We start from the raw sequence: 57,671 nt of genomic DNA, 5'->3' as shown, positions 1-57,671 counted from the left end.
GTTTAGCTAACCATCGGAACAGGCGCTAATTATGATCTATTTCAAACTATTCTCATTTGCCGTTAATTTAGCTTGATGGTCAAACTACTTGAATTTAAGGTTCTTTGAAAATCAAACTAAATGAGTGATACCGATGCAGTTAGACACGATGTTTTATTTGGCGTTGCAAAGCAGTTTGCTGCTGGGCTTGGTGCATGGGGTTAACCCCTGCGGCCATTCGTGGTTGGTGTTGGCCCCGTTTGTGGCGGGCAGTCGCGACGGCAAACGAGTGTTTCGCTTAACCAGCGCCTTTATTCTGGGAACCACTGCCGGTTGTTTGGCCATTGGCTTGGCCTTGGGGTTGTTGTCTGCGGGTTTGCCGCCACAGGTTTTGGTGGTGACGGATCTGGTGACGGCGGTGATCATCATCAGCTTGGGGGCGATCCTGTTGTGGCGGCCGCACCTGTTGCATTCTCACGACCACGACCACGACCACGACCACGGGCATGCTCATAACCACGGGCACAGTCACGCATCCCACCATCAACATGGGCACGGCCAGGGTCACGGCCACGAGCATCACCACGATCATCACCACAGCAAAGCCAGCAACAAGCGCAGTGCCACGGTGTGGGGTTTGGCTTCCATCGGTTTTGTGAATATGATCGTGCCCTGCCCAACGGTGGCATTGATGTACTCTTACGCCATCAATTCTGCCAGCGCCGCCAATTCGGTCGCGGTGTTTGCGATTTACGCCTTAGGCACAGGGGTGAGCATGGCGGCGGTGATCTACGCCATCTACCGTGCCACCAATGCCATGCGTCAATTGCAAAAACCGTGGGTCGAGCCACTGATTATGCGTTCGGTGGGGGTGCTGACCATCGCCTTTGGCAGTTACACTATTGTCGTTGATTACCTTGTTTAACCGTTAGAGAGAAACCATGCCCGATCTGCATCAGCTGAACCACGCCATCATCGAATTTTACGAAAAACTGTCTTCGTGGGAGCACTCGGTGGTGAAGGAGATTGGCGTGTCATTATCGCAGGTGCACACCATCGAACTGCTGGGGATCCACGGCGCGATGCGGATGAAGGAGCTGGCGGAAAAGATGGCGATAACCACCGGCACCTTAACGGTGCAGGTGGATAAGATGGTGGCGGCGGAGCTGGTTCGGCGCCGCCCTCACGAATCGGATCGGCGCTCGATTTTGGTGGAACTGACCCCTAAGGGCGAAGTGATGTATCAACAACACGATGCGCTGCATCATCAGCTTACGGTGGATTTGTGCGCCAACCTTGATGGCGACGAGCAGCGGCTGCTGCTGCGTTGTTTAAGCAAAATGAACCACGAGTTTTAACGATAACGGGCCCGAGTAATTCGGGCCCGTTGTTGTTGCGGCGGCAACCGTTATAACGCGCTAATTTAGGCTGGGGCCGTTGGGATCAGTTGCGGCAACCGCTGAACAGATCCTTGCTTGAGTCAACCACGCTCGATTGCACCCCAGCAAGGCTTATCAGGGTATGGAACAGGTTGTCGTGAGACAGTGGCTGATTACGCTGCTGGGCAAGGCATTGGCGATCGATGCCGTAGCTGCGGCTGAACGCCGGATCCATCCACAGCAACCAAGGCACCTGCGTTTGAGTGGATGGCGCCAGTGCGTAGGGGGTGCCATGCAAATAGAGGCCATTCTCGCCTAAGGATTCACCATGATCAGAAATGTACATCAGCGCCACGTTGTACTGCTGATTTAACTGCTGCAAACGTTGAATAAGCTGAGCCAAGATGTAATCGGTGTACGCGATGGTGTTGTCGTACACGTTGACGATCTCCTCGTCGCTGCAATTTTCAATGTCACTGCGATTGCAGGATGGGCTAAAGCGTTCAAACTCCGGTGGGAAACGTTGATGGTAAGTGGGCCCATGGCTGCCAATTACGTGCATCGCCAGCAGCAGATCCTCGCCATTATTTTGTGCCAATTGCTGTTCTAGCTCCGGCAGCATCACCGCGTCGTAGCAGCTGCCACCATTGCAATACTGCGGGTATTGCTGCGGATCCGGTTTCACTAGGCTGATGTTTTTAGCCACGTTTTTATCGCCGCCATCGTTATCAATCCACACCACCTTGCGCCCAGTGTGGCTGATCACATCCAAGGCATTGTCTTGGCTGTTGGCTTGGCGCTTGTCGTATTGGTTGCGATCCAAATTGGAAAACATGCACGGCAAGGAGTGCGCCGTTGCGGTACCGCAACTGCTGACATCTTGAAACGCCAACATGCCCAACGACTGGGTAAATGGGTTGGTGGCACGGGGGTAACCGTTGTACTGCATGTTGGCCGCGCGGGCGGTTTCACCCACCACCAATATCGTTAAATTGGGTTTGCCGTTGCTCGGGGCAATTACGGTGGCGTCTTCTCCGAGCGGGCGGTAGGGCAGTGCGGTGCTGAGGTAGTTTTGGTTGATGTACTTAACGCTGTTGTAGATGTGGGATGGGTTGATCATCTTATTGAGGTAGCTGTTATTACGGCCAATGGCGGCGTAATTTTTATAAAATGCCGCCGCAATAATGGCGATAACCACCACGCTGACTGCCAATACCAGCGTGCGCTGCAGCAGCTCGGTCATCGGTTTTTGTTTTGTTATGCGTACCCGCGTTAACAGTAGGGCAGGCAGCAGCCCAAACACCAAAGTGAAGAACACCGAACGAGCATTAAGGTAAGCGGCCGCTTCGCTGCTGTGGGTTTCAAATACGTTTTCGATCATGCCGTAATCGAACACCACCCCATATTGGTAAGTGGCAAAGGCCGCCGTGGCGGAACTGAGCAGCAGCAAGGCATACAGCGGCTTGCGGATCAGGGGCACGTTAACCAGCGAGAAGATCACCCCAAAGGCGGCGGCGAGCAACAGCGGTGCGGTCAGGGCAAAAGTCGGATCCCCAGATTGCTGTGCCAACTGATAGAACTTGCTGGTTAATGGGAAGTTTAAAACCACGCCAAAGTAGAGCGCCATCAACATAACCAGCGAGCTGCTGCACAGCGACAATTTCTGCTTGATCAACATAACAGCATCACCGCCCAGGTTATTGCGGCAAACAGCAGCGCCACAAACACCGCAGCAGAGCCAATGTCTTTGGCGCGGCCACTTAAGGGGTGATGATCTACGCCGATCCGATCCACGGTGGCTTCAATGGCGGAATTGAGCAGCTCGACAATGAGCACCAACACCAGCACGGCAATCATTAAAAAGGTTTCGATAAGTGGCTGCTTTAAGCTGATGGCAACGCCACTGCCCAGCAGTAGCAGCAGCGCTTCTTGGCGCACGGCCGCTTCAAATTTAAAGGCCGCTTTCAGGCCATTCCAAGAGTAGCCAGAGGCTTTGATGATGCGAATAAGCCCAGTGTAGCCAGGCTTGCCAGAGAGGTGTTCAGTGGTGTTCATGGGGCGGGACCAAAGATGAAAACAATTCGAAGAGGCTATCAACTCCAATGTGAAAAAAAGGTAAGGGCAGGTAAGCCTGTGTAAGGCGCTGGCTACGTGGGTGACAAAATGGCTAGTGATACAGCGCCATTTCTGGCAGGTTTTTACCCATTAATGGCACACAATGCAGGGACGTAACCCATGGGTGAATACAACTACAGCGCACTGGCTATCCCACTGTTTTTACTGCTGATGGCGCTGGAATGGTGGGCGGCCAGACAGAAGCAACGACCGCTGCACCGGCTTAATGACAGCGTGGCCAGCTTATCCATGGGCAGTTTACTGTTGGTGTCGGATGCGCTTCTAAAAGGCCTCACGTTCGCAGCATTTATCTACCTGTTTGAGCAACATCGGCTGTTTGACTTCAGCATTGATTCGCCGTTTACGTGGCTGTTGTTCTTTTTGGGGGTGGATCTGTGTTACTACGGTTTTCACCGCTGCGCGCACGCCATCAACCTGCTGTGGGGCGCCCATGTGGGCCATCACCAAAGTGAAGAGTTCAACCTAACCACGGCACTGCGCCAAAGCGCCTTTCAGTACGCGTTCTCTTGGGTGTTTTATCTGCCGCTGGCGTTACTGGGTTGCCCCCCGCTGTTGTTTTTACTGCAATTTGTGCTGCTGAAAGCCTATCAATTTTGGCTGCATACGCAGCTGATTCAGCGCATTCCGTTGCTGGAAGGGATCTTCTCTACCCCATCCAGCCACCGGGTGCATCACGCTAAAAATCCCCTCTATGTGGATCGTAACTACGGCGGCACCTTAGTGATTTGGGATCGGTTGTTTGGCAGTTGGCAGCCAGAATTAGCGACGGAGCCTTGCCACTACGGCACCACCAAGCCACTGGATACCTTTAACCCGATCAAGGCGAACCTGCAGCATTGGCAGATGTTGGCGCAGGACAGCATCAACACCCGCCGAAACTGGGACAAAGTGCGACTGTGGTGGATGCCAACGGGGTGGCGCCCAGCCGATTGCCTCGCCGCGGATGAACATGCGGTGGCTCAGCAACACGATGGCTGTGGCAACCGCGCTAAGTTTGATCCCGCCACCAGCCAAGGCGCTCGTTTCTATGCGGCGGTGTCGATGTTGGCGTTGATGCAGCTGCTGTTGCCCTTGGTGTGGTTGGCGCCGCAGCTGAGCGTGGGCACCGCAATGGTGGGGCTAATACTGGTGCTGGGATCGGTGGTGGTGATCAACGTTTTGTTTGAAGGGCGGCGGATCTGGGCTTGGCTTGAACCCGCACGTTGGTTGGCGTTGCTGTGGTTTAGCGCGGAATTATGGTTGCGGATCGGGTGAACCCATTGGCGCTGCAATGAATAAAAAAACGCCGCTCGAATGAGCGGCGTTGTTGCTTTTTTTCTTGGCGATCTGCGCCCTTAGATAATGCGGTTTTGCTGCAATTTTTCCGCCCGTTCGGCGTCGGCCATCTTCTTTTTGCGTTTATCGCACGGCTCGGGACAATCGCAGGCTTTGTCGATGCCGACATTGCCTAGGCCACCACAAGAGCCGCCAATGGTCTTACGTTTGATGATGTAGCCAATCGACATGGCCACAATCACCAGCAAGAACACCACAAAGGTGGCAATAAATTGAGTCATAACTGCAGATCCTTATCTAAGGTGCGTTGGCGCGAACAGGGCGTCGCGCCAGCTCAGCTTAATCTTTATGGCAACGATGATAACGGATAACGGCATGGTCAGCGCTATCGCCGTTGCCAACGGAATCGATTGGCTTAATCGCCGAAGTCGTCCAGCAAGATGTTTTCATCTTCCACCCCAAGATCTTTAAGCATCTTGATCACCGACGAGTTCATGATTGGTGGCCCACACATGTAGTACTCACAATCTTCCGGTGCCTTGTGATCTTTTAAGTATTGCTCGTAGATCACATTGTGGATGAAGCCGGTGTAGCCGTCCCAGTTGTCACTTGGCAACGGATCCGACAGCGCCACGTGCCACTGGAAGTTGTCATTCTCTGCGGCCAGCTGATCAAAATCTTCTTTGTAGAAGATCTCACGCACCGAGCGCGCGCCGTACCAGAAGGTCATCTTGCGCTTGGTGTTTACCCCTTTTAACTGGTTAAACACGTGAGAGCGCATCGGTGCCATGCCCGCACCGCCACCAATGAACACCATTTCGGCTTCGCTTTCTTCTTTTACAAAGAATTCGCCAAACGGGCCCGAGATGGTCACCTTGTCACCGGCTTTCAAGTTAAAGATGAACGACGACATCTTGCCCGGTGGCAGATCGTTGCTTGGCGGCGTAGCAATACGCACGTTCAGCATGATCAAGCCTTTCTCGTCGGGGTAGTTGGCCATCGAGTAAGCGCGCAGTACGTCTTCGGTTACCTTGGATTCCAAGCTGAACAGATCGTACTTTTCCCAGTCGTCACGGTATTCGCTAGGAATATCGAAATCGCGGTAGCTAACGTGGTGAGCAGGGGCTTCAATCTGAATGTAACCACCGGCCTTGAACGGCACCTCTTCCCCTTCTGGGATCTTCAGGCGCAGCTCTTTAATGAAGGTGGCAACGTTGTCGTTGGACACCACCTCGCACTCCCACTTCTTCACCCCAAAGATCTCATCTTCGATCTCCAGCTCCATGTCGCCTTTAACCGCAACCTGACAGGCCAAACGACAGCCTTCTTTGGCTTCTTTTTTGGTGATGTGATCACGTTCGGTGGGCAGAATGTCGCCGCCACCGGATTTTACGTGCACTCGACACTGGCCGCAGGTGCCACCGCCGCCACAGGCGGATGGGATAAAGATGTCCTTCGCCGCCAATGCGCCCAGCAACTTGCCGCCCGCTGCCGACTTAACGGATTTTTCTGGATCGTCATTGATGCGCAGCGAGACGTCGCCACTGGCCACCAACTTGCTTTTGGCGAACAAAATCACCGCAACCAACAGGAGCACCACGATGGTGAACATGCCGATACCGATTGCCATTTCCATTGTATCTACCTTCTAAAAAATGGGTTACAGCGACACGCCAGCGAAGGACATAAAGCCCAGCGCCATCAAGCCGGTGGTGATAAAGGTGATGCCAATGCCTTGCAAACCTTCAGGGATGTTGTGGAACTTCAAGCGTTCACGCAGGCCAGCCAGCAGCACAATCGCCATGGCCCAGCCGGTGCCGGAACCCAAGGCAAACACCATCGATTCCGCCATGTTGTAATCGCGGTTGGCCATAAAGATAACCCCAGCGAAAATGGCGCAGTTTACGGTCAGCAGCGGCAGGAAGATCCCCAGCGTTTGGTACAGCGCCGGCATGAACTTATCCAGCACCATTTCCAAAATCTGTACCAGCGCGGCAATCACCCCAATAAAGGTGATCAACTGCAGGTAGCTTAAGTCGAGGGTGGCCAGATCACTGGAGATCCACGCCATCGCACCTGGCTTTAAGAAGTTGGTGTAGATCAATTGGTTTACTGGCACTGCCAGCATCATCACCACAATAACGGCGATGCCCAAACCGAACGAGGTTGACACCTTTTTCGATACGGCCAAGAAGGTACACATCCCCAAGAAGAAGGAGAGTGCCATGTTGTCGATAAAGACCGCCTGCACAAACAGGCTAATGTACTGTTCCATTCGAGTTCCTTAGCGTTTGCGCTGTACGACGTTGATGATCCAGATCATCAGGCCGATCAAGAAGAAGGCACTGGGTGGCGAGGTAAACATCTCGTTGGCCAAGTAGAAGCCGCCGTTTTCAACGGTGGTCAGCACTTCATGGCCAAACAAGGTGCCCTTGCCGAACAGTTCGCGGACAAAGCCAACCCCCAGCAAAATCACGCCGTAACCCATGGAGTTGCCTAAGGCATCCACCACCGACATCCACGGGCTGCTCTTCATCGCAAAGGCTTCAGCACGGCCCATCACAATGCAGTTGGTGATGATCAAACCGACGAAGACCGACAACTTCTGCGACAGTTCGTAGGCCACGTCTTGCAGCACCATATCCACCACAATCACCAGCGAGGCGATCACGGTCATCTGCGCGATAATGCGTACGCTGTTGGGGATAAAGTTACGCAGTAAGCTGATGAACAGGTTGGAGAACACCAGAACGAAGGTCAGCGCTAAGGTCATCACCAGCGCGGTTTCCATTGAGTTGGAGACCGCTAAGGCGGAACACACCCCAAGCACCTGCATGGCGATCGGGTTGTTGGCGAAAATTGGTGAGGTCAGCACCTGTTTGGTTGCGTTGCTCATGTTACGCCTCCGTCTTTAAGCTGTTTAGGAAGGTTTGGTAACCCTCTTTGCCAAACCAGAACTTGACCGAGCGTTGTACGCCACGGCCAGACATGGTGGCACCAGACACGCCATCCACGCCGTGTACGTCACCGGGCTTAGCGCCACCTTTAACCACTTTCAGCTTCAGCTTGCCTTTGGCGTTAAAGATTTTTTTGCCTTTCCAGGTGTCGGTCCACTCGCTGGTGGTGAGGTAATCGGTTAACCCTGGGGTTTCACCGTGCTCCGAGATAACGATGCCTTCAATGGTGTTGAAATCCGGCTGAACGGCGATGTAGCCGTAGATCACCGACCACAATCCCTTGCCGTGAATTGGCATCACCACCGAGCTCAGCTTGCCGCTGTCGTCGATAACCTTAAACACCCGCGCTTGGTTCGCGCGGCGTTTGATTTTGGCGGTGTCTTTCTTCGGCTTGATCGAGGTTTCTTTGTTTACCGCAGCCATGCGATCGTCAAAGTCCAAGACCGTGTTGGCGTCTTCGCTGGCCACGGAGCCGTCGTTCAAGTTGATCAGCAGCGGCTGGACGCGCTCGGCAAACAGCTCGTTAACGTTGTCGCCTTGAATGTTGGCGGCAACCAATACGTAGCGTTTCATTTCGCTGCGTTTCTTTGCCAATTTGCGTTCTTTCAATACTTCGGCGGTGCCGGTGATCATAAAGGAACAGATCAGGCACAGCAGGGCGGAGAAGATAAAGGTGCCCGCCACACTGTCTTTGTTAAAGGCCATGACGTGCTTTTCTCCGCTTGATGTTGGCTTGGATAGCAAGGTAATCAAAAATGGGGGCCCACAGGTTGGCGAACAAAATGGCCAACATCATGCCTTCGGGCATTTTCGGGTTGGCAACGCGGATCAGCACCGCCATTACGCCAATCAAGGCACCGTAAGCGAACTTACCTTTGTTGCTGTAGGCGGTGGTGATTGGATCGGTGGCCATAAACATCATGCCCAGCGCAAAACCGCCGGTCACCAGATGCCAAGTCCATGGCATCGCGAACATGGCGTTGCTGCTAGAACCAATGCTGTTGAACATCACTGCCGTGGCCACCATCCCCAGAAAGACCCCAGCGACGATGCGCCAGTTGGCTAAGCGGGTCAGCAGCAGCAAGGCGCCGCCCAACAAGATCGCCAGCGTACTGGTTTCGCCAATGGCGCCAGGGGTAAAGCCTAAGAAGGCGTCCAACCACTGGGGATCGCTAAAGGCGTCGCTCCAGCTGTAATCGTTAAAGCGCAGCGTTTTCGCGGCCACCTGTGCCAAGTGGGTCGCGCCAGAGAAACCGTCAACCGCCACCAGCTGGGCTTTCGCCGCAAACACCTTGGGGTAGGCGAAGTAGATAAAGGCCAAGCTGGCCAGCGCGGGGTTTAAGAAGTTGGTGCCCATGCCACCAAACACCTCTTTGCCCATCACTACCCCGAAGGTTAAGCCCATGGCCACCATCCACAGTGGGGTGTTGACCGGCAAAATCATCGAAAACAGCAGCGCGGTAATGAAGAAACCTTCTTGCAGCTCCTGCTTACGCACGCGGGCAAAGATCACTTCCCAGAACAGACACACCGCCAAAGCGGTTAAGTAGATCGGGGCGTAGAAGCTGGCGCCGTACAGCAGTAACGAGGCACCGGTTGATTGTTCGGATAAGGCGCCAAACAGGGCGTTAAACGGCAGCAGTTGCCACGCATCGGCGGCGGCACTGCCATTGATGATCGCTTGCTGCGCTTGAAAGCCGAGGTTGTACATGCCAAACAAGATGGCCGGTAACAGGCAGATCATCACCATGTGCATGGTGCGCTTTACATCCAGACCGTCACGCACGTGCACGCGGCCCTTGGTTGGGCGGGCGTTGGCGATAAACAACGACCGTAGGTAACTCTTCATTGAGTGACCGTGGGCGTAGTAAGCGTCTTGAGTTTTGTTGGTTTGGCCGCTCATTAGCCCTCCTTCTCAATGATTTCGAGGCAGGTACGCAGCTCTTTGCCAAAGTCGTACTTACTTGGGCAAACAAAGGTGCATAGCGCTAAATCTTCTTCGTCTAATTCCAGTGCGCCCAGCTCTTGGGCTTCATCGGTGTCTTGGGCGATAAGATCGCGCACCAAAATGGTGGCTAAGATATCCAATGGCATCACGCGATCCAGCTGCCCCATGGCCACGACCATGCGCTCAGAACTGCCGGCGTTGGTGGTCATGTGGAACTTCTTATCGCGACTAAACAGCGACAACATGGTGCGGGTGATCGAGAAGCGTTCACGGCCCGCGTCTGCCCAAGGCAGCAACTGGTGCTGATTGTCTTCTGGCAAGGCGGTGATTTGATTGTGGAATCGACCTAAGAAATCGTGCGCGCCGCTGGCGGTGTGGCCAGACAGCACCGAACCGGAAACCACACGGCAGGGTTCGTTCAGTTCGTTCGCCAGATTTGGGGTCAGTTCTGCCCCCAACACGGTGCGGATCATTCGCGGTTGTTTCACGCTTGGGCCAGCTAACGACAGCACGCGTTCGGTGCACAGGCTGCCGGTTAAGAACAGCTTGCCGAAGGCGATCACATCTTGATAGCCGATGTGCCAAACGCTGCGCTCTAGGTTGACCGGTAACAGGTGGTGGATGTGGGTGCCGACTAACCCGGCAGGGTGCACACCACCAAAGCGTTGGCTGTGTACCTGTGGCAAGTCTTGGCCAGGCAGATCGCCGTTGTCGTCGTGGCACAGGTACACCTTGCCGTCGGTCAGCTTGGTGAGCACCTTGATACCAGCCCGAAACGATTCAGGTTGTTCTGCGATGATTTGGCGTGGATCCGCCGCCAAAGGATTGGTGTCCATGGCGGTAACGAAGATCCCTGCTGCCATCGATTCCGGCGCCGGCACCTTTGAAAACGGGCGAGTGCGTAGGGCAGTCCACAGGCCGCTCTCAATCAAGTTCTGCTTGGCATCCACTCGGCTGAGGGTGCTGAGGTTGTCGCAGCGGGCAAACGGCTTTTGCTCATCGCCGGTTACTTCGATAACCACCGATTGCAACACGCGGCGTTCACCACGGTTAATGGCCACCACCGTACCGGCCGCTGGCGCAGTAAACAGCACGCCGGGGGTTTTCTTATCGGTAAACAAAGGCTGGCCCTTGATCACCTTATCGCCGACTTCGATCAGCATCGATGGCTTAAGGCCAACGTATTCTTCACCCAGCACAGCAACACGACTTGGGCGCAACACCCCGTCGATCACCTGCTTAGGTGCACCAGCGATTGGTACGTCCAATCCCTTGGTAATGGTTATTATTTGGTTTGAAGAGTTCGTCATCGACACATCAACCGCTAAAAAATTTGGGTAAACGATGATAAATCTTCACAACTTTGGCTTCCGCCTATGGGGTCACACTTTGGCGTTCAAAAATGGGTTATATCGAACAAAATTGCGTTGATTTTCAGTTTTGGTGCTGAATGGAATTTTTGCATTTTTTAAAAAACAGAATAAAAAACAACGCCTTGGTATTTATTGAGCGTTTTCGAAGGTGATTCTGTTAACAATCTCAAGTCTATTTTGTGGTTTTATTACATAAACTCAATTGCCGTGGTGGTGGGCGTTACTGCTATCTGTTTGGTTTAGTTTGCCCTTTTTTGCGTGCTGGGGCGGCGCCAGGAAATTAACAATGTGATCTCGATCGGCGCTGCTGTTTTTTGCGGCAAGCAACCGAGGGGGAATACCAGCGCTGGCGTTGGCCGCAAGCGGAAATGGATCGCAGCCCGGGCCGTGGTTTTTGTTACTATCCGCTCAGATTGAGCGAGTATTGGCGCGATGGCGCGAGATAAAGGATGTGCAGCAGATGATGTTAATTACGGGCGCCAGCTCTGGTTTAGGTGCCGCTTTGGCGCAACAGTACCCACAGCAACCGCTGTTGCTCAGTGGCCGTGATCAGCAACGGCTTGACGCGGTTGCGGCCGCGTGCCGCAGTCAGGGCAATTCGGCGGTTGCGGTGCAAGTGGCGGATCTCACCGACGCCAGCTCGGTGGCGCAGCTGTTTGACCAGCTCGGGGATGAAGTGCCAACCACCATCATTCATTGTGCCGGCAGCGGTTACTTTGGCCCTCTGGCAGAACAAGATCCGGCGCAGATCCAAGCGCTGATCAATAACAACCTCTTGTCGGCCACCTTGGTGTTGCAGCAGGCGGCGCGGCGTTATCAGGATAAGCCGGTCACGGTGGTGGTGGTGATGTCGACCGCAGCGCAGGTGGCCAAGGCCGGGGAAACCAGTTACTGCGCGGTAAAGTGGGGGGTGCGTGGTTTGGTGGAATCGCTGCGGGCTGAACTGAGGGGCAAGCCGATGAAGCTGATTGCGGTGTATCCCGGCGGCATGGCCACCGAGTTTTGGCAAACCAGCGGCAAAGCATTGGACACCTCGGGCTTTATGAGTGCCGAGGAAGCGGCGCAGATGGTTGCTGGCGCACTGCAATCGAGCGCCCACGGTTTTGTTTCTGACTTAACGGTGAACCGCGGCTGATTTGTTCTAGTTCGCGCAGATGCCACAACCCGATCGACACTTAATATTCCACAATTGAATATACACACTTGCACGAATGTGCAAGTGTGTATATTATCCAAATCTCTTTTTACTTGTTAGAGATTACAATTTTGGATACTAAATTATTTATTGCGTTCAACGAGTTCTTTTATGTAGCGAAAGGCTTAGTCCTCATCATCGCCATCGTGTCACTGTTAACCGGCATCATGCGCGAATACATCCCCCAAGAAAAACTCCAATCAACGCTGACTAAACACGATAAATGGGGAACCCTTTTGGGCGCATTGTTTGGCATGTTAACTCCATTTTGTAGTGCTGCAGTTGTGCCTGTCACCATGGCAATGGCATCAATGGGAGTATCACTGGGCACGGTAATGAGCTTCATTATTTCTGCACCACTGTGTAACTTCATTGTATTAGCGATGGTGTATGCCGCGTTCGGATTGAAGATCACCGTGGTGTACTTCTTGGTGACGTTCACCGCAGCGGTACTGGGTGGCTATTTGATTTCCAAGTCGCCTTGGAAAAATGAAATCAAACGTGCCGATGAACTGGAAGACAACAAAGATAAAGGATGCGGCAGTAACGCTTCTGCCTGCGGTGCAGCACCTTCTTCTACCTCAAAAATGCGTAATGCAATGGGTGGCGCTTGGTCTTTGTTCAAACGAATCATCCCATACGTATTGCTGGGCGCGGCGATCAGCGGGTTCTCTGCGGTTTATCTACCAGCAGACTTGGTAGAGAAATATGTGGGTGGCGACAGCTTCCAATCTATCGTGGTGGCTTCATTGATTGGTATCCCGCTTTACTTACGTATCGAGATGGCGATTCCGCTGCTTAACGTGTTAATAGCTAAAGGGATGGGCTTAGGTGCCGCATTGGCACTGATCATTGGCGGTACAGGTGCCAGTTTGCCTGAAATCGCGTTAGTATCTGCAGTTCTAAAAAGAAAAGCCGTAATCGCGTTTGTGGGAATAGTCTTAACTACGGCCATCATTGGTGGCGCTATCTTCCAATACGTTGTGTAAAATCGGTTACTCAGAACAATATAAAACATCGCGCCACCCACAGAGCGTGGCGCAACTAAGTTGGATGGCTAAAACCATGATGGATGAAAAATACATTGACTCGCTAAAAGCCTTATCAGAACCAAATCGACTGCGATTGTTCTGGCTGTTCCTGCATGTTGATGAATGCATGGCAGTGGCTGAAGCAATGGACATCATTGGTGAAACTCAATACAACGTATCTCGTAACCTGAAAATGCTCTACAAAGCGGGACTGCTGAACCACGAGAAAAAGGGAAAGTGGGTGTTCTACACCTTAAAAGAACAAACCGCCCCGCATTGTAAAGCTTTGGTCGACTCAGTAAGACATTTACCCGAAGACGACTTCAAAGAATTGGTCAAACGCTGTCTTATTCGATTATCAATGAGAGTAGATGGCGAATGTGTTATTGGCCCAGACAGCGAGATATGGCACAAAAAAATTAGCTGAACCGCGGCTGATTTGAGCCGTTACGGTGTCGCAAAAAAGCCCCTAACGCTAGGGGCTTTTTTGATCAGGGTAGGTTGTGGTGGGATCAGAGGGCACTCAGCAGGGCCACAAACAGCAGCGTAACCAGTACTGAGGTGCAGGCACAGATGGCCCGCGCTGCCCCCCAATGGCAATGGCTTACTGCGCTGTTGTTCTGATCGTCCCACGGCGTTGAACCGCTTTTCTTTAGGCGGAAGTAGCTGTAAATCCGCGTAAACAGAGTAAGCAACGGAATGCCGGCACCTTCCCCTTGCAGCAACACTCCGCCGCTGCGCTTGAAGGCTTCAGGGTAACTTAAATTGCGGCCACTTTGGTGGCGCACCTTGATGCCAAAAATCCACTTGCCTGGGGTTGCGCCAAACAGCGCCACAAACATCGCTTCTATCGGCAGCCACATCAGGTAGAGCATCACCCCCGCAAGCAACTCGTTCTGCATTAGGTTAACCAGATCGTCGGTGAATACCGGCGCGATCAGCGCCAGCACCACCACTAAACACATCAGGATCAAGAGCGCGATCAGCAGCAGATCCACCGTGCGGGCAAACAGGCGCCGCCACGGGTGGTAGTTTTGCGGAGCCGCCGTTGCTGTTGGTTCGGGGCTTGATGCTGGCTCAGCTTGAGCCACGGGCTGCGGTTGAGCTGGGGTAGGCTCAGTCAGGGCTTGACCGCATTGGCGACAAAAATTGGTTTGCGGTTGTGCCTGTTGGCCACAGTGGCTGCAATACATTTCGGTTCCTTAATCGGTTGAAGAGGCAAGATTATCACGCTTTGCTGCAGGGGTTTAATGCTTGTTAGACCAAAGCCTTAACCACTTGGTCGATTCCTCCTAAGGCGGAAATTCGGTAGGGTAAATGGGCACATACCGATGACGCGTACATACGCTCACGCGGCAGCGACCTTCTAGGAGAGCCCCATGACCACCATCGCAATTCGATCAGAAAAACCGGATGACATTAACGCGATCGCCGCCCTCACCAGCGCGGCGTTTGAATCGGTGCCATACAGCGAGCATAACGAGGCGTTGATCATTAATGGCCTGCGCGATTGTGGCGGCTTAACGTTCTCTTTGGTGGCTGAGCAGCAGGGGCAGTTGTTGGGGCATATTGCGGTTTCGGCGGTGTCCATCAGTGATGGCAGCGGCGGCTGGTACGGCATTGGGCCATTATCGGTGTTGCCACAGCATCAACGCCAAGGGATCGGCAGTCGTTTGATGCGCGCTGCCCTAGAGCAATTAGCCGCCATTCAAGCCCGTGGCTGTGTGTTGCTGGGGCAGCCCAGCTATTACCAGCGCTTTGGTTTTCAGGCGGTTGCTGGCTTATCTCTGGAGGGGGTACCCGCAGAGTATTTTATGGCGCACGCCTTAGTGGGGGCGTACCCGCAAGGAAAAGTGACCTATCACTGCGCGTTTAATGTCGCTGCCGCTTAATCGCTGTGGTTGCTGCTTTTGGCTGGGGGAATGCTTACTTCAACCAGCTGCGGCTTAACGCCCAAACCCAAACTCAAACTCAAACTCAAGTCGATGGCGGCAACGCACTTTCACGGTCGCCACGCCTGCGTTTATGGCCAGATTGGGGGCCGAAGGCACTGGCGTCAGCCCAGTAACGGCAAGGCTTACTTGAGCGCGTCTTTAAGCTGGGTCGCGGGTTTAAACGCCGGCAGGGTACGCATTGGGATCTGAATGGTGGCACCGGTTTGCGGGTTGCGGCCACTGCGAGGCAAATGATGGCGGATCTCAAACACCCCTAATTTCGGCACGTAAACGGTTTCACCTTCATGCAAGGCTTGGCTAATGGTGGCTTGCAGTTGCTCAAGGAAGGAGCGACAGGTGGCTTGTGGCAGCTCTGACAACTGGGCCATGCGCTTAATCAGATCAGTGCGGTTCATTCTCGGCTCCGAGCAAAAAGGCGGTGTTATACCGTAATGCTGGCGGGCTTTCGATAGGAGCTGGTGCGTTTGCACAATTGCTGGGCGTTACGGTGGGATAGGCAGACAAAAAAACGACACCTACAGATGAGGTGCCGCAGAATAACCAACAAGGTCTAGTTTGGGAAGGACAAGCTTCGGGGCTAATCATAGGGGGCTTTGTTAATGCAAAGTGTGAGATGGCGCAAGAATGCAGCAAAATGGCTGTGATTTAGTGATATTTTTTAACGGTTTTTTTGTCATGAAACCGCCGTTGATGCTCACTGTGACGTGTTAACAGAAACAAGCGGTGCGATCGGCAGCGGAATTGGTCAAGAGGTGGTCAATAAATGGTCGGGTCGTTTACCAGCAGAGCAATCGCAGCGCCGTACCTAAGTAACGCTGCTGGTTGAAAATTAACCAGTGCGGCAGCTGCGGATCCATTGGGTATAAGCTCATCTTGTTGAGCCTGAACCGCTGTGGTAGTATTCGCCCGCTTTTTTACAAAGCAAAGCAACGGACCTTGGTCGCAAAGGTCCGTTTCTATTTTATGATACTGAGGTAATTATCATGTCTTTGACTCTCGAAGCAAAAGTACGTACTGACCTGGGGAAAGGTGCGAGCCGCCGCCTGCGTCACGCGAACCTAGTTCCTGCCATCATCTACGGTGGTGAAGCTGCACCAGTTTCTATCGAACTGGCACACGATCCTCTGCTGCACGCACAAAACAACGATGAGTTCTACACTTCAGAACTGACCATCGTTATCGACGGCGCAGAAGTAAAAGTAAAAGCGCAAGCTATGCAGCGCCACCCGTACAAGCCTAAAGTAAACCACGTGGATTTCATCCGCGTATAAGCTTTAGCTTAACGGCAAGAAAGAGGCACCCTTCGGGGTGCCTTTTTCGTTTTTGGGCGCGCGCGAACGCCCCGTTCCAGCATTCGACAACTATAGTGTTATCAGCCTGTTCATTTTGCATAAGGATGTGCGTGAATGTCTGATCCGGTTGTTATTGCTACTGCGTGTTGTGCTCTTGGCTAAGCGATCCGTGCGGCTGGTGTGGTTGCCTTTGTGCTTGCTGGCGTTACTGTTGGTGGTGCAGCTTGGGCTCGACCACTTTAGTTTACGGCCCTTATGGCAACGCTACTGGCAAGAGCTGCATCTGCAACAAACTCAGCAGCAGCTGAGTGAACACCAAACTCATCTTGCCCAGATGCTCAGTGCCGAGCCGCAACAGGTTGATGTCGCCCTGACTCAGCTGGCTCAGCAGCAGGCTGTTGAGCAACTGTGGCTGATCAATCGCAGTGGCTTGGTGTTGTTCGGCAGCGATCGCAACGACATTGGCAATCATATCTCGCTGTTGCCCATCGATGTCGCCCAGCATGTGGATCATTGGCGCAACGATAAAGAATCTGGCTTGCATCAGCTGGGTAATAACAGCTTTTGGTTAGGGCAGCTCGAGTCCGATCAAGGCGCGCCCATCTTACTGTTGGCGCAAATCGCGCCGTCGCCGTTGATGACGCCACTGGCGCAATCGCTGTATGACCAGATGCAGCAACTGTGGTTTGTCTTAACCACGGTGCTGACGCTGCTCATCACGGTGCTGTTTTTCTTTACCATCGCCCGCCCAATCCGTCGGCAAGTTCGCATCATTGATGACTTTCGCTTATACCGCCGTACCAGTCCGTTACTTAATGTCGGCTGGCACGAGTTCAAGCTGATTGATGGCAAACTGCAGCAACTGTTTATCGAGCTTACCGACAGCGAGCGGCGGGCGTTACGCCATGCTGAGCAGCTAAAAACCATGTACGACAACATCACCGATGGGGTTTTGCTGGTTGAAAGCCGTGGCACCATTGAATTTGCCAACGATCGGGCAGCACAGATCTTGGGGTTTACTGACGTAGCAGCCCTGCAACGGCACAAACTGCACGAACTGCTGCCGCAAGAGCAGCGCTTAACGGAATGCCAGAGCTTTGATTGGGTTTACTGTCATCCCGATGGCAGCAAGCGCCAACTGCATGTGCAAGTGGAACTGCGGGTGGATCTAGATGGCTGTCGGCAGCAGCTGTTTTTGCAAGATCGCAGTGCTCAGGTGCATGCCGAGCAACAGCTGCGGAAGCAGGCGTTTTATGATCACAGCGGCATTTTGAATCAGGCGGGGTTAGAGCAGTACTGGCACCAGTTGTCGTTAGCTGGCGCCAATGCCGAATTGTGGGTCATGGTGGCGATTGGCATCGACCGCTTGCGGGACATCAATATCTCCTTCGGTTTGGAGATCTCCGATCGGCTTACCCACTATGTGGCCGCCAATTTAAAACGGTTAGCCCCAAGAGGCGGCTTTTGCGGTCGCATCGCCCGCGAACGCTACCTTATCGCTTACCCACTGCAACAAGAGCAGGAAGATCCCCGTAATGTTTGCCATCAATTGACGCGCCACTCGATGATGCGATCGATGGCCATTGGCGGCAAAGCGGTGCGGTTTAGCGTCTCTTGTGGCTACGTCCGTTTGGTCCACACCCATAAGTTCTCGGCCGGTTTGCAGCGCTGTTTAACCGCGTTGGATGTGGCGCAAGAGCGTGGCTTGGGGATGGTGCACAACATCAACGATGAAGAGTTTCGTCAGCACTCGCTGCAAAACCGCACCTTGTTACGGCTGCATAACGCCATTGGTCAGCAACAGTTGCTGTTGTATATCCACCCCAAATTGCGGTTACGGGATCGCAGCATCATTGGTGGCGAAGCCTTGGTGCGCTGGCGCGATAAAGACGGCTGGATCTCGCCGGCGGATTTTATCCCCATGGCGGAACGCGCCGACATTATCCACTACATCGATCAGTACATGATCAATGCTGTATGCCGCTTAATCGTGGCTTTGCGTCAGCGTAACGTGGCGTTGAAGATCGCGGTGAATGTGTCGGCGAAACATTTTGGTCGAGAAGAGTTTCGCCGTTATATGCGCCAAGTGGCGCGGCGCTATCAGCTGCGGCCACACGAGCTGGAAGTGGAGATCACCGAATACAGTTTGCTGCAAAGCGACTCGGGAATTTTCGAATCAATCACCCTGCTTGAACAACTGGGGATCAGCCTTGCCATTGATGATTTCGGCACTGGGGCCTCGAACCTGCAAAGTTTGATTGATCTGCCGATCAAGCATCTGAAAATCGATAAAAGCTTTACCGAACAATTGGTGGGCGAGGGGCGGGGCAAGCCGGTGGTGGAATCGATCTTTGGCTTTGCCAAGCAACTGGGGATTGAGATCACCGCCGAAGGGATTGAAACCGAGCAGCAGTGTCAGGTGCTGAACCAACTCGATTGCGAATACGCCCAAGGTTTTCTGTTCTTTAAACCGATGCCAGAGCAGGAGTTTATTGATTTGGTGGCCGGTAAGACGGCGCCGAGTGTGACGAACGGCTCGACCGCGCTGTCGCCGCAAAAAGCCAAAGCGAAGGCGAAGGTGTATTTTAAAGACGGCGTAGGCCGTGGTCAGCCCGCGGTGGTAACAGCGAATAACACTGGCCAGGGGCGGAGCCAACCGCAGCCCAATGGCGCCGCGCGAACGGCGCCAACCAACAACAAACAAACGCCAACCGACTAACCTAAGTCGAAGCCGCGGCCTATTGGCCGTTAGCTTGTTGCTGCCAACAGTAGGTTAATGCTTGCTCAAAGGTGGCCAGCAGCTGCGCTGGGGTCGGTTGTGGCTCGTCGCTGTTTGCGGCATCGGCGACTTCTTTTGTGGCATTACGCCATGCCAGCGCGTGGGGTTCGTCGGATCCCAAGGTGGCTAGGTAGCCGATAAAGGCCACGCATTCATCCAAATCCTGCAAGGCTTCCTCGTTAAGGTGCTGCTGCCATTGCTCCTGCAAAAAGCGGAACCCATAAACAAACCCGGCGCACCAGTTACGCAGTGGCTGGGTAAGCTGGCGTTGAGCCAGTAGCTCAATCGCTTCATCCAAGGCGGTTGGCAGCAGCTGCTGTTTTTCGTGCAGTTGCTGGTGCAGTTGGTTAAACAGCACAAACAATAAATCCATCTCTTTTTCATCAAAGGGCCAGTGCGATTTGCTTGGCGCCATCGCTGCGATGGCGCAGCTCCAGCCGCTGGGATCCAAACTCTTTGGGTAGCAGTGCAGGTGGGTAAGGAAACCCTGACTCTGCCAGAAGTTCAGGCCACCATGTTGGGCCGCGTCGTCGAGGACGTGAATAAGGCGTTGCTGCTCGGATTTGGATAATTTGTTCTTCATGGGGGCGCTTCTAATGAGTGACCGGTTAAGCATTGCAGAAAATGACATCTTTAGCAGTCAGTGCTGCCACTAGCGTGAGCCAGATCAACTTTGCTGTTGAGATCTAAATGACAAAACATCGTTGGATAGTGTGACCTAGTTAGCCTTTTAGTAACAGCAGGTTAACTTGATCTGAAAAGTGTCGATTCGGCCTAATTTCAGATCTTTTTTTTTGCGGAATCGCGCGCTATTTCACACACTGCAAATAGATGAAAACAGTCGGCTGCAAGTGAAGTTATGGAAACCGTCGTCTCTGCTGGTGTTCAGGCCGTTCATGGTACTCCGACCATTCACGGCGATAAGGTTGTTAATGGGGTCTTTGCCCTGTTGCTGTGTTTGGCTGTGACCTGTTTTATGGCCGGATGCTTCTATTTAAACGCGTACATGCCAAGCATTCATGAGCACGGGATCAGTTACGAAACCTTGCGTGGCACCTCGATGCTGGTGATGTTTCTGGTGTCCGCCGTGGTGGCTCTGCCGACCACGGTTCTGCTGTTATTACGCTGCATCTGGAGCGCCAGCGAAGTGTCTTTTTACGCCTGGACCGTGGTGCTGACCGGCGGCGTATTAAGCTACATCTACATTGTGTTTGGCATGAACATGTTCAGTCGCTATCTGGCCAATTCGCTGTCGCAACTGTTTGGCTAATCAATTTCAAACAGGTAATAGATGTCGAGCGACCGTTCATCCTCTTCTTTGGAGATGGCGCTGACCCCTTCCAGCCACAGTCGCTGCAATAAGTAGTAGCGCACGGTCAGCTCTGACAACCCTTCACCAAACACATCCACCCCGTACTTCACGTACAGTTTGTCGCCAATGTAGCCACTCACGGTTACTTGGGTGTCGTCGCCGCTGCCTTCGGCATCCAGCTTCACGTCTCGTAGCCCTAACTCTTCGCCAATGGCGGTTACTAAGCCGCCTGTGGTGCCCACGCCCACGCTTAACGCTGCGGTGGCCCACAACGAGCTGTTGCCATCAGAGCTTAAGCCTTGGCCACGGATCAGATAAGAGAGGATCTCTTGCTGTTCCATCGCACGGTTGGCAAACAGGGTCAGCTTCGGGGCTTTCGGCACCCCGCCTAAGCGCACCCCAACGGTAAGATCTTCGCTATCAATGGTGCGGGTGGCTTCCACATCCAGATTGGGCAGGCTGGGTGGGCCGTTAAAAATCACTTGGCCACGGTTGATGCTCAGCCGCTGGCCGTAGGCTTCAAACTGGCCATTGCGTAAGGCTAAGGCGCCGTAGATCTGCACCGGTTGGGTGGGCAGTTGCCGCACTTGCAGATCGCCGCCGATGTTGCCGCCGAGCCCCAGCGCGTCAATTTGCAGCTGCGGCGCAATCCTCACCTTAAGATCCAAGGTGGTGCGTTGATTCTGTTGGCGCTGCTGTTGATCAAGGTTATCCAGATAGATCACATCATCACTGACGGTTACCGCCCCTTTGGGCAGAGAGCTGACCTTAAACGAGCCGTGCTCAACGGCGATGTCGCCGGTTAAACTCAGCAGCATTGGGGTCCAGATCAGGTGCAGCTGCGGCGAGGCACTGACTTGCACCATCGGTGGGTAGAGCAGATCCAGTTGCTGGCCATTGATCTTGGCTTCTGCGGCAAAGCCGTGCAGCCAATACAGTTTGCCATCAAGGTTGGCGTCGCCACTGCCCACTTTGCTGGTGCCACTATAGGTGGCGTGATCGCCATTAAAATCGACGCTGGCGTTAAGCTGTGACAGTTCGGTGGGGTTACTCAGCGCTTCGATTTGCCCCTGACTGAGGCGTAACTGCCCCGTCAGCAGTGGCGACAGCAGTTCGCCGGCCAACGCGATATCGCCATCCAATAGAACCCGAGCATCGGCCAGTTCTCGAAACCACGCTAACAGCGGCGCCAGATCCAGATTGTTGGCGTTAAAGTTACCGCTTAACGGGTAGGGCGCTTGGCGGCCTAAGTCGGCACTTAGGCTCATCTTTTGCTGATCATTGAGCTGAAATTCGGTGTCGATCAGCAGCTTATTGGCTTGCAGTTGTAAGTGGCTGGCGGAGCGTTGCCAGCGGATGGCGCTGTCGGCCACGCCAATGCCGCGTTTGAGCAGCAACTGGCCGTTATCGTCGTTGAAATTAAAGTTAAACACCGCTGCTTGGGTAGGGCTCCAGTTCAGCGCCAACTGGCCAGAGAGTTGGCTTTGTAAGGTGATCCGAGGCGGGATCAACGGCGCCAACAACTGGGCCAGATCGGCGCTGAGATCCCACGCCATGGCGCCTCGTTGACCGATCAACGACGGCCCTCGCGAGCAGATCTCGGTGCCGCGGGTCAGCCAACAGTGCTGCTCGACAATCGCTTCTTTTCGGGCGAGATCAAAACGAACCCCGGCAAGGTGATTGAGCTGCAGATCCCAATCGTTATAGCGGCCGCGGGCATTAAAGATCCCCCCCAGCCACTGCTGTTTATCGGGGTAGTAGTTGCCGCCAATGCCAAGGCTCAATTCGCTGTTGCCGCTGATCTCTAGCTGCAGCTCTTGGCGCTGGTTATCGCCGCGCAAGTGGGCGTTAACGGCGCCAATCTCCGTGTGGTTTTGAGTTAGGCTGGCCAGCTGCAATTGGCCTTGCAGCTGTTGTTGCTGCTTGGGCTGATAATCCAGTGTTAACGCCATCTGGCGGAACTGGGTGTCAGCCAACTGCAGCGCCGGGCTGCGGCCGTTGAGGTGGATCTGGGGGTTGTCGTGGTGGCCGCTGATGGTTACGTCGGCGCTGACGCTGCCCGCCAGTTGCGGCAGCCAGTTGTGCAGTTGTTGTCCCTGCAACTGAGCCCGCAGATCCCACTGTTGATCCGTTAAGCCGCCATCCACGGTTAAGCTGGCACCGTTGAGTTGCAGTTGCATCTGTTGTGCCTGTCCTTGCCATTGGGAGTCTAACTGGCCGCTGCCTTGCAGTTGCAGTGGGTACTGTTGCCACTGGCCAGACAGATCCGCTTGTTGCAAGCCAAGCTGCCACTGTTCGTTATTGCGATAATGGCCGCTGGAGGCCACGCTGCCGTTCAGCTGCAACGCCAACTTTGGGTCGAACTTCGCCAGATCGATGCCACGGCTGAACAGCCCCAGATCCCAACCGATGCCATCGCGCAGATCCAATTGGCCGCGGCCGCTGGCTTGGCCCATGCCGCCGCTGATCTCGGCCTGCTTGAGCGTGATCAGCCCCTGTTGATGTTCGGCACTGAGCAGCAGCTCGGCCTGAGGGTAACCGGCCAATAACACCGTGCCGCTGCCTTGCAGTTGCTGCTGGGTTAAGGTGCCGTGGCTGCGCAGCACCACATTTTGCCCTTGGTACTTGGCGTCGCCACGCAGCGGCCAACGAACGGATTCGGCCACTAAGTTGGCGTGATAAGGCAGTGACGCTTGGCTAAAGTCGATGTTGCCTTGCAGTAGCCCTTGCCAGCCGCCTTGGCTGCTGATGGCAACATCAAGCTGCTGCAAACTGTTGCTTAGCTGTGCTTCGACCGCCAAGCCTTGCAGTTGTGGCGCCCAAGGCAACACCCCAAGGGTGCCGCTCAGACTGGCATCAATCGGGTAGGCTTGTTCAAAGCGGAGGCTGGCACTGCCGACCAAGTTGCCCCAGTCGTGATCCAGTTCGAACTGCTTGATTGCCAAGGCGCGATGGTGCCAATGGCCTTGCAGCGATAAATGGGCAAAGTGTTGCACCAAGCGGCCGGTTTGGATCAGGCCGCCATTGACGCGGATGTCGTCAATGTCGATGGCAAAGGGCAGATCCACCGTGGGCAGCTGCGCCAGTGGCCCCGGGCGGTTGGTTGTGGGGGTGGCCGCGGCGTTAGAGGCAACGGCAGGTTGTGCTGCCTCTGTTGGCGGCAGCACAAACTGCAAGCCATCCAGTTGGGTGCGATCCAACCATAAGCGTGTGTTATCTAGGATCACCACCCCATCAAGGCGTTCGGCGCTGATCTCAATGCGGCCCACCATCACCTTAATGTTGGCCAGCTGCGCTTGCTGTACTTCAATTCGAAACGGCAAGGGCAGGCCACGGTAGGCTCCGGCGGCCAAGGGCGGCCGCGGATCGGTTTCTGGCGGCTTCGGTTGAGCGGTGGCAGCACGCCGCGGCACGATAACCTCGATGCCGCTGGCCTGCAGTTGTTCCGCGCACAGGCGCCGATCTAAAAAGCAGCCAAGGCGCCACTGCAACTTGGCCTGCGCCACGCGCACGGTAACGCTGGGCAGGGTAAGCTCGAACCCCTTGACGGCAAAGCCACGGCTGACCGACCCCGATTGGTAACTGACCGAGAGGATCGGCAGTTGATCCAAGCCGATAAACAGCACTCGGGTGCCAAAGGGGGTGCCCAGCAACAGGGCCAGCACCACCAACAGTGATACCGGAATTAGGCTAAAGCGGAACAACCAAGCGCGGATCATAGCTCGGCCCCAATGGTGATGTGCAGCCGTATTGGCGCGTCTTGTTCGCTTAAGCCATAACCAACATCAGCGCGCACGGGGCCGATGGGCGAGATCCAGTGCAGCCCCAGCCCGACGGAATAGGCCCACTCAATCGCTTTTTTATCGCGTTCGTCAAAGGCGTTACCGGCATCGGCAAAGGTGGCTAAGCGCCACTTATTGGACAGGTAATATTGGTATTCAACGCTGGCGGCACCAAAGAAACGCCCCCCGACCACTTGCTCTACGCCATTGTTGTTAATGGTTGGCGCCAGCGATTGGTATTCAAAGCCGCGCACGGTTTGGTCGCCACCGGCAAAGAAGCGCAGCGACGGCGCCAATTGTTGTGCGGCGCTGTCGCTGACCAGATTAAGACCCGCATCAAGGCGGCTGGTTACGCGATGGCGGTCAAAGGGAGAGGCCACCCAGCGCCACTGGCCACGCAGGCGGGTGGTGCTTTTGGCTTCGCTATCGAGCGGGGTGCCGTATTCCACCGTGTAGAGTTGGCGAAAGCCACTGCTGGGATCCAGCGCCGGGCCGTGGCGTCGGGTTTTACTGAAACTGATGCCGGGGAAAAGGTAGTCGGCGGTTTGCTGCTGCCCCGCTTGTTGCCACTCTTCGTTGAGGTAACGCAGGTAATAGCGGCGGGTCCAGCTGTTGGTGTACACCGTTTTACGGGAGACGCTGGCTTGGATCAGCGTGCTTTCCAGATCGCCAAACTCCTCTTTGCCGAAGCTGCTGCCAAATTGCAGCAGATCGTTCAGCGGGTGCTCCAGCGGAATGCGATATTCAAACGACAGCTCTGGGTTGCTTTTCGAAATTTCCAAGCGGGTTTCTTGGGAATGACCCCGGCGGTTAATTTGCGGCGTACGCCAGGTTATCGAAACCCGTGCTTTGGTGTCGGTGGCGTAGCCTGCACCCAGTTCATAGGAGTGGCTGGGGGCTGGGGTTAGCTGCACTTCAATCGGCACCGTTGCGGCTAACTCCTGCTGCGGCTGGGGCAGCACCTTTACGTCTTTGAAGTAGCCGACGCTCAGTAAGGTGCCGGTCAGTTCGCTGACTTGGTCGTTATGGTAGGGCTGATGGCGGTTAAAAGGCACCATCGACTGCAACACATCTTGATCGAGATCCGAGCCCAGAAAATCCACTTCGCCAAAGGTGTAACGCTGCTTGCTGTCGTACACCAGTTGCAGTTCGGCTTGCTGTTGCTGACGGTCGATGCCGATCTGTTGCTGCACCATGCTGCCATCAAAGTAGCCACGCAGCAGCCCAAGGCTGATTAAGTCGGTTTTCAGCCGTTCGTAGTCGCCGTGATTAACCACGTCGCCGGGCTTGATGGCCACTTGTGCCAGCCGCTGGGTAAAAGCCGGATCCGTCTCGGCTTGGCCTTGCACATCAACCTGCACCTGCTGATAGCGAACCGGCTGGCCGGGATCGATGGTCAGTTGCAGCTGCCACGGCTGCTGATCGCGTTGCAGCACTGGGGTGACGCTGCCGTGGTAGTAGCCCAAGGCGTGCATCGCTTTTTGCACTTTATCTTCAAAGGTAAACAGGTAGGTGGCGCGTTCGGCTGGGGTTTGCGGCAGCTGGCTTAGGTAGGCGTTAATGTTGTCGCGCAGGGCACCATCAACCCCAATCAGAGTGAGCTCTAGGCTGTGTTGCTCTGGGGTTAGCCGCTGTTTGACTCGGTCGCCCAATTGCTTGCCGCTGTGTTCGGCACTGCTGGCGATCCGTTCGCTTTTTTCAACCACCCGTTTGATGGGGGTCAGCACTGCGGTTTCGGCTGCGGTGATGGTGTTGCTGCCCAGTTGAGTTAACGCCGGCAGGGGCGACGCGGCCGGTTGTTCATCGCTGGCGCACACGCCGCTGCAGGCAACAGCCAGCAGCAATAGGGTGATTCGGCGACAATGCAGCAAACAGCGTACTCCTACTAACGGAACGACCAAGGCCAGATCCGCGGCAGTCACGCCGTTATCAAAGCCAAAACTCAATGGGAAATTTGAGTAACATCATTATTTTAAGGGGTTATTGGTTACGAGCAAACAACCACAGCGGTTAATTGTAACTAAATCTCGACGGATCCTTGGGTGGGCAGACAATCGACGGCGCACCAGCGCCACCGGCGGCTTGTGGCAGGGCGAAGTGGATTGAGCTCGCGTGCAGCCTGCACAGCCTAGGTTCATGCCATTGCCGCCGCGATTTGTGCGGCGGCGTGACGGAGAAGGGCTGCTAAATTAGATAATTCGATAAAAACCCGCTTACTGCAATCGACTTTCTTACCGAGAACTTTTGCGGCAATGGCACTATGGTTAGTCAAACGGTTAGCCACTAGGTTGATCAGCAAATAACCCAGAAAGAGGTACGCAATGGAGTCGGTAAAAGTTCGGGATTACATGACCAAACACCCTGTGGCCTTAACGGCACAGATGTCCCTCGACAGTGCTGTCGAAACCCTATTGCAAGCCAATCAGACCGGTGCACCGGTGGTGAATGAGCAACACGGCGTGATCGGTTTTGTGTCGGAGCAAGAGCTGCTTGGGGTGATGCTAAAAAGCACCTATCACTGCGATCTGCACGATAACGTCGGCGATGTGATGCGGACGGATGTGGTCACCGTAAGCGCCGACGATTCGGTGTTAACGCTGGCGGAGCAGATGCTGCAGTTAAAGCCGAAAATTTATCCGGTGGTTGAGAATGGCCGCCTAATCGGCATGATCAATCGCAGCCGTGTGTTGCATGCGCTGAATACCCACATGAAACAGTGCTATCGCAATACGGCTTAAACCATTCAAATATTCACTAAGCGCAATCGGCATTTAGCAATGAATGCCATTGCGCTTTTTTGTTAGAATCGGCGGATATACCTCGCTTAGGGAACAAGGCATGAAAGACCAAGTCTGGGCGCAGCTTCGCGACGAAGCTAAAGTCGTAACGCAAAATGAACCGCTGCTGACCAGCTACGTGCACACCTGCATTCTGAGCCATAAAAGTCTCGGCAGTGCGTTGAGCTTTATCCTCTCCAATAAGATCTCTGATGAAGTGATGTCATCGGCGGTGGTGCGAGAGCTGCTTGAAGAAGCCTATGGTGCCGAGCCAGAGATCATCGGCAATGCGGCCCACGATATTAATGCGGTGTTTCATCGCGATCCCGCCATTAAAAAACAGCTCACCATTTTGCTGTACCTGAAGGGCTTTCAGTCGTTGCAGGTGCATCGCTTTGCCCACTACCTGTGGCGCAGCGGCCGCGAATCGTTGGCGCTGTTCATTCAAAGCCGTAACTCGGAAGTGTTTGGTTTGGATATCCACCCCGCCGCGCAAATTGGCAAAGGGGTGATGTTCGATCACGCCACCGGCATTGTGGTGGGTGAAACCGCGGTGATTGAAGACAACGTGTCGATTTTGCAGTCGGTCACCTTGGGCGGTACAGGTAATGAATCCGGCGATCGCCACCCAAAGATCCGCTCTGGGGTTATGATTGGTGCGGGCGCCAAGGTACTGGGTAACATTGAAGTGGGCGAAGGCGCCAAGGTGGGGGCGGGCTCGGTGGTGCTTGATGCGATCCCGCCCCACGTTACCGTGGTTGGCATTCCTGCTCGCATTGTGGGCAAGCCCGATTGCGCCACCCCATGCGAAACCATGGATCAGAACTTTCTGTCTGATGGCATCTAGTGCCTAACGGGGCAGACGCCGCAATCCATAAGGAGCCGAAAGGCTCCTTTTATTTTGTCTTAATGCAGCTCCGCCGCTGGGAAATTAACGGGGAAATTTCAGTAATCACCGAGCGACCGATCAGCGTGGCGCAGCCGTTGTGCCATCAAGCTGTAACCGCCATCACAGTGCCGATGGAATCGCCCTTGCCACGCTTGAGCGCTGGGCTGGCATTGTCTACAATGGCGCTGTTTTTATTTACTTCAGGTCATGAACATGAGCGACACTAACTCAAAGCCAGCTTTACCGGATCATTTAGCGGGTAACCCGCGCAGCCCACATCACGTGGCGGAGTGCTTCGAACACCCAATTGGTATTCGATTGAATGGCAAAGAGCGCGATGATGTTGAAGAATACTGCATCAGCGAAGGTTGGGTTAAAATTCCATCGCCGCGTTCGTTAGATCGCCGTGGCCAGCCAATGCTGATCACCCTAAAAGGCACTGTAGAAGCCTACTACATCTAAGTTGTTGCCGACTTAGCCTCAACACATAGAGTTTAATCTGGTTAAGCTTTATGTGTTGAATATTCAACGCTTACCCGCACCGCCTCTTCTTTTTGTTTCCTGTTCTTGCTTTCCAGCCCGCGCGACCTCGCAGAGCCTTCAGCGCGACTTAAGTCTTCAGCGATACTTAAGCCATCAACGATGCTTGAAGGTTTCAGCGTTACTCAAGCCCTCTGTTACAAGCCCTCTGCTGCGACCAGCGCCAGCCTACGCTACATCAACACATCTAAACCCACATCCAGCCACAATAGTGCGCCGCGTTACAGCTCGAATGTGTTGGTCAGTACTTTATACAGTTCGGTGCCTTGCTGGGCGTTGGCACTGGCAAAATGCAGTACCGGAATGGCATCGCAGGGCAGGGTGATCTCTTCAAACAGTGGGGTGTCTTGGCCGAGCTTATGGTAATGCCAGATCCGCGCAATGGCTTGGCCTTGGGGTAATGGCGTGCCCAGCTGACCAAGGTATTCCACTTGGCCACCGCTGGGGCTGTACAGTGCCCGATAATCCTGCAACAAGCAGGCGTGCTGGGTTACCGGCGTGGGGTGGTGGCTGCCATCCGCCCAGCAGCCGTGTTGCTCTAAGTAACTGGCGATCCCCAAGGCATCTTGTTCGGCTTGGTGGGGATCAAGGTGCTCTTGCGAGCCCAGCTCTAGGGTAAAGGCGTTAACGGCGATGGGGAAATCACGGCCTAGGGCGGCAAAGGCTTGGCTGAGCTGCCACCACGGGCTAAAGGCGGCTTCATCTAAGGCGCCGCCAAAATCCGCGGGCATGATGATGTTCAGCGGAATGTTAAAACGCTTGGCTTGGGCGCGGGCAAACTCTGGCACATAAAGGTGGCGATCCGACACCGGGCCGGTGTGCAGATCCAGCACGATGTCGGCGTCGGTGGCCAGTTGCTGCAGGCTGAGCGCCATCCGTTGGCCGGTTTTCAGCCCCCACGGGGTTTGCAGGCGCGCCTGCAGTTGCTGTTGCAGCAGTTCCGTAAAGGCTGCTTTTACCTGCTGATCCGAGGCATGTCGTTGTTGCTGGGCAAAGGGGGCGATGGCGTCGCCATTAAAGTGGTACTGACGGTTCCAGTTGTCGCCACTGATGGGATCAAAGCGACCCAAGGTGAATTCGCCGCTTTTTTGATTGATGCCGATGGGGTTGGCCATCGGCACGATGGTGAACTGGCCTTGGGGTGGGTGAGTGCGGCAGAGGCTAAGAAAGCGTTCAATCACGGCGTTACCTTGGATCTCGGCGCCGTGAATGTTGGCCTGAATGTAGACCTTGGGGCCAGTACCGTTACTGAATTGGATCACCGGCACGGTGGCGCGTTCGCCATTGGGTTGCTGGCCAACCACCCGATCTGAAACCACCATCTGCATCAATCATGTTCCTCTTGGTTAAAGGCCCATCATAACAACTGCGATCCCGCCTCGCAGTGCTACTTACGTTCACCGAGGTTAGTGTTAAAACTCTAGATGTTGTTATAGTGGCAATTGTGATCTTAATCACCTTTTAGTCTGCAGGAACAACAGCATAAGGACACAAGCGAGTTATGGAAAACAACTATGTACTGAAGATGTGGGGCAAGCTGAAGTCGATGCCATTTGGCGGCAAGCTGATGGCGATGGCGATTGCACGCCAAGCGCCGTACTTCAAAACCGTAGGCGCTACGGTGATCGACATTGTGCCGCACCAGTCGCAAGTGCTGCTGACCAAGCGCCGCAAAATTGAAAATCACATCGGCACCGTTCACGTTATTGCTATCTGCAATGGCCTTGAGCTGGCCATGGGCACCATGGCGGAAGCTTCGATCCCCAAACATTTACGCTGGATCCCGAAGGGCATGAGCTTGGATTACACCGCTAAGGCAGGCAGTGATATTCGCTGTGTGGCCGAGGTGGCGGCCAGCGATTGGCAGCCCGGCGATCTGATGGTGAAAGTCACCGCTTACGATCGCAATGACGTGGTGGTGGTGGCGGGAACCATTAAATTGTGGATCAGCGAAAAGGATAAGAAATAAGCGCCACTGTGGGGGGACGGCCATCGCTCGGTGGCTTCGTCTGCCTTATTGATGTTCTGTTTAAGTTAAAATCAGCAGCGGCAGCGAACATCTCTTTTTACCAAAATGCACATAATCGTTAACTCCGTCAAAACGCCGTAAATTGCTGTTGATGTTTTGTTACTTCTGCTTTATTGAGCCTGAGTTGGCGCGGGTTTCCGGCATTCTGGACAATTGGTAAGACAAATTCGGATCTGGTTCACAGTCTCAACATAAACGCCGTTCAATGAGACAGATCGAGCATGAAGAAAAAAGCAAAGTGCTTACAATGTGCCGCGTATCTGGCTCGAACCAAGGTTAGCCAATTCTGGTTTGCTAACCTTGATCCGGTGCCAAAGCGCCACTTTGTTTTTATCACACGGAGTAGTTGTTGCCATGACTGAGCAAACAACCAACACTCAAGATAAGTCTTACCGCGAGCTGCATCGCCCGGCGAGCGAGTTCGATACTCGTTCTGACTATCTTGATCACGAACTGCAAATCATGAAGCCTCGTCGCTTTGGCCTTAACCTGCCAGGACGTGACTTTAACTTTGAGTGGGAAGATCTGGTTCCTGCTATTGCCGGTACTATCGGCATTATCGCGATGTACTCTGCGGTAATGATGTCTTGGGCCGAAGGCCTGACCCAAGCGTGGGATCACGTGCAACTGGGTAAAGAGTTTGCCATTGAAGTATCTCGCGTAGAGATGCTGCTGCCTGCTCTGTTTTTCTGTGTTATTGCGTCCGGTTTTGTAAACCCTCGCGCTAACTTGGCCGGTAACCACGGCCCAATGATCCCACTGATCGGTTCCATCGCTTTGGCGGGTGCTCACCCGTTAGCGCTGGCGATTTTGCTGGGTGTTTTTGGTTTGCTGCTGTCTTACTTTAAAGGCGGTTCCCGTTTGGTGAACCTAACCGGCAACGGCGTGGCCGGTGGTCTGTTGGTGTTCTTGGGCTTTACCGGCTCAATGAGCATGATTGGCAACATCCAGAACTGGTCTAACGGCTTGATCCCTGAAGGCGGCGCTGCCGGCGACATGGGTTACGTTGGCTTGGTGGTACTGGCAGTGGTTATCGTGCTGTACGCCTTGTTGGCTCGCATGGGTAAGCGCTGGTTGGCGATCCCAGCTTGTGCCATCACCGGTCTGGTACTGGCGTTGGCATTGGGTGCTGGCTTCGATCTGCGTTTTGAAACCGAAATGGGCATTCCAAACCTGAACCCAATGTTCTGGTGGGGTTCCACCACTGAAGGTTGGATGCTGGGTCTGCCGACGCTGCAGCACTTCATTGCGTCGCTGCCGTTTGCCATCTTGGCGGTTGCAATGTGGTCGCCTGACTTCTTGGGTCACCGTATCTTCCAAGAGTTGAACTACCCGAAAGGCACCGAAAAAGTGCTGATGGACGTAGATGACACCATGACCATGTGTTCTATCCGCCAAATGGTGGGTACGGCACTGGGTGGTGGTAACATCACTTCCTCTTGGGGTACTTACATGATCCCTGCGGCCATCGCGAAACGTCCTATCCCAGGCGGCGCTATCCTGCTGGGCCTGCTGACCATGGCGGTTGCTATCTTGGGCTCGCCAATGGACGTAGCGGTATGGCCTCCGGTAATGCGCGTAGCGCTGCTGGTGGGTGTATTCCTGCCGTTGCTGGAAGCTGGCGTACAGATGATCAAAGACGAGAAAGACGCACAAGCTGCTGGTATCTGTGTCTTCGCTGCGGCGGTGACCAACCCAGTATTGGCTTGGGCACTGACCATGCTGTTGGATAACAACGGTCTGATTGGTGACAAAGAGCGTCCTGCCAAGCTGTCTAAGCTGGATCGCATCATCATCCCTGGTTCCGTATTGCTGATCTGTTTTGCTGCCATGCTGGCTGTTGGCATGCTGGAAAGCAAATGGGGCATTCCAGCGCTGCTGTAATGCTCAGCGTTGTGGCTGTGCTGCTGACGTAGCCACAAAGCAACAGACAAAAGGGCGTGCCAATGGCACGCCCTTTTTCGATCGGTACGGGGTGATAATGCGGCAGCGGCACCCGAGTCATCGCGCGTTTGCTGGCCCCGTTAATTTTGCGGGTGAATGATCAGGTTGCCGTGCTGAGCCTTGAGCTCTTGTTGGATGGTGAGCGGATCTAAACTCGCGGCGGCGCTGATCAACAGATCGGCAGAAAAGGCGGTCATGCCCGATTCGGCAATGGCCAGATGGTGGCTGTTGAATTGCTCAATGTTGGCGCCGTGATTGTGCAGCACCGTGGTGATGTCTTGCACCAGCGATGGCTTATCGTCGCTTTCAATGTTCCAACGGTATTGCTGTGCATTTGGGGGGCTGGCGCTAACCGGATGCAGGCGCAGATGCACGCTTTCCAACGACAACAGCGCCTGTTGCAGTGGTTCGAACTGCTCGCTGGGCACCTGTGCGCGGATCAGCGCTGCAAAGCGGCCATCAAGGTTATTCACTTTGCTGGTCAGCCATAAGCCATCGTAGCGAGTTAAGGTGTGCGATAACGCATTCAGCATCCCCGGCTGATCGGGGCCATCAACGCAGATGATGAAAGTGGTGGTGTCCATGCCATGCTCCTGGGCGCCAACGCGCGCAACCCGATAGATACGGTAAGGGTTAAGTTTAGCCGTTGGCGCTGGGGCTGTATGTCTTACCAGAGCGATTGGCATTGAAGCGAGAAGAGCGGATTGATCCCAATAAAAAACGGAGCCCTTGGGCTCCGTTTGGATTGCGCTGTTAGCGCGAATTAGGCGCGCTGCAAGATCTGCTCGCAATCGGCCAATTCGATGTGGCCGTGCTCGCCCAGAGGCAATTGACCGTGCTCCGCTAGGGCCGCGCTAACTTGCTCTACGGCGTCTAAGCGGTTAACGCCGTAATCGTCCAGCTTGGTGCCAACGCCTAATTCGCGGTACAGCGCTTCAATGGCGTTGATGCACTGCTGTGCGGCGTCTTTGCCGTCAATGCCGAAGACGTTTTTGCCCATCTGCACCAATTTGTCGTGCTTGTGCACGTACTGCTGACGCAGCAAGGCTGGCTGCACAACCGCTAGGGTTTGGGCGTGATCCAACCCATACAGGGTGGTCAGTTCGTGGCCGATGGCGTGGGTGGCCCAGTCGTGGGCAACCCCGGCGCCAATCAACCCGTTCAACGCTTGGTTGGCGGTGTACATCAGGTTGGCTTGCCACTGGGGCTGGCGGCGATCGTCAAACTGTTGCGCCAGCACAATCAGGTTACGCAGCAGCGATTCAGCGTAGCCGTCTTGCACCATGTTGCCCGCAGGGAAGGTAAGGTACTGTTCGCAGATGTGCACAAAGGCATCAACAATGCCGTTACGCAGTTGGCGATCCGGCAGGGTGCTCATGGCGGTAGGATCCAGCACCGCAAATTGCGGGTACACCAGCGGACTGAAGAACGCTTTCTTTTCAGCGGTGGCAACGCGGGTTACCACGGCTGCGGCATTGGACTCCGATCCCGTTGCGGGCAGGGTAAGAATGCAGCCCAATGGCATGGCGTCGGTTACCTGCGCTTTGCCATCCAGAATATCCCAGCCGTAGCCTTGGTATTTGGCCGCCGCCGCTACGTACTTAGTGCCATCAATGACGGAACCGCCACCAACCGCCAACAAAAAGTCGATCTGCTCGGCTTTAACCAACTTAACCGCGTTGTCGAGGGTTTCGACGGTTGGGTTAGGCTCGATGCCATCAAACTCTAACCACTGGTGGTGTTGCAGCGCCTGCTCTACTTGGGCGTAAATGCCGTTGCGCTTAATGGAACCGCCCCCGTACAGCACCAACACTTTGGCATCGGCTGGGATCTGTTGGCTGATTTCGCTGATCTGGCCTTCGCCAAACAGAATACGGGTGGGGTTTTGAAACTGAAACTGCATGATGCGACTCCGACGTTACGCAAATGTAGAGCGAAAACTCTAAGTTTGCCTAGTTGTGCCGCATCTTACTAGGGCTAAGCCCCGTTTGGCCACTTTACGGTGCTTTATTGTGCACTATGGCTTTGCCGTGTTGCGGGGCAGGTAGTTGATCCCCAGTTTTTGGTACAGAAAGCTCAATAGCCAGATCGGGCCAATCAGCAGAAACTGCACATCTTCAAAGAAGCTGGGTTTGGCGCCTTCAATAACGTGGCCGATAAACTGGCCGATCCACGCCACCACAAACAGCACCAGCGCGGTTTGCCACAACGGCCAAGCAAGGTGCGTCACGTGCAGCTGCATTAACCACAGATTCAGCGCACTAAACAGCACCATCCCCAGCGCCAATGGCGGCGAGAGCTTCCAGTAAAACAGCAGGCTGATCACCATCAATACGGTGGCGCCGTTGACGAGTGGCTGCATCGGCAGTTGCAGCCCCCACAACAACGCCAGCACCGTCCACACAATCACCGGCACGCAGATCCAGTGGATCGCTTTATTGGTGGGGTTTTGATGGCTCACGCCGTAGGTGTCTAGCCATTGCTGGATCGATTTATTGAACATCGGCTTTACTCTGAATGTGACAATGCTCACACTTTATGTCAGCCTGATCTAACAATCCAATGGCAACAATTCAGCAAAACAGATGACTGAAATTCATCAATTGGCACGGCCCGATCATCGTGTCGATCTTAATCTCTACCGCGTTTTTCGAGCGGTGGCGGAATCCGGCTCGACCTCGGCGGCCGCGCAGCAGCTGCATCTTACCCAATCGGCGGTGTCCCATGCCTTGGGGCGGTTACGCACGCAGGTGGGGGATCCGCTGCTGGTGAAGCAGGGGCGGGGTCTGGTGTTGACTCACCATGGCCGCGATATTTTGCCCAAGGTGTGCATGGCTTTAGACGGTTTGCAGCTGTGCCAACGCAGCGGCGATAGCTTTGACCCAGCGCAATCGGATCTGGAGTTTCATCTGGGCTTTCGGGATCTGTTAGAAGCGATGCTGCTACCGCCGTTAATGGCGCAGTTGCAGCAGCTGGACTCCGGCATCAATTTGGCCGCCAGTCGGGTACGCGGCAGCGAATTAGAGCAGCAACTGCGTGATGGCAACGTGGATGTGGTGGTGGACATAGAGCAAAGCGTTTCAGAGCAGATCGCCAGCCGTCGTTACGGCAGTGAACCGCTGTGTGTGGTGGCGCGGCCGCAGCATCCGCAGCTTAATGCTGGCCAGATCACCATGGCGGATTATGTGGCCGCTGGCCACGTGCTGGTGACGCTGGAGCGGAGCGAACGCACCTTTGTCGAGCAGCGTATGGAGGGGATCGGCAGCAAACGTAAGGTGCGCCTGTATTGCGAAACCTATTACGCCGCCGCCAGTGTGGTGGCTCAAACGGATCTGCTGCTTACGATGCCACAGAGTTTTGCGCGGCAATTAAGCCAGCAACTGCCGCTGCAAGTGGTGCCGTTGCCGTTTGCCTGCGAACCCTTGCCAGTGCGGCTGTACTGGCGCCGTGCTAACTCGGAGGAACCGGCGATCCGCTGGTTGCTGGACAGCATTGTCCGCTTAGCGCCGTAGCGGGGGCAGCGTCGGCATTGCCCGCTACGGCAGCGTAGTGGTTAAAAGCTGGCGCCTAACCACAGCCACAGTTTGTCGGTATCGACTTTGCCGGCGGCGGCATCACCGGCGTTGTACATGGCGAACTTCACCCCGGCCACGTAATGTTTGGCAAAGGGGTGGGTGTAGCTGACATCCCATTCGCTGCCCAGATCGTCCACCCCGGCACTGGCGTTTTCGGCATCAAAGTTGTGGTAAGTCACGCCCCAGGTGCCTTGCAGTGCTTTGCCGCTGACGCCGAGGTAGTAATCCTCGAGCCCTTGGTTGGGCGTGGCAAGAAACTGATCGGCCCAGCCGTTGAACTTATGCAACGTTGCCAATGGCGTACTAAAGCCGTAATTGCCCCCGTCGGAGCCCAGCACCTCTAAGCCCCCTTTAAAGTTAAGGCCGCGCCAGCCCACCCCAGCTTCCACCAGATAGTAATCGCTATCGAAGCTGCCGTTGTTGTTATCGGCGTCTTGCATGGCGTATTCCAGCGCATAGCTGAGGTTCAGATGATCCGCTTGGCGCTTCCCCGCAAAGCGGATGCCGTAGGTGTCGTGATCAACATTGTTGTCGTCGTCACTCAGCAGGTAGGCGTAACCGCTGATCTTACCCAGATCAGTATTGACCGAGGCATTCAGCAGGTGATCGTTGGCATCCACATCTCGTTCGTCGGCAAAAATGCGGTTGCGCTGATTGATGTAGGCGTATTGCAGCACCACGCCGCGCGCGATGCGCCAATGCAACGAGGCGGCATCAAAGGTTTGCCGATCTTGGCGCCAGCCCACATGGCCAACGTAACGCTGGTTATCCAGCACCAATACTTGGCGGCCAAGGGTGGCGTTCATTGCGTCGTTTTGATAGCGAACAAACGCCTGATCCAGTTCGGTGGTTTCCGGATCGGCAACGGTGGAGTAATTGGGGTTGGAGCCCAAGCCATCGTTGTAATCATCCACAAACACTTCGCGGGAATCTTCAAATTCAAGTAAGCCGCTGAAGCCACGGTAGCTGCCGCTGGTGAGGGTAAGCCGAGTGCGTAGGGTTAGCGCATCGGCGTCTTTTAACGCATTACTTTGATCAACGTGTTCATAGCGCAGGCGCAGATCCAGTTTGACCTCGCCATCGTCGATAAGATCGGCGGCGGTGCTGGCGTAGGCCAATGTTGGCAGAGCTGTGAGAACCATGACCGGCAGGGTGATGGTGGTACTGAGTTTTTTCATATCTCCTCCAATGAGCTAAGACGCTCGATATCGGTTAAATGGCGATACCTTTGAAACGTTGTGGTTGTTTTCCTCTCTTGAAACCACGCTTTAGGGTAGTAGCCAACACAGCAAAGCGCGATGTGGCCTGCATTTCAGCGTAATAGTCGGTGGCAACTATTCTCTTTAAATCGACGCTGCGGCATAATGCCGCGTCAAAATTTTAAGGATCCCGAACATGCCATTATTGAAAGCGTTGACCGACCGCTCTGGTAACAAATGCGAACTGTGTGCCGCTGAGAACGATTTGAGTGTGTACGACGTGCCGCCATCAGCAGGCGCCGATTCCGATAAAGCGGTACTGGTATGTGCGACTTGTGTCGCCCAGATCGAAGACACCGATAACATGGACGCCAACCACTGGCGCTGTCTGAACGACGCCATGTGGAGCCAAGTGCCAGCGGTACAGGTGATGGCGTACCGTCAGTTGTCGATGCTGGTAAGCAACGGCGAAGCTTGGGCGCAGGATCTGCTGGACATGATCTACATGGAAGAAGAGACCAAATCTTGGGCTGATTTCGTGTTGGCTAAAGTGGCCGCTGAGCAGGGCGAAGCCTGTGTTGATGAGCTGGGCGTTAAGTTGGCCGGTGGCGACAACGTTTACCTGATTAAAGATCTGGATGTGAAGGGGTCTTCCATCACCGCGAAGCGCGGCACCACCGTGCGCGGGATCTCGCTGACCAACAACCCAGAACACATTGAAGGCCGCGTTAACGGTCAACGCATTGTGATCTTGTCGAAGTACGTGCGTAAATCGTAATCGGCTGTTGCAGCGAAAAGGGAGGCCATTGGCCTCCTTTTTTTGTGCCTGAGTGTTGCCATTGGTGCCTCAGTCAGCACCGCTACGGACGGATTGTACTGTGCTTTTTTCAACGCTGTTGGCGCTGGGGGGCATCGTTCACCAAGCCAAGGGCGCTAAAAATGAGCGTATTTTTCTATTTCATGGCTATTTTTCTGCTCAAAAATAAATCATTTAATGTTGGTTATCTTATTGATAAATAAGAAATAGATAAAAAAGAGAGGAAAATAGGACAAAGATTCTAGCGCCTGGCTGAGCCAAAGGCTGGAGTGACGCCAGCGATCCCCTCTAAGTTGCTGAATAAGGTCAATTGTTGTGCAGCTCTGCCATGCCGAGCTGGCGCAACAAACCAGTCATGGAAGTACAGCAAACATAGGGGATCCATATGTCGTTTCCATTAACATCAACCAAGGTGCCGAAGCGCGCCGCAGTGGCCACCGCCGTTGCAACCTATCTGGCATTGTCTGCCGGAGCCAGCGCCCAAACCCAAGATCATGGGGTGTTCAAACCCACCCTGATCGACAGCGCCCAGATCGCGGCGATGCAACAACGCGCCCAGCAAAAAGCGCAGTTCTATCCGGGCCAGCACGGCCTTAACACGCAATTGGGTGGCGGCAACGCCGAGCCGGTGTTTGAAGCGGAAGCGGGGCTCAGTGGCCCGCAAACCTACGTGGTGCAGTTAACCGATGCGCCAGTGGCGTTGTACGACGGCAGCGTGGCCGGTTTGGCCGCCACCAAAGCCTCGCCACGGGGCAACTACGTTCAAACCCAACACTTTAATGCCAACAGCTCGGCGGCCACCGCCTACCGCAGCCACCTGCGAAACCAGCAGCAAGGGGTGCTGAGCCAAGCGGCAGCCGTGGGCGCCAACCCAACGGTTAAGCGTCACCTCACCGTAGCGCAAAACGCCATGGTGATGGAGATGACCCAAGCGGAAGCGCAGGCGATGGCCAGCGTCAGCGGCGTGAAGAAGATCAGCCGCGCCCGTACCATGCAACTGCACACCGACCGTTCTCCGGCGTTTGTGGGGGCCGACAAGGTATGGACCGGCGACGTTGCGGGGCTCAGCGGCAAGTACCTGGGTGAAGGGATGGTGGTGGGGATCATCGATACCGGCATCAACACCGATCACCCGGCGTTCTCAGACAGTTCTGAAGATGGCTATGTCTACCCGACCCCAGCGGGTTACGTTGGTGACTGTGCCACCGATGCCGATTTGTGTAACGACAAGCTGATTGGGGTGCACTCCTATTCCGTTATTACTGACGTGTACAGCGCCCCAGAGTTCCAAGCGGAAGATTGGCGCGAATGGGAACCGGCGCAGCAGATCCGCCCAGCCAACGGCGAAGACTACAACGGCCACGGCTCGCACACCGCCAGCACCGTTGCCGGCAATCGCATCAGCGATACTCCGTATGTAGTGTTTGATGGTTCCGCCACCAGTGATGGTATTGATACCGGCGTTACCTTTGCCCAAACCGCGGGCTTAGCGCCGCGAGCGCAGATCATCTCGTATCAGGTGTGTATGCCCGGTGGCGCTGGCGATCCTTACGCCGGTTGTCCGGAAGAAGCGCTGCTGGCGGCGATTGAAGACGCCATCCTCGACGGCGTAGACGTGATTAACTTCTCCATCGGCGGCAGCGAAGGCTTCCCTTGGAGCGATCCGGTGGAACTGGCGTTCTTGGCCGCCCGTGAAGCGGGCATTAACGTGGCGGCTTCCGCTGGTAACAGCGGTCGATTTGGCTACTACACCAGCGATCACACCTCACCGTGGCTGACCTCGGTTGGCGCCACCAGCCACGACCGCGTGTTTGATGCGGCAGTGAAAACCATGGATGGCTTCGTTGGCGGTAACTTCCAACCGTGGCGTGGCTTTGAGGGCAAGAGCTTCAGTGGCGGCATTACCGCACCGGTGGTGTACGCCGGTGACTATGGCGATCCTTTGTGTGAAACCCCCTTTGCCGCAGACACCTTTGCCGGTGAAATCGTCTTGTGTGATCGCGGCAACATCGCCCGTGTCGCCAAAGCCGATAACGTCCTTGCAGGCGGCGCTGGTGGCTTTGTCCTGCGTAACATGAGTTACGACGAAACCGTGGTGGCCGACGTGTACCCACTGCCGGGCATTCACATCAGTTTCTTTGATGGTCGTACCCTGTTTGATTGGATCACCGATGGCGCCGAAGGCGATCACACCGCCACCATTTCCGAAGCGCAAAACACCTATACCCTTGATAGCGCCGCAGGGGATCTGCTGGCGGACTTCAGCTCCCGTGGCCCAAGCATCACCAACCGTGATTACCTGGTGCCGGACTTAAGCGCACCCGGGGTGGGCGTGTACGCTGCCTATGCCGATGATCAGCCATTTACCGCTTACCCATCGGCGATGGATTGGTCGATGCTCAGCGGCACCTCGATGGCGTCGCCACAGGTGGCCGGTGCCATGGCGCTGATCCAACAAGCGCACCCAGATTGGACTCCTGCCGAGATCCAATCGGCGCTGATGACCACCTCCAACAGCGAGGTTAAGCTCGGCCAGTTTGACTTTATCTCCACCTGGTTTGACGCCGGTGCCGGTCGCATTCAAGTGGATAAGGCGATCAACGCCGGTTTGGTGCTGGATGAAACCGCCGCCAACTACCGCGACGCCAACCCACAAGCCGGTGGCAACGTCAGCTGGTTGAACACCCCAAGCATGTCCAACATCAACTGTCAGGGCAGCTGCAGCTGGTTGCGAACCGTGCGAGCAACGCGCGACGGCAGCTGGACCACCGAAGGGCTGGGCAAGTTCTCTGATGCGGGCTTGATTGATGTGGTGGTGTCGCCAGCGTCATTCAGCTTGGCCGCCGGTGAAAGCCAAGTGGTGCAGATCACCGCCACGGTGCCGGACTTTACCTCGTTGAATAACGAAGAGGGTCGCTTCCAAACTCGCACCGACAGCGATGGCCTGTTCTTCTTTGGTCAGGTGAATTTGATTGAAGAGGGCGGCGATCGCCAACACCTGCCGGTAGTGGCAGGCTTTGAACGGGGCCAGCTGCCGAAGTCGGTCAGCATTGACGCCAACAGCAACAGCGATCAATCCCACATCCGTGGGTTATCGGTGCCCTCTACCGACGATCTCACCGCCACCAGCTACCCATTAGTGGCCCCCACGGTGCTGTCTTGGCAGATGAACGGCGGGGTCGGCGGCGATCTGGCAAACCCATCGCCAGAGCAGGGGATCACCCTGTTTAACGTTGAGGTGCCCGAAGGCAGCAAACGCTTAATCGTTGAAATTCAAGAAGCCTACCCAATGATTGAAGAGGGCTTACCAAACAGCCCATTCATCAACATCGGCTTTGATGAAAACGGCGACGGTGAGTTTGCGGACATGGGCGAGTTCATTGGCGAAATGATCTGTAGCTCCACCCACGACACCTTAGATAACTACTGTGATATCACCAACCCTAAGGCCGGTACGTACTGGGTGATGGTGCACAACTTCCGTAGCCCAGAATACCCAGAGGATTACACCGATCAGGTGAGCGTGGGTTATGCGGTCATTAACGCCGACAGCGAAGCCGCCGGTGAGATGACGGTTGTGGTGCCTAACTCGGTGGATGCGATTGAACCTTTTGATGCTCAAATTGGTTGGAGCCTGCCGGAGGCGGAGATCGGCTCGGTCTATTACGGTGGCATCGAGGTGTCTAGCTCCGCTGCAGCCGATGGCGACATTGGCTTTATCGGCACCAAGATCACTCGCGGTGAAGATCTGACCGCACTGAACGTCAGCAAAGACAGCACCAAAGTGGGCGACATCTTGGATGTCACCATCGAGGTGAAGCCCAACATGACCGACGCCGAGCGCGACTTTGAGTTGGCGCTGACGCTGCCGCAGGGCCTGACCTTGGTACCGGATAGCCTGATCAGCAACGACATGGCCACGCCGTTCTTAACTGAAACCGAAACCGGGTTGCAGTTGCAGGGCAGCCAAGCCAGCTCAGCTGACGTTGGCCGTGAGTACGTGGTTACCACCAGCCGCGAGTCCGAGCAGTGTCGCTTGCCGTCGGTGGATCCGCAATCCGATGGCAGCTACGAGAACTTGGTTGAGTTTGGCTTGTTGCCGGTAGAGTGGTTTGCAGGCGACAGCGAAACCGAGATGTTCCAGATCCCCATCGATTGGTTATTCCAAAAGAGTGGCATCGACATCCCGCTGTACGGCGCTGAAAGTGAAGGTTACATGTCGATCAGCCCAACCGGTTTGATCAAATTTGACCGCTTCTTCTGGCCACCGCGTTTCCACGCGCCAATGGATTACGGCTTCCTGTCGCGGGCGATGTCGCCATTTTGGCGTGGCAGCTTTGAAACCAGCTACGACGGCGCGCCTTACCAACCGAAAGGGTTAACCATTGCCGCGATTGATGGCGACGCTAACCCGCACTTAGGTGAACTGCTGTTCTTAGAGTTCGATAACGTCAGCGACAAAAACAGCGGCGATGAGTTCGACTTTGAGCTGGTGTTGCGTGGCGGTTTGGACTTCAGCGAAGGCAAGTTCGAAATCATGATGGCCTACGACAACTTGGGCAGCGATCTGACCGCCGGCTCTATTGGGGTTCGTGGTTACCACGGTCTGCTCAGTCGTTCTGACGGTGCCGTTGAAGGTTACCTGGATAACAACGTCGGCTTTGACAACCTTGACCAACTGCTCGAAGACAAACTGGTGATCTGTTACGACTACCGTGGTCCAGAGCAAACCGCAATGAACCTGCAACTGCAGTTGCGGGTGGATGAACGAGTAGCGAATCAACAGATGGACATCGAGCTGTACTCTCAAATCGGCCATGCCGAAGCCACCACCGTCACTCACCAAGTGGACGTACGCGGCAACTTGAAGGTGTTGGATCTGGCTGACATGACCATGCAGGAAGAGGGGCGCATCGACAACATCGCCGTCAACTGGTTGGATCAAAACAGCAGCGCCAATGTGTTGGAAGTCAGTGGGGAAGGCGTTACCGCTGAAATCAATGGCAGCAACAGCTTCAACCTGATCGCCGCGCCAAACTTCTTTGGTGACACCACGGTGACCGTAACCGTGCGTGATGGCCAAGTGGCCAGCGATTTCGCCAGCACCAGCTTCAACCTGACCGTGCAAGGCACTGCCGATGCACCAACGGTGATGTTGGCCGCCACCGAGATCAGCGCGATGGAAGGGGATGCGATCACCTTGGACGCCAGCAACTCCTATGACGTGGATGGCGACACCATGTCAGTTACCTGGAGTGGTCCTGGCACCATCGTTGATGCCAACGCGATGATCACCGAAGTCACTGGCTTGCCGGTGGGTGAATCGGTGTTCACCGTCACCATTGACGACGGCACCATGCAAAGTGAAGCCAGCGTTAACGTGTTGGTGGAAGCGCAGCCGGCAGCCGTTACGCCGCCATCCAGCGGCGGTTCTTCCAGCGGCAGCGTGTCGTGGTTTGCCTTGCTGTTGCTCGGCTTGGTTCGCCTGTTCCGCCGTTAATTTAAGATAGTTCCCAGCCAAGGCCTGCAATTGCAGGCCTTTTTTGATCTTGTATGCAAATTGTTAATCGCGCTAAGGTGGCAGTGTTGCCGTTGGCATAACGGCAAACAACATAATAAAAACAATAGACTCAGAAGGTTACTCCTTTGCCCTCCAAGCCCACCGAACCAATCCAACTTGGCCGATGTTGCGTTGATTTTGCTAATAACTGCATAGTTATTGATGAAGATAGCCACCAACTGCCGGCAAAAGTGATGCAGGTGTTGTGGTTGCTCGTGCAGCAACCGCAGCAAGTGATCCCGCGTCAATACTTCATTGATCAGATCTGGGACGGCAATGCCGCCGTGGGGGAAAAAGGGCTAACCAATTACATCTGGAAAATCCGCAAGATTTTAGAGCTTGGCAGCGAAGGCGAAGAAGCGATCCGCGCGGTGCCGAAAGTGGGCTACGTTTTGCAGCTGCCGGTGCGCGCGTCAGTTCAAGTGAGTGCCGCAGCCTCGCCGCAATGGTGGCCAGCTCTGCAACCGTTGGCGGTCGCTGCGGTGCTACTGCTGGTGGTGGCAATGGCGCTGCTGTGGCCGCGTTCAGAACAGTATCTGCTCGAGGATAAACTCACCGATTTCCCCGGCATCGAAGACTACCCCCAACGCCACCCAACGGAAGATAAGCTGCTGTTTGGCTGGGCCAAATCCGGTGGCGTTGGGCAGCTGTATCAGCGTCCACTGCAGGGCGGAGCCACCGAGCAACTGACCTTTGATGATGGGATAAAACTGTCGCCGAGCTGGTCGCCGGATGGGCAACAACTGGCTTACCTGAAATTGACCGAAGGTCGCTGTGAAGTGATGCTCCAAGCGCCAGAGGCGGCGCCGCAACTGGTGGCGCTGTGTCATTTTGGCGGCAACGCCAACCGCACCCTCAGTTGGGCGGGGGATGGCAGCAAGTTGGCCTACGTGGGCAAAGCCGGTAAAGACGCCGCTACGTCCATTTTTAGCTATCACCTTGGCAGCAAACGCGTCTCGCAATTAACCTTTCCCAATGCGTCTGAGCTCGACAGCCTGCCGGCGTGGGATCGCGATGGACAGCAACTGCTGTTCAGTCGCAGCCAAGGCAACGGCAACGCCAAAATCATGCTGTGGCAACAGGGGCAAGAGCTGCAAAGTGTGCGAGCCCAACCACTGCCAACCTTTGCGCTGGGCTGGGGCTATGGTGAGCAATCAATCTTGGCGATCGAATATCAGCAGGGCCAGTTTGGCTTGAACCGACGCAACCTCAGTGGCGAGCTGCTTGATACCCTCTATCAAGACCAAGCGATCACCAACTTCACCGTGCTGGATGACGATCACATCGCCTTGGCCATCCGCAACACCCGTGAATTCACCCAGATCTGGCAATGGGATCAGTGGCAAACGCCGCTGCATGAAGTGCAGTCGTCCGGCCGCGAGCTGTACGGCGATTATCATCCCGACACCCAGCAACTGCTGACCCTGTCGAATCGGCATGGTGCCTTCCAATTGTGGCGTGGCCACATTGATGGCAGCGACAATCAACAGATCACCTTTGCGCAGACCCCGCCGGGGCTGCAAGAGTGGTCACCCGATGGCAGCCAGTTTGCGTACCTGACCGAGCATGAACAGCAATCCAAGCTGTTTGTGCAGACCGTGGGCGGTCTGCCGCAGTTAATCGATCAACCCATCGGTTTAGCCAAAAATGTCGCTTACAGCAGCGATGGCCAGCGGCTCTATTTCAGCAGCGATCGCAGCGGTCAGTGGCAGTTGTGGCGCTGGGATCTCCAACAGCAGCAGTTAACCCAGATCACCGACAACGGCGGGCTCTATGGTCGAGAAAACCGCGATGGCACTGGCCTGTACTTCAGCAAAGTGGATCTGCCCGGGCTGTGGTATCTGGATTTCAGCAGCGGCGAAGTGCAACAGGTGTTAACCGATTTAGCCGCGCCGGATTGGGGCAACTGGGATCTGCATGGGGAGGATCTGGTCTACTTGCGCCGCAGCGCCGAAGGCGATGAGTTACGCTTGGTGGTTGCGGGGGATAACCGCTTATTGAAGCGGCTGCGCCGCGGCGCCATGCGTAAGGATCGGTCGCTGCGGGTGCGTGCGGATACCGTAACGTTAAACCTGCGCCAACGGGTGCAAGGCGACATTGTTGCCATTGCGCGGCAGTAGTTTGCTTCGCTAGAGCTTGTGAGTCAGAGTTGGCCTGATCGCCTGCCCAACGCTAACCCGCCAATCGTCATAATTAAGCCCGCAATCGCGGGCTTAATTGTGGGGGCTGGCTATGGCTGGCTGCTAGTGGCACCAACGGTCGCCGCTGTTCTTGGCCAACTGCTGTTGTTTCAGCAGATCAACCACATTGATGCTGTTAAGGGTCACCGTAGCCTTGATGGCGAAATCGGCTTCGCGCACGGGCATGTTGATCATCAACTGGCCCTGCGCCAATGCCGTGTTTAAGTAACTTTCGGTGGCGCGGGCGGCGTCAATTTCCGCTTGGCATTGGCCGTTGGCACGGGGCAGCTCAGCACCGGCAAGGCGCACCGGCAGGGCATGGGCAAACGGTTGTGGCCACGACGGGATATTGAGCAACAGCGTGTGGCTGTCGAGTACGTTCATCAGTTGGGCAGGGGTGCCAGTACCGATGGGCTGAATGGTCAGCATCGGTTCACTGCTTGGCGGGATCTGCTGGCGGGATTGTTCCTGCGCTAAGGCGTTATCGTAGGCTTGTTGCGCCACTTGCCGCTGTTGTTGTTGCGCTTCGCTGGCGTAGGGTTGGTTAAAGGTTGTGGTGGTATTAAGGCCACAGCCGCTGATTAAGGTGGCGGCAACAGCAAGGTAGATAGGCTTCATGATCGGCATCAACAAGTAAGGATCCCTAAGGTATACCACAGCGGCTTAACCGTTGCGCCGCACGGCATCGGTTAAGCCGCGAAAAAGTCGCAAAAAAAAACGGGAGCCCTTGGGCTCCCGTACTGATCGGCGGCTGAACTTAACGAGTTAAGTACGCCTGCACAAATTCAGTGATCTTCACCATATCAGCGATGGCGATGTATTCCTCGGTGGTGTGCACCTTAGCCATGCCGGTTGACAGGTTAACGGTCTTCAAGCCTTTCTCGTTAAAGATGTTGGCATCGGAACCGCCACCGGTGGATTGCAGCTCTGGCACCACGGCGATCTGCTCGAATGCCGCTTGGATCTGGGCAACAAAGGCGTCATCGTCGGCGATGTTGTAGGCGTTGTAGCTGCGCTCGGTGTCGATGTTAACGCTGGCACCGTGTTTAGCGGCCGCCGCTTCCAAGGTGCTGACCATGTGGCTCACTTGCGCCGCCAGCTTGGCGTCGTTCAATGAACGCGCTTCCGCTTCAAGGTACAGCTCTGGCATCACGATGTTGGTGGCTTGGCCCCCTTTTACCACACCAATGTTGGCGGTGGTTTCGGCATCAATGCGCGACAGGTTCATGTTGCTGATGGCATCGGCGGCCACGGTTAACGCGTTGATGCCTTGCTCTGGCGCCAAACCGGCGTGGGCTGGCTTACCGTTGATGGTCACTTTCAGGTTTTGCTGACCCGGTGCCACGGTGATGATGGTGCCGATAGGGCCGCCGGAGTCCAACACGATCGCTTCGTTGGCGCTGACTACGCTCATGTCGAAGTTCTTCGAGCCGTGCAAACCGCCCTCTTCAAACACGGTAAAGGCCAGCTCTAAGGTTTTGTGCGCTTGGCCGCTGGCCTTGATGGCTCGTACCGCTTCCATGATCGCCGCAATACCGGATTTGTCGTCGCCACCTAAGATGGTGTCGCCCGCGCTGGAGATGATGCCGTTGTTGATCACCGGCTCAATGCCGTTGCCCGGCGTTACGGTGTCCATGTGGCAGCTCATCAAGATGGTGCCTTCTAAGCTGCCCGCCAGTTTGGCGTACAGGTTAAAGCCATTCGACAATTCTGCGGCTACCGGCAGGCGAGTCACTTCAAACCCAAGTTGACCCAATTGCTCGGCCAAGGTTTCCGCAATCTGTTGTTCATTTTGCGATTCGCTGTCGATTTTGATCAGCTCGATAAAGTGCTCAACCAGGCGGTCTTGATTAATGGAAGTCATGATTTACTCAGTAAATAGCGATGAAGGCGGGCAATGTAGCGAAAAATAACGCCATGCAAGGTGAGCTTGGTTGCAAAATTGGCGCAGAGTTCTCTTCGTAGAGTGATCTCGGGTATTTTTACCACAATTGTTAATTGTTGTGGTTCAAGGTGATGTCTGCCGCAGTATTGTGTCGGTAACCTCGGCAAACGTGCTGCGATATGACGATAAATGTAGCGTCAATGGCACTGCGGTTGCAAAGTTGTTGCTGATGTTAATGTTATTGCAAGTGATAACCAAACTCATTACGATCCGTTCCGTCTTTGTTAATGGAGTGGAAGATGAAACGGTCATTTGCGATTGCTGCGGCATTAGCGCCTGCAGTGCTGGCGCCCACCACGGCGTTTGCCAATAGCAGCACCGAACTGGAGCAGCTAAGCCAACAGCTGGCCGCGCAACAGCGGCAGATTGAAGCACTGCAACAGCAGTTGCAGCCGCAGCTTAAGCCGCAAATCGAGGCACTGAGTGAGACGCCAGCCAGCGCCGATCCCCGCTTCAGCTTTTCCTCCTACGGCAACGTGGTGCTGGATAACCGCGTTATCTACCAAAACAGCCAAGACAGCGAAGGCGATCGTCGCACCAGTGCCGATCTTGAGCGAGTGGTGGTGGAGTTTGGCTACCAATTCAGTGATCGCTGGTCGGCGGAAGCGGAAATTGAGTTTGAACACGGCGGCACCGGCGTCACCTTGGAATACGACGGTTTCGATGAGTTCGGTGAATTTGAAACCGAAGTGGAAGCGGGCGGCGAGGTGATTGTCGAGCAAGCCAAGGTGGCATATCAGTACGCGCCGTGGCTCACCCTGCAACTGGGGCGCTTCTATGTACCGGTTGGCATGACCACCATGCTGCACAAGCCCAACCAATACTTTACCGTGCGCCGCCACGGCGATCAGGGCCAGATCATTCCCACCGTGTGGCACGAAACCGGCTTGGGGCTAAAGGGCAACTGGCACAACTTCTTCTATCAAGCGCAGCTGATCACCGGTTTAAACTCGGAATATTTCCGTACCTACGGCTGGGTTGCCACCGGCCATCAGCGCCGCTTCGAAACCGTAAACGCCGACGATTTGGCAATGGTGTTACGCCTTGACTGGGGCGACATCAAAACGGGCTCGGCGTTGGGGCTGGCTTACTACCAAGGCAACACCAGCGGCAACCGCCACAAAACCAACAAGATTGACGCCGATGGCCAGGTGCGGATCTGGGATCTGCACGGCGCTTACGTTGAGGGCCCTTGGACCCTGCGCGGCCAATACCTCTATGGCGAGCTGGACGACGCCGACTTAATCACCCAAGCCAACAAAACCACCCCTGGGCTGAATCCCGGCAACTTTGCCCAGTTGGGCAGCGAATCTGAATTTGGCTTCATCGAGGCTGGGGTTAACGTGGCCCCATGGTTGGGCTGGTCACAGCCGCTGTCGTTGTTCATCAACGGCGAATACAGCAACCCACAAAAAGCGGTGCAGTCTGGCACCGGCACCGCCCGCTTTGAACGCAGCTGGCTCTCTACTGGCATTAACTACCAACCGGTCACGCAAGTGGTGCTAAAGGCAGAGTTTGGCCAAGAGCGAGTAGAGCAGAACAACATTGATGACAGTACCTTTTTCGCGCTGAGCGCAGGCTACCAATTTTCACTTTGATTGAAAGGAATCCCCGAATGAACCCATGGAAAACCGGCTTAACCGCCATCGCTATCGCCCTCTCTGTTGCCGCCTGTGGCAGCTCCAGCAGTGACAGCAGCCCAGCCCCAACCCCGGCGCCAACGGGCTTTGACTTTGATGCGTCAACGATGATCGATAACCTGACCGACAACGTGATGGTCAGCGGTTACCAAAACTTGGCCACGGCCTTGGATAACCTGCATCTAGCCGCCGACAACCTGCGTAACGTCCCAACTCAGGCCAACTTGGATAAGGCCAAGTTGGCGTGGCAGGCAGCTCGTCAACCGTGGGAGCAGGGGGAATCACACATCTTTGGCCCAATTGATGCGTTAAGCATCGATCCACACCTGGACAGCTGGCCGCTGAACACCACCGACTTACAAGCGCAGCTGCTGAACAACAACAGCTTTGATGCCGACACCATCAAAACGTGGAACGACGACGTGCAAGGCTTCCACACCATGGAGTTCTTGCTGTTTGGCGATGGCGTTGCCGACAACAACAAAACCATTGCCGAGCTGACCGAGTCTGAGCGCGAATACTTGGTGGCCTTGGCTGAAACCGCGGCGGATTATGGCGAGAGCTTGGAGAATGCTTGGATCAGTGCCTACGACGGCGGTGCGGCGTACGCCGACAACTTAAAAGACGCCAACAACAACTTCTATGGCAGTGACTTAGCGGTGGTTGAAGAGCTGATCAACGGCATGGTTGGCATTGTGGATGAGGTTGGCAACGGCAAAATCGCCGATCCATTTGGCGCCAGCATTGACGCCGCAGACACCTCGCTAGTGGAATCCCAGTACAGCTGGAACTCGCTGTTGGATTTTGCCGACAACATCCGTGGGGTGCAGAACGTGTACCGTGGTGAGTTCGCCACCGCGACCGATCGCCCTGGGATCATCGACTTTGTTCGTGCGGGCGATGAAGCGTTGGCCAGCCGCATCGATAACGAGATCGCCGCCGCCATTGCCGCCATTGAAGCCATTGGTGGCGACAGCAACATGCCGTTCCGGCAGGCGATCACCGACAACGACGGTCGCGTTCGCATTCAAGCGGCGGTAGATGCCTTATCGACTTTGCAAAGCTCGTTGGAAACCGATGCCATCGCCCTGATGGGTCAATGGAATGGCTAACACGCTTCGGCGTTGTTAATTAACTTGAACGCCCACAGCATGTGGGCGTCTTGCGTGAGTCTTGCCAATGAATACCCCCCCTATCCCTTATCAACACCTGCTGCCGACGGCACTGATGGCGCTGCTGCTCAGTGGCTGTGGTGGCAGTGGCAGCGGTGATGAGCCACCACCGCCAGTGCAATACCCCGATTTTACCGATGTCGTTAACTTAGGTGGCGACACCACCGTGCCCGACGCCAGCAATTCCGGTCATGGTTTCTCAACCCCAGCGCCGAACTTGAGCCAGCCAGAGTTGGCGCGTCATTTGGCCGGTGATGCCCACTTTGAAACCAGCTTCACGACCGCCCCCAACAGCCAACACCCAGAACTTGATGGCTTAGGGCCGGTATTCAATAACTCTAACTGCAACGCCTGTCATCAGCGCGATGGCCGTTCCTCTACCTTAATCAATGCCGATGGCCAGTACCGAGTGCTGGGCACCGCCGCCGGCATTTTTGCGCGGATCAGCCTTAAGCGCGATCACGATTGCAGCGAGCAGAACGCCAGCAACGATTACTGTGCGCCGATCCCGGTGCCCGATTTTGGTACCCAGATGTTCCACCGTGGGGTGTTAAAAGCGCGCCCAGACTGGCAACAACATAACTTTATCGGCCAAGCCGACATTGCCATGGCGTGGCAGCGCAGCGACTTTACCTACCCCGACGGCAGTGTGACGGAGTTGCTGAAACCGGATTTTCGTTTTAGCAATGCCTACGACAGCCCCGACGACATCTCTGCCAGCAGCTTAGGCCAAGCCAATGTGGTGGCGGGGTTGCGTAATGGCATGCCGGTGTTTGGCTTAGGTTTGCTGGAATTGATCCCAGAGGCGGCGATCCTCGCCTTAGCCGATGAAAATGACGACAACAACGACGGGATCTCCGGCCGTCCTAACCGTGTGTTTGATGCGGTGAAAGCGGCCAATGGCGACAGCCTGCCACTGTCGCTGGGGCGCTTTGGTTGGAAGGCCAGCACCCCCAGCGTACGTCAGCAGTCCTTAGGGGCGCTGCGCGGCGACATCGGCATCACCAATTCGCTGTTTCCCCAAGAGAGCGTTGCAGGCACGGCGCTGCACCACGATTATCTGGCGCGCACCCACTACCAAGACAGTGGCAGCGACGAGCAAGGCTTGCCAGAAAGCAGCCAAGCCTTTGACGATGAAGTGGTGTTTTACGCAGAAACCCTTGGGGTTCCGGCTCGTCGCGATGTCGCCCATAGCGACGTGCGCGAAGGGGCACGCTTGTTTGCTGCGGTTAACTGCAGCGGTTGCCACACCCCCAGCTTCACCACCGCCAGCAGCGGTAACTTAGGCGGCGTGGCGGCACCGGCGGGGCTGTTAAATCAAACCATCTACCCCTTTACTGACATGCTCTTGCACGACATGGGGCCAGAGTTAGCCGATGGCCGCAGCGATTTTGTCGCCAACGGCAACGAATGGAAAACTCGGCCACTGTGGGGCATCGGCTTAACGCAAACCGTGAATCCCGCCGCTTGCTTCTTGCATGATGGCCGCGCCTGTACTGTGGAGGAAGCGATCCTGTGGCACGGTGGCGAAGCCCAAACCAGCCGCGATGCCTTTAGCCAGCTCAGCGCCGCCGAGCGCCGTCAACTGTTGGCGTTTGTACGCTCGCTGTAACCTTGGCTCGCACTTTGGCTAATGGCGTGATCTTGCGCCGCAATCTTAACGGCAAAAGGTTGACCGTGGCCCCAGCAAAACATAAGGTGCAATCAAAATGCACCTTATGTTTTTGTCGAGGAACCCATGGCACTGTCATTCACCAAGATTTTCAAAAAATCCGAGCAGCAAGAACCCGCCAGCGAGTTGGTGTTGAACGAGCAAGTAAACGAAAAAGTGGCCGAGACGGAAGCCAAAGCGGCGGCGAAAACCGAGCAGGAAAAGCCCGTTTCTTGCTGCGGCCACTGTTCGTAAATCGCGTATTCAGGCTGCCGTTGCCGCACTCAACGACAACCAAAGCAGCGGGTAATGAGCCCTGTTGCTGAAAAAAGCCGCCATCATACTCCTCTGTTGATGGCGGCTTTTTATTGCCTAAATTCCGTCCACAATCTACCAAAATGGTGGATGTCTACTTCGCCAATAAAGCCAACGTCGGCCAAATTGCAGCAAAATAAGCTTAACGTCGGCAAATAAGCAGGCATTAGGTTACTTCGTTGTCGTGCCAGCTTGTCCGATCCCGCCAAAAAAATTGTTATAAGCCTGCAAACTTTCGTATTACAGCCGCAACTGCATGAAATCCTTTCAACTTCTTAAGAATTGTTGACTTGAACCCGCCCCCTTGTTGGAGGAATAGTTCGCATTTGCGCTTGATCGAAGCATCAAAAACGGCCGACACTGTGCGCCGTGCTTTTTTTCGCCAATGCGTAATTTTGGGAACGACCCGCAGTTGTCGGTGGCGATGCCGATAGGGAAGAAAAAGATAACAAGGACATCAAATGACACACTCAGCTTCACGGCGTCGATTTTTGCGACGCGGTGCAGGGGCGGCTGTAACCGCCACCTTAGGGTTAGGACTACCACAACTGGTTCAGGCGGCTTCTTTCGCCGCCCAAACCACCGCCGCGAGCGGGGATTTCAAGGCGCTGATCTACCTGTTCCTGCAAGGGGGCAACGACAGCTTCAACATGGTGGCCCCGAAAGCCCCAGGGCCACTGCGCGATCGCTACCAATCGTTTCGAAAAAAAGGCGCCATTGCCGCCGATAAACTGGTGGCCATCAACCCCAGCGACGCGGTCACCATTGTTGGCGGGGAACAGTACGACGGGTTTGGCATGCACCCCAATTGCGCCGATTTGGCCGCCATGTTTAACCAAGGCGACTTGGGCGTTGTCGCCAACATGGGCAATCTCGTGGCGCCCACCAGTCGGCAACAATATCTGGACAGTGCGGTTGAACTGCCGCCGCAGCTGTTCTCCCATGCGGATCAACAGCGTCAATTTCAAAGCTCGCCATCGGTGCAATGGCAACAAGGGGTCGGCGGCGCCCTAGCGCAGCAACTGGCCAGCTTTAATCAAGATCAACAGGTGTCGCCGTTGATCTCGTTAGCCGGGCGCAACACCTTTCAAGTAAGCCAAGATCCGACCCTCAGCACCTTTGCTCTGAGTGCCAATGGAGCCTTCACGCTGCGAGGCTATTACAGCGACCGCAAATCGTTGCTGGATAACTTAATGCAGGTCAACACCGATCACCTGATGGCACAAAAACACCTGGATACCCTGCAAAACGCGCAGCAAGCGAAGAACATCATCGAGCAGGCTTACGCCATCGCCGACAACAACGGTGTGGATTACGATCAGATCTTTGCTCGCCATAACGCCGGCAGCAGCGACGTGGGCCAACAGCTGAAAACCGTGGCGAAGTTAATTGCGGGCCGCGACAGCACCAGCAACCGCCGCCCGGTGTACTTTGTCAGCATGGGCGGTTTTGATACCCATCAGAACTTGTTGCCAGAGCATGCGGATCTGATGGCGCAGCTGAACGGCGCTTTAGCGGCGCTGCGCGAGGCGCTGGTGGAGCAGGGCGATTTTGATCAGGCACTGACCTTTGTCGGGTCGGAATTTGGCCGCACCTTTATCCCTAACGGCGACGACGATGCCGCGGGCACCGATCACGGCTGGGGCGGTCACGCCTTGGTGATGGGCGGCATGGTGCAGGGCGGAAAAATCTACGGCAGCCACCCCGATCTGCAGGTAGGGCAGGGCTTAGACAGCGATAAAGACAAATCCCGAGGCCGGTGGATCCCCACCACCGCCACCAGTCAGTGTCATGCGGTAATGGCCAACTGGATGGGCGTTGCGCAGTCGGACCTGACCACACTGCTGCCAACCTTAGCCAACTTCAACGATCCGTTTTCAACCGCCGCCAATCTTGGCTTTATTCAGGGAGGCGCACTGTAATGAGCCAACGTAATTTGTGGTTATTGGCGCTGGTGTTTGCACTGAGCGCCTGTGGTGGTGGCAGCGACAACGAGAGCCCGGAGCCTGAGCCGGAAGTGCCGGAGCAGCTTCCGCCGCCGGAGGAAACCCCGCCGCCGGAGGAAACCCCACCGCCGGTGGAAACCCCGCCGCCGGTGGAAACCCCGCCGCCGGAGGAAACCCCACCGCCGGAGGAAACCCCACCGCCGGAGGAAACCCCACCGCCGGAGGAAACCCCACCGCCGGAGGAAACCCCGCCGCCGGAGGAAACCCCGCCGCCAGAGGAAACCCCGCTGGCCAGCGTTACGTTATTGCCTGCTGTGGCCAGTGCCTTTGAGCACAGTAACCAGATCGCCAAAGTGATTGTGGAGCGCAGCAATGGCGAGGGTGAACTACTGATCAACTATCAACGCAGCGGTGCCAGCAACAGCGCCGATGGCTCGGTGAGCGCCGATGACTATCAGCTGCGTTACAGCGATGGGGGCGAAGTGGGGGCGCAAATCCAGTTACTGGATCAGCAAACGCGACGGGTGATTGAGATTGTGCCCAACGTCGACGACACCGTTGAAGTGCCGGAAACCTTAACCTTAGCGCTGCTTGACGGTGATCGTTACCAGCTTGGCAGCAGCCTAACCCAGCAGGTGCAGATTGCTGATGCCAGCAACGACAGCGGCAATTCCAAGGTGTTTTTAGGGCAATTTGGCCCCCAAGGCAGTGCGGTAACCAGCGCCAGCGGCTCGTTAAGCTTGATTGTGAACGGCGACAATACCGAAGCCACGTTAAGTTACAGTTTCAGTGGCTTAGGCGCAGAGCAAACCAATCAACACATCCATTTAGCGCCGGAAGGCGGGGTGGTGAAAGGGATTGAACAAAGCGGCGATGTCACCGGTTATCGTTGGCTGCTGGAGCCTTCTGGGGTCTTTAACACGCGTCAGCAGTTGCTGGATGCGCTGTTTGCCGGTGAACTGTACCTCAACATCCACAGCGCCGATTATCCCCACGGGGAGATCAGCGCCACCATTCGCTATCAAAGCGATGTGGAAGCCCCCGCCCAGGTGCCCCTAAACGCCGAGCAAGTGGATCGGGACATCATCCGTTTTCTGAACCAAGCCACTTTTGGGGCAACGCCGGCACAATACCAACAGCTGCGGGCAGCAATTGAGGCCGATGGCAGCAACCGCTTGGCGGTCTACGAGCAGTGGATTGAGCAGCAGATGAACACCCCACAAAGCTCGATGTTGGCGTTGACCGATCGCAGTTATCAAGCCATTGGTTACAACCACGGTTACTTCTATCGCCGCGATGCCTTTTGGACGATGGCGGCGCAAAGTAACGATCAACTGCGGCAGCGAATGGCGTTTGCGCTCAGCCAGATTTTGGTGGTGAGTGATGCCATGCCAACCATCGCAGAGGCGCATCGGGGGTTGGCGGACTACTGGGATACGTTGGGGGCGCACGCCTTTGGTGATTATCGACAGCTATTGGAACAGGTAACCTACCATCCGATCATGGGGATCTGGCTTAGTCACCTGCGTAATCAAAAAGCCGATCCTGAGCAGGGCTATTTCCCCGATGAAAATTACGCTCGCGAGATCATGCAGTTGTTCAGTTTTGGCTTAGTGCAGCGCCACATCGATGGCACCATTAAGCTGGATGGCAATGGCTTGCCGTTGCCCACCTACAGCAACGACGTGATCCAGCAGTTGGCGCGGGTGTTTACCGGCTTAGCGATGGGATCGCGCAGCAGCAACGGCCAGCGGGTGGTAAACACCCAGTTTGATCTGGATAACGACGTGGTTGATCAGCAATACCGCTGGACTGAACCGATGGTGTTCTTCCCGCAGTACCACGATTTTGGCGAGAAAACCCTGTTTACCGATCAAGGCTCCAGCCTCATTGTCGGTGGCGGCAATGGCAGCGTGGCGGCGGCAGAGCAAGAGCTGGATCGGGTGCTGGACGCGATGGTGGCTCATTCGAGCACCGCGCCTTATCTGTCGCGGTTGTTGATCCAGCGTTTGGTGAGCTCGAACCCAAGCCCCGCGTACGTTGCGCGTGTTGCCACGGCGTTTGGTCACCGTGGCGACATGGCCGCGGTGGTGAAAGCGATATTGCTGGATGTGGAAGCGCGTAACCCGAACCACATGCAATCGGAGCAGCAGGGCAAAACCAAAGAGCCGGTGCTGCGCTTTAGCCAGTTATTCCGCTTGTTGGATGCCCGCTCTGCAACCGCCCTTGGCAGTGGCGGCATTAACTTGGCCGAGGTGAACCACTATCGCAGCGGCGCCACCTTGTTGCGAGTTGGCGACATGGACATTGGCCAAGCGGCATTAGGGGCGTCGTCGGTCTTTAACTTTTACTCGCCGGACTTTGCCCCAACCGGGCAGCTGGCCAGTAATTCGTTGGTGGCGCCAGAGCTGGAGATCAATACCGAATCGCAGATGTTCGCCACCATGAGTACCCTCTACAACTTACTGAGCGAACGCGGCCTGGTGCGAAAAATCAATGGCAGCAGCAACGGCTACGACAGCGACGATGTGCGGGTGCGATTGAACCCAGACAGCTTGCAGCAGCTGTGGCAGCAGGGCGGCAGTCGGGCCGAACAAGCAGCGCGAGTGGTGGATCATCTGGATTTTTACCTGAATGCTGGCCAGCTGCAATTAACCGGCGCGCAGGAGCGGCAGGTGCTGATTGATGCCTTGATTGAGGCTGATGACGGCTGGATGATGGACTTGTCGGTGTATGGGATCACCAATGCCCCAAGCTCGACGGTGCAGCGTTAACCGCGGCGCATCATCAGCGGATTAGGCGCTGAATGACGCCCAACTGAGTTGGCACCACCCAACCACAAGCCCCAGCAATGCTGGGGCTTTTTGGGGCTGTGTACCAATTAGCTGTTGAACTTATTGTGCATGACCAGCTGCGGCATAAAGATCATTGCCGGGACCGCTCGGCGGCGGGCAAGGGACTCGTCCCTTTGCAATCCCGAGCGCCTCCGAGGTGACGACTGCCCCTCGTTCTCGCAGCATTGCGTTACAGCAACGGCCAGATGCGCCATCCATGGCTTAACTGGCCTCTGCGGCATCCTGCCTTCGGCTTTACTTCATC

46 protein-coding genes are annotated in these 57,671 nt (G+C 55.4%); 25 read left to right on the top strand and 21 right to left on the bottom strand.

All coding sequences use genetic code 11. From position 1 onward, the window contains the following. Window positions 1-133 precede the first annotated feature (133 nt). Window positions 134-904, top strand: coding sequence for a sulfite exporter TauE/SafE family protein (locus Q0796_RS00230; protein ID WP_298439030.1), 771 nt, complete (start codon window positions 134-136; stop codon window positions 902-904). A 16-nt stretch (window positions 905-920) separates the two neighbouring features. Then, window positions 921-1,337: a MarR family transcriptional regulator gene (locus tag Q0796_RS00225; RefSeq protein ID WP_298439028.1), complete on the top strand. Its 417-nt coding sequence runs from the start codon at window positions 921-923 to the stop codon at window positions 1,335-1,337. 85 nt (window positions 1,338-1,422) lie between these two features. Here the strand turns inward: Q0796_RS00225 and Q0796_RS00220 are convergent, their stop codons facing one another. Then, window positions 1,423-3,036 carry a phosphoethanolamine--lipid A transferase gene (locus Q0796_RS00220; protein ID WP_298439026.1) on the bottom strand — a complete coding sequence of 538 codons (1,614 nt, stop codon included), beginning with the start codon at window positions 3,034-3,036 and terminating at the stop codon, window positions 1,423-1,425. After that, window positions 3,030-3,413 (bottom strand): diacylglycerol kinase, encoded by a 384-nt coding sequence (locus Q0796_RS00215; RefSeq protein WP_298439024.1) that lies wholly within the window; start codon window positions 3,411-3,413, stop codon window positions 3,030-3,032. Before Q0796_RS00215 ends, Q0796_RS00220 begins: the two co-directional genes overlap by 7 nt. Window positions 3,414-3,593: 180 nt before the next feature. On the opposite strand from Q0796_RS00215, the gene Q0796_RS00210 reads away from it, so the two are divergent. Beyond that, window positions 3,594-4,748 (top strand): sterol desaturase family protein, encoded by a 1,155-nt coding sequence (locus tag Q0796_RS00210; protein ID WP_298439022.1) that lies wholly within the window; start codon window positions 3,594-3,596, stop codon window positions 4,746-4,748. 80 nt (window positions 4,749-4,828) lie between these two features. Here the strand turns inward: Q0796_RS00210 and nqrM are convergent, their stop codons facing one another. From nqrM to Q0796_RS00175, 7 genes are all read right to left on the bottom strand, one after another. Beyond that, on the bottom strand, window positions 4,829-5,050 hold the full coding sequence (gene nqrM / locus Q0796_RS00205; RefSeq protein ID WP_298439020.1) for a (Na+)-NQR maturation NqrM: 222 nt from the start codon (window positions 5,048-5,050) through the stop codon (window positions 4,829-4,831). Between the two features lie 134 nt (window positions 5,051-5,184). Then, window positions 5,185-6,405, bottom strand: a complete 1,221-nt coding sequence (gene nqrF, locus Q0796_RS00200) for an NADH:ubiquinone reductase (Na(+)-transporting) subunit F (RefSeq protein ID WP_298439018.1) — start codon at window positions 6,403-6,405, stop codon at window positions 5,185-5,187. A 24-nt stretch (window positions 6,406-6,429) separates the two neighbouring features. Continuing rightward, a complete protein-coding gene (gene nqrE / locus Q0796_RS00195) occupies window positions 6,430-7,044 on the bottom strand; it encodes an NADH:ubiquinone reductase (Na(+)-transporting) subunit E (protein WP_298439017.1) in 615 nt (204 codons plus the stop codon). Window positions 7,045-7,053: 9 nt separating this feature from the next. After that, the gene (locus Q0796_RS00190) at window positions 7,054-7,665 is read right to left on the bottom strand and encodes an NADH:ubiquinone reductase (Na(+)-transporting) subunit D (protein ID WP_298439015.1); all 612 of its coding nucleotides are present in this window, start codon (window positions 7,663-7,665) and stop codon (window positions 7,054-7,056) included. 1 nt (window position 7,666) lies between these two features. Beyond that, window positions 7,667-8,431 (bottom strand): Na(+)-translocating NADH-quinone reductase subunit C, encoded by a 765-nt coding sequence (locus Q0796_RS00185; protein WP_298439012.1) that lies wholly within the window; start codon window positions 8,429-8,431, stop codon window positions 7,667-7,669. Then, entirely contained in the window at window positions 8,421-9,629 is a 1,209-nt protein-coding gene (locus Q0796_RS00180; protein WP_298439010.1) for an NADH:ubiquinone reductase (Na(+)-transporting) subunit B, read from the bottom strand. Before Q0796_RS00180 ends, Q0796_RS00185 begins: the two co-directional genes overlap by 11 nt. After that, window positions 9,629-10,984 (bottom strand): Na(+)-translocating NADH-quinone reductase subunit A, encoded by a 1,356-nt coding sequence (locus Q0796_RS00175; RefSeq protein ID WP_298439008.1) that lies wholly within the window; start codon window positions 10,982-10,984, stop codon window positions 9,629-9,631. The genes Q0796_RS00180 and Q0796_RS00175 overlap by 1 nt, the downstream gene beginning before the upstream one ends. A 523-nt stretch (window positions 10,985-11,507) precedes the next feature. Between Q0796_RS00175 and Q0796_RS00170 the strand changes: the two genes are divergently transcribed. The 3 genes from Q0796_RS00170 (at window position 11,508) to Q0796_RS00160 (ending at window position 13,700) form a co-directional block, all read left to right on the top strand. Continuing rightward, window positions 11,508-12,182 (top strand): SDR family NAD(P)-dependent oxidoreductase, encoded by a 675-nt coding sequence (locus tag Q0796_RS00170; protein ID WP_298439006.1) that lies wholly within the window; start codon window positions 11,508-11,510, stop codon window positions 12,180-12,182. Between the two features lie 86 nt (window positions 12,183-12,268). Further along, window positions 12,269-13,231 (top strand): permease, encoded by a 963-nt coding sequence (locus Q0796_RS00165; RefSeq protein ID WP_298439004.1) that lies wholly within the window; start codon window positions 12,269-12,271, stop codon window positions 13,229-13,231. Further along, window positions 13,203-13,700, top strand: coding sequence for a metalloregulator ArsR/SmtB family transcription factor (locus Q0796_RS00160; RefSeq protein WP_298439002.1), 498 nt, complete (start codon window positions 13,203-13,205; stop codon window positions 13,698-13,700). Before Q0796_RS00165 ends, Q0796_RS00160 begins: the two co-directional genes overlap by 29 nt. Before the next feature lie 85 nt (window positions 13,701-13,785). On the opposite strand, the gene Q0796_RS00155 is transcribed toward Q0796_RS00160, so the two are convergent. Further along, window positions 13,786-14,466: an RDD family protein gene (locus Q0796_RS00155; protein ID WP_298439000.1), complete on the bottom strand. Its 681-nt coding sequence runs from the start codon at window positions 14,464-14,466 to the stop codon at window positions 13,786-13,788. A gap of 186 nt (window positions 14,467-14,652) precedes the next feature. On the opposite strand from Q0796_RS00155, the gene Q0796_RS00150 reads away from it, so the two are divergent. Next, complete coding sequence (locus Q0796_RS00150; protein ID WP_298438998.1) at window positions 14,653-15,165, top strand: N-acetyltransferase; 513 nt, start codon at window positions 14,653-14,655, stop codon at window positions 15,163-15,165. Between the two features lie 185 nt (window positions 15,166-15,350). Here the strand turns inward: Q0796_RS00150 and Q0796_RS00145 are convergent, their stop codons facing one another. Continuing rightward, window positions 15,351-15,698, bottom strand: coding sequence for an HU family DNA-binding protein (locus Q0796_RS00145; protein ID WP_298438996.1), 348 nt, complete (start codon window positions 15,696-15,698; stop codon window positions 15,351-15,353). A 513-nt stretch (window positions 15,699-16,211) separates the two neighbouring features. On the opposite strand from Q0796_RS00145, the gene rplY reads away from it, so the two are divergent. Both rplY and Q0796_RS00135 read left to right on the top strand, forming a co-directional pair. Then, window positions 16,212-16,499, top strand: a complete 288-nt coding sequence (gene rplY / locus Q0796_RS00140; RefSeq protein ID WP_298438994.1) for a 50S ribosomal protein L25 — start codon at window positions 16,212-16,214, stop codon at window positions 16,497-16,499. Window positions 16,500-16,674: 175 nt separating this feature from the next. Then, window positions 16,675-19,239: an EAL domain-containing protein gene (locus Q0796_RS00135; RefSeq protein WP_298438992.1), complete on the top strand. Its 2,565-nt coding sequence runs from the start codon at window positions 16,675-16,677 to the stop codon at window positions 19,237-19,239. A gap of 19 nt (window positions 19,240-19,258) precedes the next feature. On the opposite strand, the gene Q0796_RS00130 is transcribed toward Q0796_RS00135, so the two are convergent. Beyond that, window positions 19,259-19,882: a UPF0149 family protein gene (locus tag Q0796_RS00130; protein ID WP_298438990.1), complete on the bottom strand. Its 624-nt coding sequence runs from the start codon at window positions 19,880-19,882 to the stop codon at window positions 19,259-19,261. A gap of 276 nt (window positions 19,883-20,158) precedes the next feature. On the opposite strand from Q0796_RS00130, the gene Q0796_RS00125 reads away from it, so the two are divergent. Next, window positions 20,159-20,569: a hypothetical protein gene (locus tag Q0796_RS00125; RefSeq protein WP_298438988.1), complete on the top strand. Its 411-nt coding sequence runs from the start codon at window positions 20,159-20,161 to the stop codon at window positions 20,567-20,569. Here the strand turns inward: Q0796_RS00125 and Q0796_RS00120 are convergent. Then, the gene (locus Q0796_RS00120; RefSeq protein ID WP_298438986.1) at window positions 20,566-24,330 is read right to left on the bottom strand and encodes a translocation/assembly module TamB domain-containing protein; all 3,765 of its coding nucleotides are present in this window, start codon (window positions 24,328-24,330) and stop codon (window positions 20,566-20,568) included. The two genes, Q0796_RS00125 and Q0796_RS00120, sit on opposite strands and share 4 nt — an antisense overlap. Beyond that, a complete protein-coding gene (locus Q0796_RS00115; protein WP_298438984.1) occupies window positions 24,327-26,339 on the bottom strand; it encodes an autotransporter assembly complex family protein in 2,013 nt (670 codons plus the stop codon). The genes Q0796_RS00120 and Q0796_RS00115 overlap by 4 nt, the downstream gene beginning before the upstream one ends. A gap of 375 nt (window positions 26,340-26,714) precedes the next feature. On the opposite strand from Q0796_RS00115, the gene Q0796_RS00110 reads away from it, so the two are divergent. The 3 genes from Q0796_RS00110 to Q0796_RS00100 all read left to right on the top strand — a co-directional run bounded on the left by Q0796_RS00110 (window position 26,715) and on the right by Q0796_RS00100 (window position 28,521). Further along, on the top strand, window positions 26,715-27,131 hold the full coding sequence (locus tag Q0796_RS00110) for a CBS domain-containing protein (protein WP_298438982.1): 417 nt from the start codon (window positions 26,715-26,717) through the stop codon (window positions 27,129-27,131). A 100-nt stretch (window positions 27,132-27,231) separates the two neighbouring features. After that, window positions 27,232-28,017 carry a serine O-acetyltransferase gene (cysE, locus tag Q0796_RS00105; protein WP_298438980.1) on the top strand — a complete coding sequence of 262 codons (786 nt, stop codon included), beginning with the start codon at window positions 27,232-27,234 and terminating at the stop codon, window positions 28,015-28,017. A 255-nt stretch (window positions 28,018-28,272) separates the two neighbouring features. Continuing rightward, entirely contained in the window at window positions 28,273-28,521 is a 249-nt protein-coding gene (locus Q0796_RS00100; RefSeq protein ID WP_298438978.1) for a DUF3297 family protein, read from the top strand. Window positions 28,522-28,820: 299 nt separating this feature from the next. On the opposite strand, the gene Q0796_RS00095 is transcribed toward Q0796_RS00100, so the two are convergent. Beyond that, entirely contained in the window at window positions 28,821-29,927 is a 1,107-nt protein-coding gene (locus tag Q0796_RS00095) for a succinylglutamate desuccinylase/aspartoacylase family protein (protein ID WP_298438976.1), read from the bottom strand. A gap of 173 nt (window positions 29,928-30,100) precedes the next feature. On the opposite strand from Q0796_RS00095, the gene Q0796_RS00090 reads away from it, so the two are divergent. Further along, a complete protein-coding gene (locus tag Q0796_RS00090) occupies window positions 30,101-30,568 on the top strand; it encodes a hotdog fold domain-containing protein (RefSeq protein ID WP_298438974.1) in 468 nt (155 codons plus the stop codon). Window positions 30,569-30,982: 414 nt separating this feature from the next. Continuing rightward, the gene (locus Q0796_RS00085) at window positions 30,983-32,512 is read left to right on the top strand and encodes a DUF3360 family protein (RefSeq protein ID WP_298438972.1); all 1,530 of its coding nucleotides are present in this window, start codon (window positions 30,983-30,985) and stop codon (window positions 32,510-32,512) included. Between the two features lie 140 nt (window positions 32,513-32,652). Here Q0796_RS00085 and Q0796_RS00080 read toward each other — a convergent pair whose 3' ends face one another. From Q0796_RS00080 to Q0796_RS00070, 3 genes are all read right to left on the bottom strand, one after another. Next, window positions 32,653-33,156 carry an ACT domain-containing protein gene (locus tag Q0796_RS00080; protein WP_298438970.1) on the bottom strand — a complete coding sequence of 168 codons (504 nt, stop codon included), beginning with the start codon at window positions 33,154-33,156 and terminating at the stop codon, window positions 32,653-32,655. Window positions 33,157-33,335: 179 nt separating this feature from the next. Then, window positions 33,336-34,475 carry an iron-containing alcohol dehydrogenase gene (locus Q0796_RS00075; protein ID WP_298438968.1) on the bottom strand — a complete coding sequence of 380 codons (1,140 nt, stop codon included), beginning with the start codon at window positions 34,473-34,475 and terminating at the stop codon, window positions 33,336-33,338. 114 nt (window positions 34,476-34,589) lie between these two features. Then, entirely contained in the window at window positions 34,590-35,075 is a 486-nt protein-coding gene (locus tag Q0796_RS00070; RefSeq protein WP_298438966.1) for an Mpo1-like protein, read from the bottom strand. An 82-nt stretch (window positions 35,076-35,157) separates the two neighbouring features. Between Q0796_RS00070 and Q0796_RS00065 the strand changes: the two genes are divergently transcribed. Further along, window positions 35,158-36,084, top strand: coding sequence for a LysR family transcriptional regulator (locus Q0796_RS00065; protein ID WP_298438964.1), 927 nt, complete (start codon window positions 35,158-35,160; stop codon window positions 36,082-36,084). Between the two features lie 41 nt (window positions 36,085-36,125). Here the strand turns inward: Q0796_RS00065 and Q0796_RS00060 are convergent, their stop codons facing one another. Further along, window positions 36,126-37,325: an alginate export family protein gene (locus tag Q0796_RS00060; RefSeq protein WP_298438962.1), complete on the bottom strand. Its 1,200-nt coding sequence runs from the start codon at window positions 37,323-37,325 to the stop codon at window positions 36,126-36,128. Window positions 37,326-37,542: 217 nt separating this feature from the next. Here Q0796_RS00060 and Q0796_RS00055 point away from each other — a divergent pair, with 217 nt between their 5' ends. The 3 genes from Q0796_RS00055 to Q0796_RS00045 all read left to right on the top strand — a co-directional run bounded on the left by Q0796_RS00055 (window position 37,543) and on the right by Q0796_RS00045 (window position 45,843). Then, window positions 37,543-38,124 carry an alkylphosphonate utilization protein gene (locus Q0796_RS00055; RefSeq protein WP_298438960.1) on the top strand — a complete coding sequence of 194 codons (582 nt, stop codon included), beginning with the start codon at window positions 37,543-37,545 and terminating at the stop codon, window positions 38,122-38,124. A gap of 424 nt (window positions 38,125-38,548) precedes the next feature. Next, window positions 38,549-43,663 (top strand): S8 family serine peptidase, encoded by a 5,115-nt coding sequence (locus Q0796_RS00050; RefSeq protein WP_298438957.1) that lies wholly within the window; start codon window positions 38,549-38,551, stop codon window positions 43,661-43,663. A gap of 146 nt (window positions 43,664-43,809) precedes the next feature. After that, window positions 43,810-45,843 carry a winged helix-turn-helix domain-containing protein gene (locus tag Q0796_RS00045; RefSeq protein ID WP_298438954.1) on the top strand — a complete coding sequence of 678 codons (2,034 nt, stop codon included), beginning with the start codon at window positions 43,810-43,812 and terminating at the stop codon, window positions 45,841-45,843. A 123-nt stretch (window positions 45,844-45,966) separates the two neighbouring features. On the opposite strand, the gene Q0796_RS00040 is transcribed toward Q0796_RS00045, so the two are convergent. Both Q0796_RS00040 and Q0796_RS00035 read right to left on the bottom strand, forming a co-directional pair. Further along, window positions 45,967-46,536: a hypothetical protein gene (locus Q0796_RS00040; RefSeq protein WP_298438952.1), complete on the bottom strand. Its 570-nt coding sequence runs from the start codon at window positions 46,534-46,536 to the stop codon at window positions 45,967-45,969. Between the two features lie 124 nt (window positions 46,537-46,660). Continuing rightward, window positions 46,661-47,767, bottom strand: a complete 1,107-nt coding sequence (locus Q0796_RS00035; RefSeq protein WP_298438950.1) for a M20/M25/M40 family metallo-hydrolase — start codon at window positions 47,765-47,767, stop codon at window positions 46,661-46,663. Between the two features lie 320 nt (window positions 47,768-48,087). Here Q0796_RS00035 and Q0796_RS00030 point away from each other — a divergent pair, with 320 nt between their 5' ends. The 6 genes from Q0796_RS00030 to Q0796_RS00005 all read left to right on the top strand — a co-directional run bounded on the left by Q0796_RS00030 (window position 48,088) and on the right by Q0796_RS00005 (window position 57,346). Next, window positions 48,088-49,446 (top strand): hypothetical protein, encoded by a 1,359-nt coding sequence (locus Q0796_RS00030; protein ID WP_298438948.1) that lies wholly within the window; start codon window positions 48,088-48,090, stop codon window positions 49,444-49,446. Window positions 49,447-49,463: 17 nt separating this feature from the next. Beyond that, window positions 49,464-50,600 carry an imelysin family protein gene (locus Q0796_RS00025; protein WP_298438946.1) on the top strand — a complete coding sequence of 379 codons (1,137 nt, stop codon included), beginning with the start codon at window positions 49,464-49,466 and terminating at the stop codon, window positions 50,598-50,600. A gap of 67 nt (window positions 50,601-50,667) precedes the next feature. Next, window positions 50,668-52,272 carry a di-heme oxidoredictase family protein gene (locus tag Q0796_RS00020; RefSeq protein ID WP_298438944.1) on the top strand — a complete coding sequence of 535 codons (1,605 nt, stop codon included), beginning with the start codon at window positions 50,668-50,670 and terminating at the stop codon, window positions 52,270-52,272. A 126-nt stretch (window positions 52,273-52,398) separates the two neighbouring features. Further along, window positions 52,399-52,566, top strand: a complete 168-nt coding sequence (locus tag Q0796_RS00015) for a hypothetical protein (RefSeq protein WP_298438942.1) — start codon at window positions 52,399-52,401, stop codon at window positions 52,564-52,566. A gap of 521 nt (window positions 52,567-53,087) precedes the next feature. After that, a complete protein-coding gene (locus tag Q0796_RS00010) occupies window positions 53,088-54,548 on the top strand; it encodes a DUF1501 domain-containing protein (RefSeq protein WP_298438940.1) in 1,461 nt (486 codons plus the stop codon). Beyond that, a complete protein-coding gene (locus Q0796_RS00005; protein WP_298438938.1) occupies window positions 54,548-57,346 on the top strand; it encodes a DUF1800 family protein in 2,799 nt (932 codons plus the stop codon). Before Q0796_RS00010 ends, Q0796_RS00005 begins: the two co-directional genes overlap by 1 nt. Window positions 57,347-57,671 lie beyond the last annotated feature (325 nt).

Source organism: uncultured Ferrimonas sp., from assembly GCF_947489035.1.
Taxonomy (GTDB): Bacteria; Pseudomonadota; Gammaproteobacteria; order Enterobacterales; family Shewanellaceae; genus Ferrimonas.
Note: the sequence above shows the minus strand (reverse complement) of the source record. Positions and strands in the feature narration are given on the sequence as shown.

Coding starts and splice junctions, on each gene's coding strand:
- Q0796_RS00230 (WP_298439030.1), top strand. CDS start 134: ATGCAGTTAGACACGATGTTTTATTTGGCGTTGCAAAGCAGTTTGCTG.
- Q0796_RS00225 (WP_298439028.1), top strand. CDS start 921: ATGCCCGATCTGCATCAGCTGAACCACGCCATCATCGAATTTTACGAA.
- Q0796_RS00220 (WP_298439026.1), bottom strand. CDS start 3,036: ATGTTGATCAAGCAGAAATTGTCGCTGTGCAGCAGCTCGCTGGTTATG.
- Q0796_RS00215 (WP_298439024.1), bottom strand. CDS start 3,413: ATGAACACCACTGAACACCTCTCTGGCAAGCCTGGCTACACTGGGCTT.
- Q0796_RS00210 (WP_298439022.1), top strand. CDS start 3,594: ATGGGTGAATACAACTACAGCGCACTGGCTATCCCACTGTTTTTACTG.
- nqrM (WP_298439020.1), bottom strand. CDS start 5,050: ATGACTCAATTTATTGCCACCTTTGTGGTGTTCTTGCTGGTGATTGTG.
- nqrF (WP_298439018.1), bottom strand. CDS start 6,405: ATGGAAATGGCAATCGGTATCGGCATGTTCACCATCGTGGTGCTCCTG.
- nqrE (WP_298439017.1), bottom strand. CDS start 7,044: ATGGAACAGTACATTAGCCTGTTTGTGCAGGCGGTCTTTATCGACAAC.
- Q0796_RS00190 (WP_298439015.1), bottom strand. CDS start 7,665: ATGAGCAACGCAACCAAACAGGTGCTGACCTCACCAATTTTCGCCAAC.
- Q0796_RS00185 (WP_298439012.1), bottom strand. CDS start 8,431: ATGGCCTTTAACAAAGACAGTGTGGCGGGCACCTTTATCTTCTCCGCC.
- Q0796_RS00180 (WP_298439010.1), bottom strand. CDS start 9,629: ATGAGCGGCCAAACCAACAAAACTCAAGACGCTTACTACGCCCACGGT.
- Q0796_RS00175 (WP_298439008.1), bottom strand. CDS start 10,984: ATGACGAACTCTTCAAACCAAATAATAACCATTACCAAGGGATTGGAC.
- Q0796_RS00170 (WP_298439006.1), top strand. CDS start 11,508: ATGATGTTAATTACGGGCGCCAGCTCTGGTTTAGGTGCCGCTTTGGCG.
- Q0796_RS00155 (WP_298439000.1), bottom strand. CDS start 14,466: ATGTATTGCAGCCACTGTGGCCAACAGGCACAACCGCAAACCAATTTT.
- Q0796_RS00150 (WP_298438998.1), top strand. CDS start 14,653: ATGACCACCATCGCAATTCGATCAGAAAAACCGGATGACATTAACGCG.
- rplY (WP_298438994.1), top strand. CDS start 16,212: ATGTCTTTGACTCTCGAAGCAAAAGTACGTACTGACCTGGGGAAAGGT.
- Q0796_RS00130 (WP_298438990.1), bottom strand. CDS start 19,882: ATGAAGAACAAATTATCCAAATCCGAGCAGCAACGCCTTATTCACGTC.
- Q0796_RS00125 (WP_298438988.1), top strand. CDS start 20,159: ATGGAAACCGTCGTCTCTGCTGGTGTTCAGGCCGTTCATGGTACTCCG.
- Q0796_RS00120 (WP_298438986.1), bottom strand. CDS start 24,330: ATGATCCGCGCTTGGTTGTTCCGCTTTAGCCTAATTCCGGTATCACTG.
- Q0796_RS00110 (WP_298438982.1), top strand. CDS start 26,715: ATGGAGTCGGTAAAAGTTCGGGATTACATGACCAAACACCCTGTGGCC.
- cysE (WP_298438980.1), top strand. CDS start 27,232: ATGAAAGACCAAGTCTGGGCGCAGCTTCGCGACGAAGCTAAAGTCGTA.
- Q0796_RS00100 (WP_298438978.1), top strand. CDS start 28,273: ATGAGCGACACTAACTCAAAGCCAGCTTTACCGGATCATTTAGCGGGT.
- Q0796_RS00095 (WP_298438976.1), bottom strand. CDS start 29,927: ATGCAGATGGTGGTTTCAGATCGGGTGGTTGGCCAGCAACCCAATGGC.
- Q0796_RS00090 (WP_298438974.1), top strand. CDS start 30,101: ATGGAAAACAACTATGTACTGAAGATGTGGGGCAAGCTGAAGTCGATG.
- Q0796_RS00085 (WP_298438972.1), top strand. CDS start 30,983: ATGACTGAGCAAACAACCAACACTCAAGATAAGTCTTACCGCGAGCTG.
- Q0796_RS00080 (WP_298438970.1), bottom strand. CDS start 33,156: ATGGACACCACCACTTTCATCATCTGCGTTGATGGCCCCGATCAGCCG.
- Q0796_RS00075 (WP_298438968.1), bottom strand. CDS start 34,475: ATGCAGTTTCAGTTTCAAAACCCCACCCGTATTCTGTTTGGCGAAGGC.
- Q0796_RS00070 (WP_298438966.1), bottom strand. CDS start 35,075: ATGTTCAATAAATCGATCCAGCAATGGCTAGACACCTACGGCGTGAGC.
- Q0796_RS00065 (WP_298438964.1), top strand. CDS start 35,158: ATGACTGAAATTCATCAATTGGCACGGCCCGATCATCGTGTCGATCTT.
- Q0796_RS00060 (WP_298438962.1), bottom strand. CDS start 37,325: ATGAAAAAACTCAGTACCACCATCACCCTGCCGGTCATGGTTCTCACA.
- Q0796_RS00055 (WP_298438960.1), top strand. CDS start 37,543: ATGCCATTATTGAAAGCGTTGACCGACCGCTCTGGTAACAAATGCGAA.
- Q0796_RS00050 (WP_298438957.1), top strand. CDS start 38,549: ATGTCGTTTCCATTAACATCAACCAAGGTGCCGAAGCGCGCCGCAGTG.
- Q0796_RS00035 (WP_298438950.1), bottom strand. CDS start 47,767: ATGACTTCCATTAATCAAGACCGCCTGGTTGAGCACTTTATCGAGCTG.
- Q0796_RS00030 (WP_298438948.1), top strand. CDS start 48,088: ATGAAACGGTCATTTGCGATTGCTGCGGCATTAGCGCCTGCAGTGCTG.
- Q0796_RS00025 (WP_298438946.1), top strand. CDS start 49,464: ATGAACCCATGGAAAACCGGCTTAACCGCCATCGCTATCGCCCTCTCT.
- Q0796_RS00020 (WP_298438944.1), top strand. CDS start 50,668: ATGAATACCCCCCCTATCCCTTATCAACACCTGCTGCCGACGGCACTG.
- Q0796_RS00015 (WP_298438942.1), top strand. CDS start 52,399: ATGGCACTGTCATTCACCAAGATTTTCAAAAAATCCGAGCAGCAAGAA.
- Q0796_RS00010 (WP_298438940.1), top strand. CDS start 53,088: ATGACACACTCAGCTTCACGGCGTCGATTTTTGCGACGCGGTGCAGGG.
- Q0796_RS00005 (WP_298438938.1), top strand. CDS start 54,548: ATGAGCCAACGTAATTTGTGGTTATTGGCGCTGGTGTTTGCACTGAGC.